Genomic DNA, 57,085 nt, shown 5'->3' with positions numbered 1-57,085 from the left:
ACTTCATTGACCGGTGCCTGAATACCACAGGCCGGCCCGGCGACAGGTTGGCTGCCGCGAATATACGGCATCTGCACCGCATTCGGACAACTCGGGTCAGTACCCTGACCGCTATTGGCATCCACCCAGGCCTGCACCACGTTATCCGGCACCGGCATATCCAGCGGCAGTGGGTCGGCCTTGCGCATAAAGTCCGTCCACACCTGCAGCGCACCCGTCGCGCCGGTCAGTGGCGTCGGACCGTTGTCATCACGGCCCAACCAGACCACCGCCAGCACATCCTGACTGAAGCCGGCAAACCAGCTGTCGCGCGAATCGTTACTGGTACCCGTCTTACCGGCCAGGGCCAGGGAGCGCGGCAACTGACTGTAGACCGAGCGTCCCGTGCCTTCAGACATCGTGCGCTGCATGGCGTTCTGCAGCAGATAAATGGCGCCGCTGTCGAAACGCTGCTGAATCTGATACGGGTAGCGCTTGAGCGGCTCACCCTCGGCCGTCAACACATTGCGAATACCGCGCAAGGGTGTATTGAAACCGCCATTGGCCAGGGTCTGGTACATATTCGCCACGCTCATCGGGCTCAGCCCACCAGCGCCCAGCAGCATCGACGGATACGCCGGCCATTTCTGCTCGACACCCAAGCGACTCAGGGTCTTCAGCACTTCTGGCACGCCGAGTTCCAGGCCGAGCTTGGCAGTCGACAGGTTGTAGGAGTTGACCAGGCCCTGGTACAGGTAAATCGTGCCATGGGCCTTGCGGTCGTAATTCTGCGGACTCCACACCTGGCCATCCTGACCTTTGATCGAGAACGGCTGATCTTCGAGCAGACTGGTCAAGGTGTACTGGCTCGGACGCTCCAGTGCCGTCAGATAGATTGCCGGCTTGATCAGCGAACCAATCGGCCGCACCGCATCCAACGCGCGATTGAAGCCGGCAAAGCGCGGCTGACGGCTGCCAATAATGGCCTGCACCTCGCCACTTTCCGGGCTGGTCACCACCATCCCGGCTTCGACTTCATCCACCCCCTTGCGCCCGGACAAGCGTTTGAGCGTGTCGGCCAAGGCACTTTCAGCCTTAAGCTGCATAATCGGATCAAAGCTGGTGAAGATGCGCAGGCCTTCTTCGGTCAGGTCCTGCTCCTGGTAATCCTCACGCAGCTGGCGCTTGACCAAGTCAAGGAAGGCCGGGAACGAGCTATCCGCCAGAGTTCCGCGACGGGTGATACCCAACGGTTTCTGCTTCGCTGCGTCTACCTCTTCGACACTGACCACACCCTGCTCTGCCAATACATCGAGCACCAGATTGCGTCGTTCTAGCGCGCGTTCTGGATTGCGGCGCGGGTTGTAGTAAGTCGGTCCCTTAACCATGCCTACCAGCAACGCCACCTGATCAAGCTTCAACTCGGACAGCGGCTGACTGAAGAAATACTGACTGGCCAGGCCAAAGCCGTGCACGGCACGCTGACCGTCCTGGCCGAGGAATACCTCGTTGAGATACGCCTCGAGAATGTCCTTCTTCTCGTAATGCAGTTCCAGCAACACCGCCATCATGGCTTCGGTGGCTTTGCGCGAAAGGCTGCGCTCATTGGTCAGGTAGAAGTTCTTCACCAACTGCTGAGTCAGGGTACTGCCGCCTTGACGTAACTGGCCGGCGGTGGCGTTGATCCACACCGCGCGCGCGATGCCCTTGGGCGACACGCCAAAGTGATTGAAGAACTCGCGGTCTTCAATCGCCACCAGGGTTTCCACCAAATAGGGCGGCACCTGCTCGAGCTTGATCAGCACACGGTCTTCCTGGTGCGCCGGGTACAAGCCGCCAATCAGCAACGGCTCAAGCCGCGCCACAGCCAGATTACCGCCGCCAGCCTGAGTCAGGCCCGCGACATAGTCACCGGAGAAGCGCACGCGCACGCGCTGCGAAGGCTCAGTGCTTTCATAAAATTGAAAGCCGCGTGAATGCAGCTCGATAGTGTTGCCTGCCACCGACACGCCGCCGGGGCCGGCCACTGCGCTTTCGCGGCGATAGCCCAGGGCATCCAGCTCCTTGAGGAAGTCATCCTTGGCCAGTTTCTGCCCAACGAATAGCTCCAGCGGCCTGGCATAGACCTTGGCGGGCACAGTCCAGCGCTTGCCGGAGAATTTCTCCTGCACCACTGCATCGAGGTAAACCGCAAACACGGCGAGCACCACCAAACCAACCAGACCGAGCTTGAGAGCCCAGCCCAGCCAGGGGCGCATACCGCCGGAACGGCGTTTAGAACGGGGACGGGAAGATCGGGTACGAGTCATGGCGCGGCATTATACGCACTTTGCCCACTTGCCAGCAGGCCAGCGCAGCGGTTTGCAGACTGGCGTTGAGCGGCCATAATGGCCGCCTCTTATTCAGCACAACGCCAAGGATCGCCCGTGAGCCAAGCTCTGATCGCCGCACTGCAGAACCCGGCCCTCTACCCTCATCCCGTGGAGCAGTTCCAGGTCATCGAAACCCATATTTCCTGGGTGGTGCTCACCGGCCCCTTCGCCTACAAGCTCAAGAAACCGGTGAACTTCGGTTTTCTCGACTTCACCGAACTGAGCGCCCGCGAGCACTTCTGCAAGGAAGAGCTGCGCCTCAACCAGCGCCTGACTCAAGACCTTTACCTGGACGTGCTGCCGATCAGCGGCAGCGCCGATGCACCGCAACTTGGCGGCAGCGGCCCGGTCATCGAATATGCGCTAAAAATGCGCCAGTTCCCGCAAAGCCAGCTACTCAGCGACGTGCAGGCGCGCGGCGAACTGAGCGAAGCGCATATCGATGCCCTGGCCAAGCAGATTGCTGACTTCCACGGCTCAACCCCAGCAGTCGCTGCCAGCCATGCGCTGTGCACGCCCGAGGCAATTGTCGCGCCGATGCGGCAGAACTTTGTACAGATCCGCCCGCTGCTTGGTGACGCAGCCGACCTGCAGCAGCTAGAAGCCCTGGAGGCTTGGATCGAAGCCACCTACACGCGCCTCGAACCTCTGTTGGCACAGCGTGCGGCCAACAGCTCGATCCGCGAATGCCACGGTGACATCCATCTGGGCAACGCCACGCTGCTGGACGATCAGGTGGTGCTGTTTGACTGCATCGAATTCAATGAGCCGTTCCGCCTGATTGATATAGCCCTAGACGCAGCGTTCCTTGCCATGGATTTGGAAGACCGTGGTCTCAAGGCCCACGCGTGGCGCTTCGTCAACGCCTGGCTGGAACACACTGGCGACTACCAGGCGCTGGAACTGCTAAATCTTTATAAAGCCCACCGCGCACTGGTACGTGCCAAAGTTGCGCTATTCAGCCTGGCCCATCAGACCGATGCCGTGCAAAAAGCTGTGACCCTGCGCCAATACCGCAATTACGCCAACCTGGCGGAAAGCTATAGCGCAATTCCGTCTAGCTTTCTGGCCATTACCCACGGTGTTTCCGCCGTGGGCAAAAGCCATGTGGCCATGCGCCTGGTCGAGGCTCTCGGCGCTATTCGCCTGCGTTCGGATGTGGAGCGTAAACGCCTGTTCGGCGAGCAGAAGGATGCCGACCTCGGCAAACTCAGCGCCGGCATCTACACCCAGGACGCCAGCGCCGCCACTTATCAGCGCCTGCACCAGCTGGCCGACGCCGCACTGCACGCCGGTTTTCCGGTAGTCATCGACGCCACCTACCTCAAGCAGGCCCAGCGCGAAGCGGCCAGCCTGGTGGCCGAAGCCTGTGGCGCGCCCTTCCTGATTCTGGAATGCAGCGCCCCAGACGAGGTAATCGCCAGCTGGCTGGAACAGCGCAAGGCCGCCGGCAGCGACCCGTCCGATGCCACCATGGACGTCGTGCACGCCCAGCAAGCCAGCCGCGAAGCGCTCACTGACGATGAACTGCTGCACAGCAAGCGCGTCGAGACCCACGAAAGCGCCAGCCTGGATACCCTAATCGCGCGCATTCGCCAGCGTCTTACGGGCCTGTAACAGGCAAAACGGGCAATAGAGTTGCGGCGCGAGCAGAGCGCGCCGCGGCTTCTATACTGGCGGTGAGTCCATAAGGAGATGCACCATGAGCCAGCCCCGACAACTGGATAGCCCGTTGTATAGCCTGATCCACAACGAACAAATTTCTGCCTTCAATGCGCAAAAGCCCAAAGACACAGTCGTCGACCTGAGCGACGGTGATTTTCGCGGCCTCGATCTGCGTGCTCTGAATGCCCAGGGCATCAACTTCACCAACGCCTACTTTCGCGGCACCGACCTGCGCGGCCTTGACCTGCGCAATGCTCAGCTCGAAGGCGCCAGCCTGGCCCACGCGCAGATTTCCGGGGCCTACTTCCCGGTCGAGCTGACGGCTGACGAGATTCTGATGTCGGTGAATTTCGGCACCCGCCTACGCTATAACACCCGTTGAGCGGCAACCGCATCAGCCCGCCGCTCGGCGTCAGGGCAGAGGCCTACGCCAGCTTTCGTCCGCATTACCCGCAGAGTTTATTGGCCTGGCTTGCCGCGCAATACCCGGAACGCCTGCGGGCGCGGGAACAGCTGCTGGGCTACCTGCGCACCTGATCAACGGTGCTGCGCTACAAGCAGCAAAACGGCGCCGATCCACTGCTGCAACTGCAGCCAAAGCTGCGCCAGGTGTGGGGTGATGCCAAACAGCCACGTTTTGTCCGCTGACCGCTACACTTTCTGGCAGGCACGCCAACTGACTCCATCCGCACGACTGCCCAGCAGCGCAAGGAGGCTTGATGAACGATGAACTGCAACACCTGAAGAACCTCGGCAAAACCTCAGCCCAGTGGTTACATGCAGTCGGTATTCACAGCGCCAATGACCTGCGCCGGCTGGGTGCGGTCAGCGCTTATCGCGCGGTACGCGCACGGGGCTTCAGGGCATCCAAGGTGCTGCTGTATGCAATTGAAGGCGCACTGCTGGACGTACACTGGAACGAGCTACCACCCGGGCATAAAGCCGAATTGAATGGCCAGCTCGATGAAAGTTCAGCCCACAACAAGAGCTAGCTCACAACCTCTCAGGCTTTTGATTTACCTGAAGCGCGCTGGCAACTATTGTTTTAGGGACGTTCGTGCGGTTTAGTATGCCCAGCCAGTTCAAGGAAATTCGCTCATGTATTTACTCGGGGAGCAACCGGCTTACGCCGATCAGCTGATCAACCGACTGCAAAGCATCCCCACTCAATTGCTCGATGGGCTTGCACCTGCTGGATCGCCACTACAGCTTGAGCGTGCGGAAGACCTAGGCAAGATACTGCCGGGCAACCAGCTATTCATCATTGAAAATGGCCTGCTGCATGCCGTGGTCGATGAACGTCCGCTGTTTTATCTGCAGGAAGGCGACCTGGTTGGCCTGCGCCAGGGCCTGGACATGCCCAGCTGCCGCTACAGCAGTGAAGAACAGCTGAGCCTGATTCCCTACTCGCGCAGCGAAGTGTTCAAGCACATCTATGCCAGCGAACAGCGCCAGGAACTGTTTATCCAGTACCTGATCGGCCATACCGCCCTGCTTTCTGATGCCCTGGCGCGCTTGAAACAGCCAGAAATTCGCCCCTCCACTGGCTTCCAGCATTTTGCTGCGGGTGAAGAGCTGATCCATCAGGGCGATGTCGCCGACAACGTGTTTATCATCATCGAAGGCCACGCCGAAGCTTATGTCGATGGGCACAAGGTCGGTGATGTGCAGAAGGATGAAATCTTCGGCGCCATGGCCGTGTTCACCCGCGAGAAACGCAGCGCCACCGTACTGGCCAGCGAGCCCTGCACTGTGATGGTCATCCCCAAGGAACAGTTCCTCAGCCTGATGCAAAGCAACCCGCGAATTGCCCACAGCCTGATCGAGAGCATGGCCAAGCGTATCGACCTGCTGAACAAGGAAGTCACCCAACTGCGCCTACCAGCCGAAGCGTCCTGAAATCCGCTTGCAGCCTCAACAACCCGACCTTGTGTCGGGTTGATTGTTTATGGGTCGAACAGGTCTTTGCCAGGCCGATAAAAAAGTTTCTTAAGACTGTTGACTTGAAAATGAGAATTGTTATTATTATCACAACTGGTCGCAAGATCAGCCGATAAGCTTAAGAGACCTTCAGTCGGCCTCTTCAGATTATCTCCTCATCAGGCTAATCACGGTTATTGACCCGGCTCTTGCCGGGTCTTTTTTTGCCTGTCGAAAAGGACGCTCAACAAGCTTTAGAAATCGACCTGCGCCAACCACTCCGGCAGATTGAAGTGTTGGCTGACCCGGCAGATCTTACCGTCACGCATCTCGAAGAAGCTCGCCGCCGTCAGTTGATAGCTCTGGCCACAGGCATCCGGCAGGCCATCATCGGTGCTCAGGTATTCACCGCTCAGGGTGAATTCGCAGGCGGCGCGCTGCCCGCTTGGCTCGGTGAGGATTTGCAGGTTATCGATGCTTTCGCGGTAGCAGCGCTGGCTGCGCGCCAGGTAGTCGGCAAAGGCTTGTACACCCTGCTCGCGTGGGCCCTGGTTGATATCCAACAGCACATCGGCGCTAAGCAGGGCCAGGCAGGCGCGACTGTCGCGCTCGTTGAGGGCGTTAAAGTAACGGGTAAGCAAGTCGTGGGCAGCGGCTGGCATCAGCGGTCTCCGGTAAAAACCGCAGACTACCTGCTCAGCCGCAGGCAAGTCGGGCTAGGGTCGCAGTTTTGCGCAGTGGTCCTGCTCAGGTTGCGCCGGGGTGTACCAGACGTAATCGGCCGAGTCGGCGGCAATCTGGCTGCCAACCTCCGCCAGAATTAACACCTGCACGCCTTCAGCAGCGCCTAAATCCTGCAGATGCAACGGCACACCCAGCTCACGGCGCACATGGAAGGCGCCAGCAAACAGCAGACTTGGCGCCGGCGCGGCCAACAGTGCTTCAGCCATACGCCGGTCACGTTGCTGCTGCACGGCAAGCATCGCGGGCAACTGGCTTTCCGGCAGCAGGTTGCAATGCGACTGGCGAATCTGCTGGAACAATGCCTCACGCACCGGCTGCGCCGTTGAGGCCTGACCTTGTAGCTGCGGCACTTCGGCGTATATCTGCATGATCTCGCGACGCTCAAGGTTGGCCGCCAGCAACGGATAAGGCTGACGCAGCGCATGCTGCACCAGCGGCCCGTACAGCGACCAGGCCCAGCCCGGCTGCCAGCTCAACGCACCGAGGATGTCCTGCGGCGCCTGCCCGGCCGCGATGGCAGCACGCACCTGATCGACCTTGGCCTGCTGATCCGGCGTCAGCATCTCCAGCAACAGGCTGCCCTGCGGCCGTTGCGCTGCCAGCGCGCGCAACAGCCAGAGCTGCAGCGCGTGGTGATCAGGATTGTCATGCCGCTCGCCGACCAGCACTTTGGGTGCCGCAGCCAGGCGTTCCAGCAGTTGCTCAGGCGTCAGCAGCACGCCAGTACGCAGCTCAACAATCTGTCCGAGCTCCGCATGCTGCAGCCCCTCGGGGCTTTGCCAGGCAGGTAAAGCCGGTAACGAAGCCTGACAAGCACTCAACAGCGCGGCAACCAGCAACCAAACAATGCGCATAACTATGACCTTAGCGGGCAATGATTAACGGATGACCGCGCTCTGGATGCTGCTGTATCAGCACCTCCAGGCCGAACACAGCCTGCAACGGCTCGGCGCGCAGCACTTCCTCGGGGCGACCGAGCGCATGGGGCCGACCGCGCTCCAGCAGCAACAGGCGGTCGCAGTAACGCGCAGCCAGGTTGAGATCGTGAAGAATCACCAGCACCGCTGCGCCCTGCCCAACAAAGGCGCGGGTGGCATGCAGCGTGGTGTGCTGATGCAGCGGATCGAGCATTGAAGTCGGCTCATCGAGCAGCAGCACCTGCCCCTCACCGCCTGGCCACAGCTGCGCCAGCACCCGCGCCAAATGCACACGCTGACGCTCGCCGCCGGATAATGCCAGGTAACTGCGCCCGGCCAGGTGCAAGGCATCGGCTGCCTCCAGCGCCTGCTTGATAATCTGCGCATCACGCACACGCCCGCTGGCGTGGGGCAAACGGCCCATGCCGACCACTTCTTCCACGCGAAAGGCGAAGTTCAGCGTCGAGGTCTGCGGCAATACCGCCAGGCGTTGCGCGCGCTCGCTGCCGGGCCAGTCTTGCAGCCGCCGCTGATCCAACCAGACAGCGCCGTGACTCGGCTGCAGTTCGCCGCACAAGGCGCCGAGCAAGGTGCTCTTGCCGGCGCCATTGGGCCCCAGCACGCCAAGCACTTCGCCCGGTCGCAGCTCCAGGTTGATATCCGCCAACACCGTGCACGGGCCGCGCTGTACCGCCAGATTTTCCGCGCGCAGCATCAGGTACGCCCCCGCAGCAACAGATAAAGGAAGAACGGCGCGCCAATCAGCGCCGTGACGATACCAATCGGCAACTCGGCCGGGGCCAGCACCAGCCGCGCGGCCAGATCCGCCAGCAGCAACAGGCTGGCGCCGGCCAGGGCCGAGGCCGGCAACAGCACGCGATGATCCGGCCCGACCAGCAGCCGCATCAGATGCGGCACCACCAGGCCGATAAAACCGATCATCCCCGCCGCCGCCACAGCCGCGCCGACACCGAGAGCGGTGCAGAACACCAGCTCGGCCTTGACCCGCTCCACGGCAAAACCCAGGTGACGCGCCTCGGACTCGCCCAGCAGCATGGCATTCAGCGCCCTGGCCCGCCGTGGCAACCACAGCGCCACGGCCGCCGTCACCAGCAGCAGCGGCCACAGGCGGGCGTAACTGGCGCCATTGAGGCTGCCCAGGTTCCAGAACGTCAGGGTACGCAAAGTGGCGTCATCGGCCAGGTAGGTAAACAGGCCGATGGCCGCACCGGCCAGGGCGGTCAGCGCAATACCGGCCAGGAGCATGGTCGCCACATTGGTTTCACCATCACGCCGGCCCAGGCGATAGACCAGCGCCGTCACCCCAAGGCCGCCGATAAAGGCGAACAACGACAACAGATAAGGTGCAAAGACTTCCGGCAAACCGCCAAGGGCCGCGCCGCCAACAATCGCAATCGACGCGCCGAGCGCCGCGCCGCTGGATACGCCGATCAGGCCCGGGTCAGCCAGCGGGTTACGAAACAGCCCCTGCATTGCCACCCCGCACAGCGCCAAAACCGCGCCGACCAGCAGGCCGAGCAAGGTGCGCGGCAGGCGGATCTGCCCGAGGATCAGTTCGGCCTGGGCCAGATCATCTCCCGCTTGCGCCAGGCCCAGCAGGCCCAGCAGGCGCAGCGCTGCCTTGAGGGTATCGAGCAGCGGCAGGCTGACCGGCCCCAGCGCCAGGGATAACCAGAGCGCGAGCGCCAGCAACAGACTCAGTGCAATAAACAGTGAGCGCGGTCGAATAACAGGATTCATGGCGTGGGCTTAGCTTCGGCGACCAGAGGTTGGCTGGCAGGATAAAAGGCTGCGGACAAGGCCGCCAGCCCATCCGGCAAACGCGGGCCAAGACCACCGACCAGCAGCGTCGGATCGAGCATCAGCAAACGCTGGTTACGCGCCGCCCGGGTCGCCGCCAGCGCTGGATTTTGCTGCAGCAATGCCTCACGCGCGGCGTCACCGGACAAGCTGCGATCAGCAATGATCACCACCTCCGGGTCAAGCGCCAACAAGGCTTCGGTGGACAGCGCCTTGAAGCCGTTATGGCTGGCCAGATTGCGCCCGCCGGCGCGCTCGATCAGCCAGTCGGCCGAAGTGTCCTTGCCACCCGCCATCGGGCTGCCGCCGGCATGCCCGAGCAACAGCAACACCCCCGGAGCCGCCTGCTGACGCTGTGCAGTCACCAGCCAGTCAGCCTGCTGCTGCAGGCGCTGCTGATAGGCCGCAAAGGCCTGATCGGCACGTTGCGGCTCGCCCAACAGAATGCCGATGCGCTGCAGGCTGGCCTGCAGGCTTTTCAGCTCTGCCTTGGACGAGAGCATTTCCACCCGCACACCTGCGCCGCGTAATTGCGCCAGCACCGGCGGCGGGCCCATCTCTTCACTGCCGATCAACATATCCGGGCGCAGCGTCAGCATGCCTTCGGCGGCCAACTGGCGCTGATAACCGATGCTCGGCAAAACGCGAAGCGACTGCGGATGTTGACTGGTGCTGTCCACACCCACCAGACGGCTTTCGCCGCCCAACGCCACCACCCACTCACTGAGCGAGCCGCCGGAACTGATCCAGCGTTGCGGCAACGGCTCGGCGGCCATCAGCGAGGCACAAGACAACAGGCTCGCGCCCAGGGCGAGCAGAGTATTAAGGCGTTTCATGATTGGCCTCTAGAAGAATGCGACTGTCCTGAATGCCCTGCTGTTGCAGCAAGGCCATCAGATCGATAAATGCCGACAGCGGTGCCTGACGATCCAGCGCCAGGTCCAGGCCCGCTGCGCTGTCGGCAGCAAAGGCTGCAGTCAGTTCAGTGCGTAACGCGCTGAAATCCGTCTGCGGGGTGCCGTTAAAGCGCCAATTCCCTTCGACGGACAGCTGTATTTGCATGCGTTCGCCGCTGCCGGCACTCGCCGTGGGTAGCGCCTCGCGGCTCTGCGGTAACTGCAAAGGCAGCTCCAGCAGTGGCGTTTGCGCGGTCAGCAGAAAGAACACCAGCACGATAAAAATCACATCGAGCAGCGGTGTCAGATCGGGCAACAGATTGCCCTGAGAATTGCTGGCAGCCGGCAGGCGGATCACGACAACACCCACTGCGCGGCCGGCTGATTACTCGGCAGTTCCAGCTCCAGACCATCCAATGCCAGCTGACAACGATTGAGTAACGCTTGTACGCCCTCCAGATAACGCTCGGCCCACAAGGCAAAGCCCTGCCCTGCCGCCAGCGCCGGTATGGCGATGAGCAAGCCCCACACCGTGGTGTACAGCGCCTGCCACAATCCATCGGCGAGCAGCGCAGGGGTGACCGGGCTGTTCTGCCCGGCGATATTGGCAAACATTTCCAGCATGCCCAGCACCGTGCCGAGCAAGCCGAGCATGGGCGCCAGCATGCCGATCAGCTGCAGCAAGCGCAGTTGGCGATTGAGACGCTGGCGTTCCTCCAGCAACCAGCAGCCGAGCAGCTCTTCGCGCTGCACCGCCGGCAACGCGCTGTGCTTGAGCAACAATGCCAGGCCATAACGCCAACCGCGCGCACGGCCCTTGCAGTGCTCGCGCTCACAGGTACGGCAAGCGCTGACTGCGGCCCGCCCGGCGGCATTGCTCAGCGGCTGCAAACGCAGAAATACGCTGAGGCGCTCAAGTATCAGCGCCAACGCCAAAAGCGAGCACAGTGCCAGCGGCCAACCCAGCGGCCCCATTGCACTCCACCACTGGCTCATCTCAGCACTCCAGCGCAGGCGCGCTTTCGGCTAGGGCGCGCCAGTCTTCACGCTCAGGGATGCCCGGCTTGCGCGCACCAAACAGCTGCACCACCAGCTCGCCATGGGCATCGAAGGCTTCCCAACTGGTGATCACACCATCGCTGCTCGGCTTGCGCACCCGCCACAGCTCGGTCACGCCAGTGGTCTGCAGGTGCAGATTGAACTCGGGATCGAGCACGTTGAACCAGGTGTCCATCCAGCGCAGGTTGCGCACCGGACCGGAGTGAATCTGGATGCAGTGACGATTGCCGACAAACAGCATGATCGGTACTTCGCGCACACCGGCTTGCTCCAGCAGCTTCGGCAGTTCGCGCACATCCACTGGCTCGGCCCATTCGCGCCCCGCCAGGCGCAGGGCCTGGGTGCGTGTGGTGCCGTGCTTTTTCAGCAGGGCAAAGAAGTGGTGAGTGTCTTTAAGGGTCGACCAGCCCACGCGCAGGGCGTTTACATCCACCTGGGCATCGGCTTGCGCCGGCTGCGCCTGGGGCAAAGGCATCAGCTCCAGTTCGGCGCTCTGCTCAGCCATACGGAAACGCTCCAGCAGCGGCGCCCAGGCGCTTAGCTGGCTGTCCTCGGTGAGGAAGACCTTGTGCACCGCAGTGCCCTGACGGTCGAACACCTGAATGCTGCGCTGGGTGCCTTTGCCGGTCTGCTCTTCGATGGCAAACACACTGGCCCAGCCGCCGAGGAACAGGCGCAGGTCGATATCGGCCGAGACCACCAGGCCCATCTGGCCATTACCGGTCACCGTCACCTCACGGTAATAACCCTTGCGCTCATGCACGCAATGCTCGTTGCGGGTCAGCGCCATCACATAACCCAGCTCGCCCAGTGCCGGCAGCAACTGCGCCCAGTCTGGCTGCAAGCGCACAGCGTCGACACCGAGGCGGCTGGCCACCAGTTCGGCCTCGCTAACGGCCAGGCGTTCGGCGGCATCGCGGGCGCGCAGGCGCGGCTGCTCGCGGCGCAGCACCTGCCAGGCCAGATACAGGTCATTGCTGGGCGCGACGGATTGGGCGTGTGTACTCATGGAAAACTCCTCACTGATTAATCAACGGCTCGCCGTCAAAGCGAACTGAATAGGGATCTGTACGCGGCTAGGCACGGCCTGGCCGCCGCTGGTTTCAGGGCGAAAACGCCACTTGGCAACCGCCTCCAGGGCGGCGCGATCGAGGCTGTCCACGCCCGAGGAGCGCAGCACATTCAGGCTGCGTTGCTGGCCGCGCTCATCCAGGCGCACCTCGACCAGCACCACGCCCTGCTGGTTACGCCGCCGCGCCTGGGACGGGTAATTCGGCTGGCGTGGCGGCTCGCGAAAGCTCGGCTTGCTGCTAAGCACTTCAGCGGCCGGCGTTGCGGCAACCGGCTTGGCGGGCGCGGCCTGAGCCGAGCCGACAGCCGCAGCAGACTGGCTGGGCACCTTGACTTCCAACACCGGCGCGGGCGGGCTCTTGGTCGACACGGCCGTGTTCACCGGTGCGGGCTTGGTCACTGGCACCTGCGCCACAGGCTTGGCGACCGGGACCTTGCTCGGCACCAGCACCTGGCGTTGCGGTTCCGGCGGTTTGGCCGGGGCCGGCGCGGCCTGCTGCAACACAGCTGCCAGGCGTAACACCTGAGGCACGTCATGGGTTTGCGCGGCGCTCAAAACAGGCGGTTGCGCGTCGCCATACAGCAGCCAGCCGGCGCTATGCAGCGCCAGCGACAGCAGCAGAAACAGCGACAAACGCAACATGCGAAGACTCGGTCAAATCGGATTAAATCTATTTGATAATTATTTGCATTAGCATGTCAATGTCGTTTAGGTTTGCCGCCGATGCCAACCTGGTGGCCAGAGAAGCCACCTGAACGATCCTGGAGTCCCCATGCACAGAAGCCCTCCATTCGCCCGCCGCCCATGGCTTGCTCTGCTGTTACTCAGCCCATCACTGGCCCTGGCCGCGGAAAAAGCGCCGAACCAGTTCGATACGGTGACCGTCACAGCCACCCGCACCGAGCAGACCCTCGACCAAGTGCCGAGCACGGTGTCGGTACAAACCGAACGGCAGATCGACCAGCAGAACATCAAGAACATCAAGGATCTGGTGCGCTACGAGCCCGGCGTATCGGTCGGCGGCAGCGGCGATCGTTTTGGCCTGTCTGGCTTTACCATCCGCGGTATCGGCGGCAACCGTGTGCTGACTCAAGTGGACGGTGTCGGCATGCCCGACGCCTTCTCCTTCGGCGGCTTCCTCAGTGCCAAACGCGATTACGTCGACCTCGACACCGTCAAGCAGGTGGAAATCATCCGGGGACCGGCCAGTTCGCTGTATGGCAGCGATGCGATTGGCGGCGCAGTGAGTTTTCTGACCAAGGATGCCAGCGACTATTTGGACGAAGGCGATGATGCTTACGCCCGCCTGAAAACCGGTTATGACGGCAGCGATGACAGCTGGCAGCGCAGCGCCACCTTCGCCGCACGCTTAGGCCAAGTCGATGGCCTGCTGCACCTGGGTCGGCGCAGTGGCCAGGCCACGGATACCCACAGCGGTCAGGGTGGTATTGGCGCAACTCGCGAGCAGGCCAATCCACTGGATTACCGCACCGACAACCTGCTGAGCAAATTCGGTTGGGATTACAGCGACGGCGGCCGCCTGCAACTGACCTACGAGCGTTATCAGGACGATACCGACACCCGCGTGCTGAGCAACTACAGCAACACCGCCACCATCCGTACCCAGGATGCTGAAGACCGGGTTGATCGTGAGCGCTATTCCCTCGCCCATACCCAGCAACTCGACACCCTGTTGGTTGATCAGATCCACAGCCAGCTCAGCTACCAGGACAGCCAGACGCGTCAGCAAACGTTCGAGGACCGCGTGGTCGGCGGACAGCCACGCTACCGCACACGGGATTCGTACTACGAAGAAAAGCTTTGGGCCTTCAATACCAAGCTGGACAAGGCCTTCAGCATCGGCCGCACAGAACATGCGCTGGTCTATGGCCTGGACATCAAACACCTGAAGAACGCGGATCTGCGCGAAGGCGGCGAGACCGTACTGGCCACCGGCGTGACCACGCCTGTTCTGCCCACCAGCGATTTCCCCGATCCGACCACCCAGGAATACGCCCTGTTTGCCCAGGACAGCATCAGCATCGGCCGTTGGACCCTGCTACCGGGCCTGCGCTACGACCGCTATGAGATGAGCCCACACGTCACCAATAAGTACCTCAATAGTCAGGCCACCGAGCGCGATCCAAGCGACTTCAAGGATTCGGCGCTGTCTCCCAAGTTTGGCGTGACCTACCAGCTCGACGACGCCCACAGCGTCTACGGTCAGTACGCTGCGGGCTTCCGCGCGCCACAGGCCATCGAGATCTTTGGCGAATTTGCCAACCCCGGCATGTACCGCACCCTGGCCAATACCAACCTGAAAGCGGAAACCAGCGACAGCTTCGAGCTGGGCCTGCGCGGCCAGTACGCCATCGGCAGCTTTGGTGCGGCGCTGTTCTACAACCAGTACGACGACTTTATTGAACAGGTCAGCCGGCCCTCCAGCGTGCCGGGTTTCCCCTTCGGCGAGTTCCAGTACGTCAACCGCGACCGCGTGACCATTCGTGGCGCAGAGGCCAAGGGCGAACTGTTCCTCGACCAACTGGGCCTGCCGGCTGGCTGGAAAGCCCGTGGCAGCGTGGCGTACGCCCGCGGCAAGGATGAAGGTACAGGCCAGCCGATCAACAGCGTGGACCCGCTCAAGGGCGTTTTCGGCCTGGGCTACAGCGAGCCGAACGGCAGGTTTGGCGGCGAGCTGAGCTGGACCCTGGTGGCGGCGAAAACCCGCGTCGACATGACCCAAACCGCCAATCAGGTGCAGACCTCAGGTTATGGCGTGCTCGACCTCAATGGCTGGTGGCAGCTGACCGATGCCTTCGCCGTGAATGCCGGCCTGTTTAACCTCACCGACAAGCAGTATTGGCAATGGGGCGACGTGCGCGGCTTGACCGAGAACAGCGCCAGCATGGGTCGCTTCAGCCAGCCGGGGCGCCATGTGGCGGTCAATCTGGTCTGGGAAATCTGATCTGGGCAACCGCCCATTAAATAGCGGTAAAACGAGTTCCACTTGGCGCACGGATGCGCCCTCCTCTTTCACTTCCACGCCAGGGCGGCATAATGCCGGCCTGTCGGGGAGGTTGCTATGTTGCGTTTATGTGCACCGGATGAAGTGGCCGAAGGCCAGAGCCGGGGTTTCGAGGTTGCAGGTGAAAAGCTGTTTGCCGTGCGCAAGGACGGCCAGCTGTATGCCTATCGCAATCGCTGCCCGCACCGTGGCATCCCTCTGGAATGGCTGCCCGACCAATTTCTCGATCACAGCGCCAGCCTGATCCAGTGCGCCACCCATGGCGCGCTGTTTCTGATCGAATCAGGCGAATGCGTCGCTGGCCCCTGCGCCGGGCAAGCGCTGCACGAGCTTGCCATCCGCGAAGATGATCAGGGCATCTGGGTCGATCTTAACGACGCCTAAGAGCTCTTGGTGCCGCAATAAGCTCAACTATCGCCTACCTGTAGGAGCACGCCATGCGTGCGAATCGCCGGCATGGCCGGCTCCTACAACCCGATAGCTAACGGCGTCTCACTCCACGACAAATGATCTGTGACGCAGCACTAGAGTCCTGCGGCCTGCAGCCGTTGCGCATGCTCGACAAACAATTTGACCGGCTCGGCGCCTTTGCCGACCAGGCCGAAGGTCTGATTGATGATGTCGAAGTGATCCAGCGGGTACTGATCACCAATCACGGTGCCCAAGTGTGAGCTGTAGCGTCCGACCATGCCATCGCACTGTCCAACCTCACGCTGAAAAGTCTTGGCAAACATGCGGCAGGCGACATTCGGCCCGTCGAAGCGGTTGCCACCTTTATTGGTGATACCCGGTTGAATGGTGCCGGACCAGGAGTAGTAGCGCACGCCATTGACCTCGGCCGCGCCCTCACCGCCCCATACCTCAGGCAGGCCCTGCGGATACTGCACATTGAAGGCCGCCACGCCGTCACTGGTCAGCGATTGCTGCGCGGCTGCCACATCCATCGGCAGTGCTTCGCCTTTGTAACCGCGCTCCAGCCAGGCCATGCAACGCGCCACACCACGTAACAAAGCACTCAGCACGCGCTCGCGCAGGCTGCCGTGCGGGGCTTTGCGTTTGAGAAAATCCGCCAGCTCCGAACCATGATTAGGCCCAGCCACCGAGGTCACGGACGCCACCCACTCGGGCTTTCGCGCCGCCGCATAACGCGCCGTCAGGGCGCCTTGGCTATGACCGATCAGATGGACCTTTTCTGCGCCGGTCTGCTGCAACACATCGGCGATGCGCAGCAGCAGTTGCTCGCCGCGCACCTCGGTGGAATGCACCGAAGACACCAGTACTGGGAAGACTTTTGCACCGATGCGGCGCAGCGCCGTGACAATGCCATACCAGTAGGGATAACCGAGCAGGCTGACAAAGCCGAGCAAACCTGGCACCAGGACCAGGGGATAACGGGGTGCAGAAGATGTCGACATAGCAAACCATCCTTGTGTCATACCGCCGAGAAAGAAAGTGCTGAACCACGAAGCATGTCAATGCCGCTCGTGGGAAAACTGGGCCGCCTGACATATAGTCCCGGCTTCTCTTTGCGCTGCCATGACCATGCATACCATCGAACGGATTTACCCGAAGGATCTCAACCCGCTCAACCCGGACGACCAGGCCAGCCTGCAGATACATATGCAGCGCTATGAGTTCGCCGCCCTGCATCTCTGCGGCCAGCGCGTGCTGGATATGGCCTGCGGCTGCGGCTATGGCACCGCCCTGCTGGCCGAGCGCAACCCGGACAAGCAGGTCACCGGCGTGGACATTGACCCGGCGGCCATTGCCTACGCCCGCGAGCATTACCAGCTGGCCAACCTGCGTTATGAATGCGCCGATGCCGAACAGTTCAGCAGCGACCAGGGCTTCGATTGCATCGTCAGCCTGGAAACCATCGAGCATCTGCCGCGCCCGCAGGTACTGCTGGCCAACTATGCGCGCTTATTGGCCGAAGGCGGCAAGGTCATCGCCTCGGTGCCGATCACGCCGACCCTGGACGGCAACCCCCACCACCTGCATGACTTCAGCAAACGCAGCTTTTACGCACTGTTCCGCCAGCAAGGGCTGCATGCCAGCCAGCACTTGGAACAGATTCAGTGGTGGCAGTTCAAAGGTTTATTCTCGAAACAGGTCGATCAACAGAAACAGCACCGCAGCGAAGGGGTCGGCAATGCGGTGCTGCTGTACTACCGCAAGCGCCCGCTGTACCTGTTTAGCCGGCTGTATTCGATGCTGCGCTATGGCTTTAGCAACCGCTATCTGACCTGCGTGTTTACGCGCTGATCGTGTAGCCCGGATGTAATCCGGGAGTGCCCATAAAGCGTCCCGGATTGCATCCGGGCTACGGCGTACGTTCATCCTCGTAGGGTGGATCAGGGCACGCAGCTGACGCCTCAGCCATCCACCAACGGCAGTGGTGGATGAAAACAGCGTCATCCACCCTACGGAGTTGGGTCACGCGGTTAAGCGCTTGCAGGCATGGCCTCGACCGGACGCCGGCGGTAGATCCAGATCCGCTTAAGCACTGTCGCGAACTGGCTCCACAAGCTGCCGTTGTTGTAGACCTGGCCGTAACGCTCGGCGATCTCGCGCACTTCCACAGCCAGCGCCGCATAGCGCCGCGCCGGCAAATCGGGGAACAGGTGGTGTTCGATCTGGTGGCTCAGGTTGCCGGTGAGAATATGGAACAGCGGCCCGCCATTCAGGTTGCTGGAACCGCGCAGCTGGCGCAGGTACCAGTGGCCACGGCTCTCGCCGACCACCGACTCCTTGCTGAACACCGCCGCCTGCTCGGTAAAGTGACCGCAGAAGATCACCGTAAAGGTCCACAGATTGCGGATCAGGTTGGCCACTACATTACCGGCCAGCACCGCCAGGGCATTGGCCCCGATCAACAGCGCCAGCAGTGGGAAGAACAGATAATCCTTGCCCCACTGCCGCAGTATCTTGGCGTTGAACTGCTTGATCAGCGGGCGCACCTCGTCCTTGCTCAACCGGCCCTTGTAGACCTTGTCCAGACGCAGGTGCTGCACCGCGATCGAGTACTGGAACAACAGCGCCTGAATTGTCACCCACAGCGGCTGCCAACGGTAGAACGGCTTCCAGCGCTGCTCGGGAAACAGCCGCACCACGCCATAACCAACGTCATCGTCCATGCCCAGCACATTGGTCCAGGTGTGGTGCACATGGTTGTGGGTGTGCCGCCAGAAATCACTGGGCCCGGCGATATCCCACTCATAGCTGCGCCCGGCAAACTCGGGGTCATTCATCCAGTCGTACTGGCCGTGCATCACGTTATGGCCCAGCTCCATATTCTCCAGAATCTTGCCCAAGCCCAGTAGCAGCGTGCCGAGCAGCCAGGTCGGCGGAAACCAACCGAGCATCAGCAGCCCGCGCCCGCTCCAGCAACAGCAGCGTACCGCCGCACGAATCCGCCGGATATAGCGCGCATCCACCTCGCCCAGATCGGCCAGGGTGCGTTGACGCAGGGCGTCCAGCTCGTTGCCGAAGGCGTTCATTTCATCCACGGACAGTTCGCGATCACCACGCATGGGGATTCCCTCGCAAGTTAAAGATCAATTTCTACGTCGCTATGGGGAGCACTTACGCACAAACGTATGGGTTGCCCCGGCTCGCTGAATAGCACCCCGCTGCGCAGATCGCGCACCGTGCCGCTCAGCAAAGTGCAGGTGCAGCTGGCGCAGATGCCCTGGCGACAGCCATGCACCGGCTGCAGGCCATGGGCCTCGGCTTGTTCCAGCAGGCTGTGCTGATTATTGGCAGTCGCCTGCTGATGGCTGCGGGCAAACCCCAAACGCACCTGACGCAGGCTGACGTCGGCGCGCAGCACGGGCGCAGTGAAGGCCTCAACCTGCAGCGCGCCAGGCAACCCGGCGGCTTGCCACCACTGCTGCACCTGGGCGACAAACCCCGCCGGACCGCAGGCCAGCACGCGGCGCTGGTCCAGCTGCGTGACCTCAGCCAGATGCTCGCCAGCAAAACGTCCGGCCAAAGCTCCCGGCTCAGCTTCGGCGGCGGTCAGCGACCAGCGCACCTGCAAATTGCTGTGCTGCGCCTGCAAGGCCTGCAACTCGGCGACAAAGCCGCGTTGGCCCTGCTCACGCACGTAATGCAGCAGCGTGATCGGCGCACTGAAACCCTGAGCCAGCGCAGCGCGCAGCATGCCCAGCAACGGTGTGATGCCACTGCCGGCGGCTAGCAGCAGCACGCCCTGCTGCGCCTCGGGCCAGCTCAGCTCGCCATGCACCGGACCCAGCTCCAGCACATCGCCCACCGCCAGATGCTCCAGCAGATAAGGCGAAACACGCCCGCCCGGCTGATGCTTGATCGCAACCTGTAGACGGCCACCGGCTTGCACCGCAGTCAGGCTGTAACTGCGGCTCAGGCGTACGCCATCACGCTCGAGATACAGCTGCAGGTGCTGCCCCGGCTGCGCGCCGCGCCAGTTGCCGCTGGCCTGCAGGGTCAGTTCGAGCATGTCCTCGGCCACCCAGTGGCGCTGGGTGACCCGGGCAAACACCCGGTTCAGCCGCAGCGCCGGGTGCAGCTGCGCCAGTCCTGCATCGACATCGCTTTCGCGCAACCAGCCATGGGCTGCCAGCACGCGCAGCGGATACAGCAGGCTTGCGAGTACGCGTAACCAGGCAAAAGGAAGAAGGGTCATGGCAAGACTCCAGTGAACAATTGTTCACCAGACTGGCAGAGCAGATTAATTCAGTCAACACTCGTTCACTCAACCCCGGATAAGCAACCGCGGTTCGACGTAAACAACGGCCATTTGTTAGAGTGCGGCGCTGATTTCGCAATGCAGAGCCATGCCCGCTTGAAACCACTACAACCGCGCGCCGAACAAAAACTGCAAACCCGCCACGCCTTGATGGACGCCGCGCGCAGCCTGATGGACAGCGGCCGTGGTTTTGGCAGCCTGAGCCTGCGCGAGGTGGCGCGCTGCGCCGGCATCGTGCCGACCGGTTTCTACCGGCATTTCGAGGATATGGACGCGCTGGGCCTGGCGCTGATCGCCGAAGTCGGCGAAACCTTCCGCGAAACCATTCGCCAGGTACGCCACCACGAGTTCGAAGTGGGCGGCGTGATCGACGCCTCAGTGCGCATCTTCCTCGACGCCGTGGCGGCCAACCGTTCGCAGTTTCTGTTTCTCGCCCGCGAGCAGTACGGCGGCTCGCAGCTGGTCCGCCAAGCCGTGGGCGCATTGCGTGAACGCATCACCGCCGACCTGGTCGCCGACCTTGCAGCCATGCCGAAGCTGCAACACTTCGACGCCCCAGCGCAGAACGTGATCGCCGACCTGGTGGTAAAAACCGTATTCGCCACCCTGCCCGAACTGATCGACCCACCCGCAGCGCCCCTGCCGATGCACGCCTCACCCGAGGTCAAGATGATTGAGCAGCTGCGCTTTATCTTTATCGGTGCCAAACACTGGCAAGGCCTCGGGCAAACCCGCGACTGATCACCGCCCGTCGGCCGCACCAAAAACGCGCATAAACCAGGCAAGCGCACCAAACCAAACCTCACCACGCTCTACTTTCAGCCATACCCACCCCCGCGCCCCGCTCTGCGTGGCGCAACGGCAGCTTGGCAAGGCACTTGCTCTATAACCGGTATTGACCTGCCGGAAACTGCCCCATGTTGGTGATCCACCGCCGTATTGCCGCCCAGCCACACTGGGACGCCGAACTTGAACTGAGCTTCGAGGCCCGCAGCAAAAGCCGCCTGCGCTGCTTCAGCCGTACAGGTGAGGACGTAGGCCTGTTCCTCGAACGCGGCCAACCCGCGCTGCATGACGGCGAATACCTACAGGCCGAAGATGGCCGTATCGTGCGCGTCATCGCCCGGGCCGAGCCGCTGCTGCACGTTACCTGCGCCAACCCCTTCGAATTGATGCGCGCCGCCTACCACCTGGGCAACCGCCATGTTGCCCTGCAACTCGGCGATGGCTGGCTGCGCCTGCCGGATGACTATGTGCTCAAGGCCATGCTCGAACAGCTTGGCGCCACGGTGCAGCTGATCGAAGCGCCCTACCAGCCGGAACAGGGTGCCTATGGCGGCGGCCATCACCACTCGCATGCTGGCGATGCCGAATTCAGCTATGCGCCGCGCCTGCATCAATTCGGTGCGCGTAAGTGAATAAAGCCTGGCAATTATTGAGGCTCGCCAGCCCGCAATTGCCGATTGGTGGTTACAGCTATTCCCAGGGTCTGGAAATGGCGGTGGATCAGGGCCTGGTCAATAACGCAGAAAGCGCCGAGCGCTGGATTGCCGATCAGCTACTGCTCAATCTCGCGCGCTTTGAAGCGCCGTTGCTGCTCGCCCATTGCCAGGCCGCCGCGAGCGAGGACTGGGCTCAGCTGCGCCACCTCGCCGAACAGCAACGCGCCAGCCGGGAAACCCGCGAGCTGCGCCTGGAAAGCCGGCAGATGGGCTACTCCCTGCAGCAACTGCTCAGCGGTTTGCCGGAGCTGGATCAGCCGGCGCAGCAGCTGTTTAGTGAGCTGGACGAACCCGGCCTGGCTGTTGGCTGGGCGCTGGCCGCGCGGGCCTGGCAGATCGGGCCAGAGGATGCCCTGGCCGCCTGGCTCTGGGGCTGGCTGGAAAACCAGCTGGCGGTGCTGATGAAAACCCTGCCGCTGGGCCAGCAAGCCGCCCAGCGCCTGACCTCGCACCTGCTGCCGCTGCTCGATCAGGCGCAGCGCCAGGCTAGCGAGTTAGAACCGCAACACTGGGGCAGCGCCGCCTTCGGCCTGGCCCTGGCGAGCATGGCGCACGAGCGCCAGTACAGCCGTTTATTCCGCTCTTGATGATAAGGAAGACTAAAAGATGAACAGCCAACCCCTGCGTATCGGCATCGGTGGCCCGGTCGGTTCCGGCAAAACCGCCCTGACCCTGGCCCTGTGCCTGGCCCTGCGCGAACGCTACAACCTGGCGGTGGTGACCAACGATATCTACACCCAGGAAGACGCGCAGTTTCTGGTGCGCAACGAGGCCCTGGCCCCGGAACGGATCATCGGTGTGGAAACCGGCGGCTGCCCGCACACCGCTATTCGCGAGGACGCCTCGATCAATCTGGAAGCGGTCGACCAGCTCAACCGGCGCTTTCCGGGGCTGGACCTGATCATCGTCGAATCCGGCGGCGACAACCTCTCGGCCACCTTTAGCCCGGAGCTGTCGGACCTGACCATCTACGTGATCGACGTATCCGCCGGCGACAAGCTGCCGCGCAAGGGCGGCCCGGGCATCTGCAAGTCCGACCTGCTGGTGATCAACAAAGTCGACCTGGCCCCGCTGGTCGGCGCTTCGCTGGAGGTAATGGAACGCGACACCCTGAAGATGCGCGGCGATAAGCCGTTCGTGTTCAGCAACCAGAAGATCGGCCAGGGCCTGGAGCAGATCATCGCCTTTATCGAACAACACGGCATGCTCAGCGCAGCCTGATTACGCCCAACATTCAGTCAAGGAGACACCCCATGAACCTGCGCAAATCACTATTCGCCATCGCCCTGTTTCTCAGCCCCGCTGTGGCTTTCGCCCACGCCGGCCACGACCACTCCGGGCTGCTGGCCGGTCTGGCGCACCCGGTATTCGGCCTCGACCACCTGCTGGCGATGCTCGCCGTCGGCCTGTGGGCCGCGCAGCAATCCGGCGCGGCGCGCTGGGCGCTGCCGCTGACCTTTGTCGGCACTATGTTGATCGGTGGCCTGTTGGGCTTTAACGGCCTGCAGATTCCGCTGATGGAAACCGGTATCGCCGCCTCGGTGCTGGCCTTTGGTCTGCTGGTGGCGGTGGCCATTCGCCTACCGATGGTGATCGCCATCGCCCTGACCGCACTGTTCGCCCTGACTCATGGCGTCGCCCACGGCCTGGAGCTGCCGGAGCTGGCCAGCCCGTGGGGCTATGCCGCAGGCTTCGTGATCGCCACCGCAGCCCTGCACGCCAGCGGCTACGCCCTGGTGCGTCTACTGCCCCAGGCCGCTGCACCTGTGGTGCGCATACTCGGCGCCGCCTCGGCAGTAACCGGCGCCTGGCTGCTGACAGGCTGACAGGCTGACAGGCTGACAGGTGGGTGGACAGAACTCGTCCACCTCTGGGCGCAACATCTTGTAGCCAAGATGAAATCCGGGGCGCCGCAATCCCGGATTGCGCCAAGGCTTATCCGGGCTACTAAAAAGTGCGCTCCACTTGGCGTGGATAGCCTCAGGGCTGGCGCATTTCGCCTCTCGCCCAGCAGCCATGGCTTTGTCATAGTCGAGGCGTATTAAAGCCCCTCACCCATTGACCGCCCTGGACCCTGACCATGCTGCGCGTTGCCCGCTTTCTCTCTGTTCCACTGTTGTTGCTCGCCATCGCCCTTGGCGTGCTGGCCCTGACCAGCAAACCGGCCCAACCGGTAGCGGTGCTTAGCAGTTTTGCCGAACAACCGCTGGTGATCGCTCACCGTGGCGGCAAAGGCCTATGGCCGGAGAACAGCCTGTTTGCCTTCCAGCGCGCCAGCGCCCTGGGCGTGGACATGCTGGAGATGGACCTGCACCTGTCCAGCGATGGCGAGCTGGTGGTGATCCACGACCGCACCCTGGAGCGCACCACCAATGGCGAAGGCCCAGTTGCGGCGCTCAGTCTGGAGCAGCTGCAAGCGCTGGATGCCGGCTACAACTGGAGCGCTGATGGCGGCCAAAGCTATCCCTATCGCGGCCAGGGCATCCGCATCCCGAGCTTTGCCGAAGTGCTCGACAGCTTTCCGAATACGCCCAAGGTGATTGAGATCAAGGTGCCGGATGTCGGCATGGAAGCGCAGCTGTGTGATGCCCTTGAGGCGCACAAACAACGTGACCAGGTCATCGTCGGCAGCTTTTATGACCGCAGCCTGCAGTTGTTCCGCGAGCAATGCCCAGGCGTGGCCACCTCCGCTGGGCCCGGTTCGGTACGTCTGTTGGTGGCGCTCAACTGGGTCGGCCTGGGCAGTTTGCTGTCGCCCTCTTACCAGGCACTGCAGATTCCCGAAGCCCACGGCGGCCTACGCGTTGCCAGCCCAAGCCTGCTCAAGACCGCCGCACAGCGCGGGCTTAACGTGCAGCTGTGGACCATCAACGAACAGCCGGACATGCGCCGCCTGCTCGACCAGGGAGCCCATGCGCTGATCACCGACTACCCGGACCGCGCGCTACAGGTGCTCGGACGCTCGACGCAGATCAGCGCCTTGGAAGACTAAGCACCCAGCTCTGTACAAAAAACAACCTAACGCGTTCAGGCCACGCCCGCTGTGGCCTGAACGCAAGCGTGCGCAGCTTATCCACAGATCACTCCACAGCATCGTGGGATAAGTTATCCACCGCGCGCCTCGACACTGCGGCAAACCCTTGAAATAGCGCGATTATTGCTTGACTCGGAGCGCTGTAAATGACGCATTTCAAGGCAGCTGCACGCTGCGCAAAAAACGATCAAAGTGCGCAAAGCCAGGCTTTACAGGCCTCCCAACCAGGCATACCAGAGTTATCAACAGCTCTACCCACAGTAGTCGTGGACAACTTCAGCGCTACCCCATAACACCCTGAATAACCAGGCTAAGCTGTTGTTTATACGATAAATAATTGACTGATCAAAAAGCGTACAGCGGCCGTAAAGAGCCACACGACTAAGCCTGCAAGCGCCTACGCCCACCTTATCCACAGTTCGCTCCACAGTCTTTGTGCACAACTACCCATGCACCGCCGCAAGGGCTGTGCATAACACCAAAGCGGCGGCTGACTATGAGCCCTATCGAGACAATCAACAGCCCCGCCGCAGAGCACAGGCGTAACGTCACTCCACTTACCCAGGAGATACGCCCATGCCCCTTAATGACCTGTTACGCAGCCTGCTCGCCGCCTATGCCAGTGGCGCCACGGGCAGCAGCGACTAACTTCACAGTCGGCTTTTCGTGCACTGCGGCAAACCTGGATTGGCCGCCTATGGCTGATGCGTGCTGACTCACGTATAAATCTGCGCACTATTGCCTACAGATCTGCCCGCAGTTCTGCCGGGTGATTTGCCGCAGAAACCGTAGAAAGGAATCCATCGCATGGCCGGCGCTAGCCTGTTAACCCTGCTTGATGACATCGCCGCCGTCCTCGACGACGTAGCGGTGATGACTAAAATTGCCGCAAAAAAAACCGTCGGGGTACTCGGCGATGACCTAGCGCTCAATGCTCAGCAGGTCAGCGGCGTGCGCGCCGACCGTGAGCTACCGGTGGTCTGGGCAGTGGCCAAGGGTTCGCTGAAGAACAAGCTGATTCTGGTGCCCGCCGCCTTGCTGATCAGTACCTTCGCGCCCTGGGCGGTAACGCCGCTGCTGATGTTTGGCGGCGCCTTCCTCTGCTACGAGGGCTTCGAGAAGCTCGCGCATAAGTTCCTCCACAACCAGGCTGATGCCCAGGTGCAGCACGTTGAACGGCTACACGCAGTGGCAGATCCGGAGGTGGATATCCTGGCGTTCGAGCAGGACAAGATCAAAGGCGCAATCCGCACCGACTTTATCCTTTCGGCGGAAATCATTGCCATCACCCTCGGCACCGTGGCCCTGGCCAGTTTCGGCAAGCAGGTGGTGGTGCTTTCGGGTATCGCCCTGCTGATGACGGTTGGGGTTTATGGCCTGGTGGCAGGTATCGTCAAGCTGGATGACGCCGGCCTCTATCTCAACCAGCGCGCCGGCGAAGGCCTGGGCAGCCGCCTGCAACGCAGCCTCGGTCGCGGCATTCTGTTTACCGCGCCGTACATGATGAAAACCCTGTCGATTCTCGGCACCGCAGCGATGTTTATGGTCGGCGGCGGCATCCTCACCCACGGTGTGCATGCCGCGCAGGTGTGGATCGACCAGCTGGCGCAAAGCGTGGCAGTCAGCAGCGGCCTGCTCGCGGCCTTGTTGCCGACGCTGCTGAATGCCGTCGCCGGGATCATTGCCGGTGCCGTTGCCCTGCTGCTGGTCAGCCTGGCCACCCGCGCCTGGAAAGCCATCAAGAACTAGCCCGCCAACGGCAGTACCGTCACCTGCACCTCGGGGTCATGGCTGCCACCGCCGAGAATCACCCCACGCAGCGGTGAGACATCGGCAAAGTCGCGGCCCCAGGCCAGGGTGATGTGTTCCAGCGCCGGGCGGATATTGTTGGTCGGGTCGAAATCCACCCAGCCGTGCTGCGGGCAATACACCGAGATCCAGGCGTGTGAAGCATCGGCGCCGATCAACCGTGGCTGACCGGGTGGCGGCTGGGTCAGCAGATAACCACTGATATAGCGCGCCGAAAGGCCCATGGAGCGCAGGCAGGCAAGCATCAGGTGGGCGAAGTCCTGGCATACACCACGACGCTCCTCCAGCACTTGCAACAGCGGCGTCGCCACCTGGGTAGCGGCGGCATCGAAGCTGAACTCTTGATAAATCTTCTGCATCAACCCATCCACCGCCGCCAACAACGGCCGGCTGGGGCTAAAGCAATCCGCCGCGTAATCGGAAAACACCTGCTTGAGGTGCACATACGGCGACTCGAAACGAAAGCGCGTGGCCTCCAGCACGCCGGGCAACAGCGCCTGGCCACTGTAACGCAACGCCGTGCAGGCCTCTTCCCAGGGCGGCGACGCCTGCAAATCCAGCGCTGGGCGCGCCAGCACCTCGACCTGCAGGCGCGCACTGACTTTAAGTTCGTTATGCGGGCGCTCGAACACCAGGCGGGTCAGCGGGTTGCCGAATACATCCAGGGCATCCTGGCGCTGACACGGTTGCGGGCTGACCAGCAGTTGCTGATTGTGATTGCGCTGCCAGGGGCAGGCGCGCGGCCACAGGTGCGCCAGTTGTTGGGCCAGCGACACTGGGCTGGCGTAGCGATAATGGGTGTCGTGAAGAATCTGGTAGCGGGCGCTGCTCATGAGGATTGCGTCCGCTGGCTGGCATCGACATGCACGAAAAAGCGCAGGCCCAAGCGATCAGAAATTTCCGCACTGGCCTGGCTGATGCTTTCCAGCAAGCCGGCCAGACCTTCAAGCACCTCCTGCACACTGGCCGCGCCGAACAGCGGATTCTCCAGGCTGGCCAGGCTAAAGCGCGCCAGTTGCCCTTCCAGGTGTTTCAGCCGGCGCTCGCTGGGCAGCTCGAAGCGCTCACCCAGGCGCGATAGCGAGCGCAGCAGAGTGCGCACCTGAAACAGCACGGCATGCGGGTTCTGCTCATCCAGCAGCAACAGGTCGAGCACCGGAATCAGCTGCGCCGAGGCCAGGTAGCGGGTGCGGTAGGTGATGCTGCTGTTGCCCAGCTCCAGCAGCCACGCCAACGCGGACTGATCCTGCGCCGCGCTGCTACGCAGAAAATTTGCCAGGCTGTCGCAGAGAAACTGCAGGCGCTCAATGCAGCGACCAATCATCAGAAAACGCCAGCCGTCATCGCGGGTCATGTCATCCAGGGCAAAGCCTGACAGCGCCGCCAGCGACAGCAGCAGACGATCGAGAAAATCCAGCAGTTCGCCGAAGTCGGCCTGCTCGCTGCTCAGCCCCTGGGCCTCGCGTTGCAACTCCAGCAAGGCCTGCCAGTTAGCCTGGGACAGCTTGCCGCGCACGCTGCCAGCCACCCACTGCAGGCGCTGCAGATTGCCGCGCAGGCTGTCGGGCCAGTCCTCGCCAAGCAGTGCTTCAAGCAGCCGCGCTTGCAGTTCGCCGCTGTCGGCATCCGGTAGCAGGCCCAGGCTCTCGGCCAGGCTCAGGGCGGTTTGCAGCGCTTGCGGGTCATCGTCGTCATCCACATAACGCGCCAGCATGATGCGCAGCAGCCGCGCACCGTCCTCGCAGCGTTCGCTGTAGCGGCCAAACCAGTAGAGGTTTTCCACCACCCGCGAAGGCAGATAGGGGTCGCTGCGCACCAGATCGGCCACGCCCAGCGGGCGCAGCCATTGCCAGGGTTCGCCGCCGGCATGCCGTTCGCCGAGCACCCAGGTGTCCTTGCTGGCACCGCCACGCTGCATCGACACCACTTCGGCGTCCGCGTCGGCGGCAACTCGGGTCAGGCCACCGGGCATCACCCGATACCCCTCGGCGCTGGCCACGGCAAACACTCGCATGCCGATGGCGCGCGGCGCCAGCTGGCCTTCTTCCGGCTGCCAGACCGGCGCCTGCGACAGTTGCGCCAACGCCTGAGCGACATAGGCATAAGGCCGCGCCTTGAGGCGTTCGGCCAATTCGGCGCGCTGCGCCGCGTCCAGATCGCGGCCAAACACCGGAGCAAAGCTCTGCGAGGGAAAGCTGGCGCGCACCAGCAACTCATCGAGCTGCTCCAGGGCCTTGTCCAGCACCGGCGGCTCACCGCACCACCAGCTGGCGATGCTCGGCAGCAGCAGTTCTTCGCCCAATAATTTTTCCGCGATGGCCGGGAGAAAGCCCGGCAAGCCAGGAGACTCCAGCACGCCACTGCCAAGGGCGTTGGCCACCAGCACATTGCCCTGGCGCACCGCTTCCAGCAGGCCGGGCACACCGAGGGCCGAGTCGGTGCGCAGTTCCAGCGGGTCGCAGAAGTCATCATCCAGACGGCGTAACACCGCATGCACGCGGCGCAGGCCGGCCAGAGTCTTCAGGTAGACCTTGGCGTCGCGCACGGTCAGGTCACTGCCTTCCACCAGCGGGTAGCCAAGCTGACGAGCCAGGTACAGGTGCTCGAAATAGCTCTCGTTGAAACGCCCAGGGGTGAGCAGCACCACCAGCGGTGTTTCACTGCCGGCCGGGGCCTGGCGCGCCAGAGTGTCCTGCAGGGTGCGGAAGAAGCCGGCCAGGTATTGCACGCGCAGGTCGCGGTACAGCTCGGGAAAAGCGCGGGAGACAATCTGCCGATTTTCCAGGGCATAACCCGCGCCGGAGGGCGCCTGGGTACGGTCGGCGGTGACCCACCAGCGGCCATCCGGGGCGCGGGCCAGGTCCACCGCATACAGATGCAGATAGGTTCCGCCAGGCGGCTGCACGCCCTGGCAAGGCCACAGGTAGTTGTTATGACCAAACACCAGCTCAGCCGGCAACAGGCCGTCGGCCAGCAGTTGCTGTGGGCCATACAAGTCGGCCAACACGGCGTTCAGTAAGCCGGCACGCTGCGCCACGCCGGCGGCGATCTGCTGCCATTCTTCGGCGGGAATCAGATTAGGCAGCAGGTCCAGCTCCCACGGCCGGTCGGCGCCATCGGGATCGGCGTAGACATTGTAGGTCACCCCATTTTCCTGAATCTGCCTGGCCAGCAAGGCCTGACGCTGCGCCAGCTGCGCCGGGCTGCTGCGCTGCAAACGCTCCAACAGCAGGCGCCAGTGCGGGCGCACCTGTCCATCAGCGTCTAACAGTTCGTGGTAAGCCCCAGACGTCAGGGTGTAGTCGGCAAGCAGGTCGGGCATGGCAGGCTCGATAAATGGCAGCGCCGATAGGATTAAACGAGGCGCAAATCCAGGGTCATGGGCATTTCATTATTATTGATCGGAGCCAACGCCGGGCGCTTGCCGGGACTGTGGCCCAGGCGGAAGAAGCGCGCCAGGCGCCGACTCTCGGCTTCAAAGGCATTGACCGGCAGGCTGTCGTAATTGCGTCCGCCGGGGTGAGCGACATGATACTGGCAACCGCCAAGGGAGCGGTTCATCCAGCTGTCCACCAGGTCGAATACCAGCGGCGCATGCACCTCGATGGTCGGGTGCAGGCAGTTGGCCGGCTGCCAGGCACGGAAACGCACGCCGCCGACAAATTCGCCGACTTTGCCGGTAGGCCGCAGCGGCACCGGTACGCCGTTACAGGTCAGCACATAGCGGTCACTCGGCAGGCCGCTGAGCTTGACCTGCATGCGTTCCAGCGAGGAGTCGACATAACGCACCGTACCGCCACCACCGCCCTCTTCGCCCAACACATGCCAAGGTTCCAGGGCCTGACGCAGCTCCAGCTCGATGCCCTTGACGTTGAAATCGCCGGATTTGGGAAAGCGGAACTCGAAATGCGGGGCAAACCATTCGCTGTGCAGGCGATAGCCGCAGCCGTCGAGCTCCTGCAGCACGTCGGCAAAATCCTGCTCGATAAAGTGCGGCAGCAGGTAGCGGTCATGCAGCTCGGTGCCCCAGCGCACCAGCCGCGCCGGCTTGTAGGGCTCGCGCCAGAAGCGCGCGATCAACGCGCGGATCAGCAACTGCTGGGCCAGGCTCATTTGCGCATGGGGCGGCATCTCGAAGGCGCGCAGCTCCAGCAGACCGAGGCGCCCGGAGGCCGAGTCCGGCGAGTACAACTTGTCGATACAGAACTCGGAGCGATGGGTGTTACCGGTCACGTCCACCAACAGGTTGCGCAGCAGGCGGTCGACCAACCAGGGCTGACAATCGCGGCCCACTTCGGGCATTTGTGCGAAGGCGATTTCCAACTCGTACAGGGCATCGTTACGCGCTTCGTCGATGCGTGGTGCCTGGGAAGTCGGGCCGATAAACAGGCCGCTGAACAGGTAGGACAGCGATGGATGGTTGTGCCAGTAGCTAATCAGGCTGCGCAGCAGGTCCGGCCGACGCAGAAACGGCGAATCCGCCGGCGTCGCGCCACCGAGTACAAAGTGATTGCCGCCCCCGGTGCCGGTATGGCGGCCGTCGATCATAAATTTCTCGCTGGACAGACGGCATTCGCGGGCCTGCTCGTAGAGAAACTCGGTGCGCTCGACCAGCTCATCCCAACTGGCGGCCGGGTGGATATTCACTTCGATCACGCCTGGGTCCGGAGTCACCCGAAAGAACTGCAGACGCGGGTCCAGCGGCGGCTCGTAACCTTCCAGCAACACCGGGCATTTCAGCTCGGCGGCGGTGGCTTCGATGGCCGCCACCAGTTCCAGGTAATCCTCCAGGCGAACCAGCGGCGGCATAAACAGATAGAGCTTGCCGTCACGCGGTTCGGCGCACAGCGCAGTACGCACGATGCCGGCAGCCGATTGACCGAGTAACGGGCGTTTGCTCGCGCCATTCTGGCTGCCCGTCCAAACACCACGCACCTGCGGCTTGATCTGCGCCGCAGCCGGCAGCGGCGCGAAGTGCTGGCTCGGATCTTCCGGGGTCACGTAGGGGTAATCGGCCTCGCTGACCCAGGGCTGTGAGTCCAGCGGCAGGCGATAGCCCATCGCCGAATCGCCCGGTATCAGCCGACAATGCTGGTCACGCAGGAACCAGCTGCCGCTTTGCCAGCCCAGCTGTTTGGCGTGCCGAGCCAACGGCAGGATATGCCCGACCACTTTATCCAGGCCTTGCTCGAAGACTTTGCGCAGGCGCTCGCGCTCCAGCGGGTCGGCCAGACGCGGGTCTTCAGCGCTGACGTTGATCGGCAGCTTGCGCTCGCGCCACAGGTAGTAGAAACGGTCCTCATAAGCCGGCACGCAGTATTTACCATCCACGCCCAAGCGCTCGGCGAGCAAGCCAAGGAAGTCGGCGGCCTTGGCCGCATCGACGCCGTAGTCCTGCTGCTCATCGGCATACAGCGCCGAGTTGTGCCAGATTGGCTCGCCATCACGCCGCCAGTAGGCATTCAGCGACCAGCGCGGCAGCTGTTCGCCGGGGTACCACTTGCCCTGGCCAAAATGCACCAGCGCTTCTGGCGCGTAATGCTCACGCAGACGATGAAACAGCTCGGTGGCCAGGCGGCGCTTGTTCGGCCCCAAGGCGGCGGTGTTCCACTCGGGATCATCGGGGTAATCAAGGGCAACAAAGGTTGGCTCGCCGCCCATGGTCAGGCGGACGTCCTGGGCCTGCAGATCGTCATCTATTCTCTGGCCGAGGCCGACAATCGCCTGCCACTGCTCGTCGCTGTAAGGCTTGCTGACGCGCGGCGCTTCCCAGATGCGCTCGACCCACATTTCATGGCTGAACTCGCATTCACTTTCATCCACGCCACCGCTGATCGGCGCGGCCGAAGACGGCTCAGGGCTGCAGGCCAGCGGAATATGGCCTTCACCGGCGAACAGGCCACTGGTCGGGTCCAGGCCAATCCAGCCGGCACCGGGCAGGTAAACCTCGCACCAGGCATGCAGATCAGTGAAATCCACCTCGGTGCCGGACGGGCCATCAAGGGATTTCACATCGGCTTTCAGTTGGATCAGGTAGCCGGAAACAAAGCGCGCCGCCAGGCCCAGGTGGCGGAATAACTGCACCAGCAGCCAGGCCGAATCGCGACAGGAGCCGGAGCCTTTTTCCAGGCTTTCTTCCGGGGTTTGTACGCCCGGTTCCAGGCGGATCAGGTAGCCGATGTCAGTGGACAGGCGCTGATTCAGCGCTACCAGAAAGTCCACGCTGGGCAGTGGCGTGCGCTCAATGCTGGCCAGGTACTTGGCAAACTGCTTACCGGCCGGCAGTTTGACCAGATAGGGCGCCAGCTCCAGCTGCTCGCCCGCGGTGTAGGCGAAGGGGATTTTCTCGGCGTAGGGTTCGAGGAAGAAATCGAAGGGGTTAAACACCGCCATTTCGGCGACCAGATCGACCTCGATCTTCAGCTCGCGGGTCTTTTCCGGAAACACCAGGCGCGCCAGGTAGTTGCCCTGAGGGTCCTGCTGCCAGTTGATAAAGTGCTCGCCCGGCTCGACCTTCAACGCGTAGGACAGAACCCGGGTACGGCTGTGCGGTGCAGGACGCAGGCGCACGACCTGCGGGCCAAGGTTGACGGCGCGGTCGTAGCGGTAGTGGCTGACATGGTGCAAGGCGATATGAATCGACACAGCGGGCCTCCTGCGAGCCTGGGCGATAACCAGGCAGCGCAAGACTTATGCCAGTGGCCCAAGCCAGAGCCGGCGCGGCCTGGCGCATTAACCCACCACTGACGCGCACCACAACAGGGCCAGGCATGCCCCACGCCTGCCGCGACGCACGAAAACAGGTCGCGACCTTCAGCAATCCCCTTTCAGGCTGGCGATCCAGCGCTGCAGCACCTCCACCCCCTCGGCATGCACGGTGGAGCGGCCCAGCTCCGGCATCATAATGCTCGGGTCGACACTTTCCACGCGAAACAGCAGCACCGATTTATCCGGCTGCCCCGGGTGAATATCCACCAAGCGGTCGCCCGAGCCCTTACCCGCCGCCACCGGTTGTTTGCATAGGCCATAGCTGATGCCGATGGCCGTGTCGGGGTTAAGCAAAAGCCCTGATGTACGCCCCGGCCCCTTGGGGTTGTGACAGTGGCTGCAGTTGGCATCCAGATAACTGCGCGCCTGCTTTTCCAGGCTCTCGCCACTGCGCGGCGTCGGCCATAGGGCGTTTTGCGGCACGCCCTGCAATTCGGCTGGCACACCGTGCAGACGGCCCTGCTGCTGCCAGTGCTGCAACTGGTTATGGGTTCCAGCGGCGTAGGCAAAATCCTTGTTCAGATGGCGCGCCTTGGGCCCCAGCGGGTTGACGCCCTGCCCTGCACGCTCCTCATGGCAACCAGCGCACTGGTTGGCATCCGGTACCTGGTAGGCCACTGGCTGGGTCTTACCCTCGGCATCCAGCAGGCTCAGCTCGCGGCTGTCGCCTGCCCACTCCAGATGGGCCTCCTGTTGCTGCTCATCCCACACATAGGGCAGCGCTACCCAGCCATCCTGCTGCTTGAGCAGGATGCGTGTTTCGATCAGCTGCACCCGCGCCAGCTCCAGGCCCCGTTGCGGGTCGCGATCATCCTGCTCGTTGAGCAGCAGACGGCCCTGGGCGTCTTTGGGGTAGTAGAAGGTCTTGCTCAGCACCGTGCCGAGTGGGTAATCGAAATGCGCCTCGGCATAGGCCGCCGCCGTACCCGCTGGCATCCACACACTGCGCAGCTTGTGCGCGTAGTCGGTAAACAGTGGGGTATTCAGGTCATAGGGCAGCGCCTCGGCAATCGGCGCGATAAAACCATCGGCGCGCTGCAGCATGCCCCATTCGCTGAGTTTTTCCGGGTAGCTGTCACCTTGCGGCAGGTACAGCGGGGCCGGCTGCTGCTCGCAGCCAGCGAGGAGCAACAGCGCTCCCAGTAACAGACGACGCATCAGGCCCCCTGGTCGGCATCAGCCGAGGCCAGCTTCACCGCCGGCAGCGGCGGCAGGCTGCAACGGTAGTCGGTCATCTCGGTGCTGATGTTCTTGTAGTTGTTCGGCGCATCAACGTTGATCATCCCCGCTTCGCCGTTGTTGATGCAGATCGCCCGGTCAGCCGGCAGCTTGCCGTCCACCAGGATGTCGAGGTTGACGTAACCGTCCCAGAGAATGTCCGGCAGGCGACCATTCAAGCCGAACTGGCTAACTTTCAGCGCTTTTAGTTCCAGATGATCCGGGCTGTCGCCACCAGGGCCGAAGCGGTTGCCGTGAATATGGATGCCTTCGGGATAGGGGTCGAAGTTCTCGGCGGTGGAAAGGTCGGTGTACCCGGTGCTGAAGTAGCTGCTGATGATCACGTTGGCGGTCTTGTGGTCGCCAATGTCGTTGTCGAACACCTCGACATCATCATTGGAGTTGATCACCACACCAGAGCCTGCCGGCACGCTGGCCACCGGTGTGCCCTTGTGACCAAAGTTCTTGTGATTGTTACCTTCGATCTTGTTGCGGAATACCCGCGTCACCCGCCCGGCCTGCGGCAGGTTGGGCATGTTGAACACCAGAATGCCGCCGGTATTACCGGTGGCGACGTTGTCATACACGTCGGCGTCGATGGTGTTCTCGATCTCGATGCCGGCGACGTTGCGCTCGGCGCGGCTGTTGCGCACCACCACGTTGCGCGACTGGCCGACATAGATGCCAGCATCGGATGCACCAATGGCCACTGCGCCGTCGATCAGGGTGTTTTCAGTCTGCACCGGGTAGATGCCGTAGGCGCCGTTTTCGGTGGCCGGGCCGTTGGTCCATTCGGTGCGCACACGGCGGATGATGATGTTCTTGCCGCCCACCACTTTCAGCGAATCACCCAGGGTGTCCTCGAAGGCGATGTCTTCAATGGTGAAATCCGAGGCGTCCACCAGCAAGCCTTCGGCGCCGGACTTCTGTCCCTTGAAATTGAGGATAGTCTTGTCCATGCCCGCGCCCTTGATGGTCACACCGCTGACTTTCAGGCTCAGGCTGCGGTCTAGCTGATAGGTGCCGGCCGGGATTTCGATCACCGTGCCGGGCTTGGCCTTGATCAGTTGGGTCTGCAGGTCTTTCTGGAAATCCAAGTTGGCCACCGGGGCCGGTTCTTCGCTGCAGGCGGCAAGCAACACGGACAGGGCAAGCACGGAAAGCGGGGCAAGGCGCATGGTAATCTCCAGCATTTTTCTTATTAAGTGGAACGATAGTACCAATTAATAAGAAAAAGCCAAGCCTCACGCCAGCACAGCGCAACCTTCCCGACCAACAGCCAGCCTACGCAGAGCGCCATGCATCCGTTACCATCGCCGGCAATTAAGCGAAGAGATGCGGCATGTATATCTATCGATTGGTACTGATCCTGGTGGTGGGGATCTACCTGTTTTCCCCGGCCATCATGGACTGGTGGATCGAGCCCAATGGGGCCTGGTACCGCCCCTACCTGCTGTGGCTGATCCTGATCGTCGTGACCTTTATTCTGCAGAGTCAGCGTGATGCCGATGAGCTCTGACCCGCTGCGGCGCGACGTACGTGACCGTTCCTTACCTTTATTCGCTGCAGAGCCAACGTGATGCTGACGAGCTTTAGCCTGAGCCAGCTGATTTTGATCAGCGCTGCCTACCTTCTTATTCTGTTCGGCGTGGCCTGGATCAGTGAACACGGCCTGATTCCACGCTGGGTGATCCGCCATCCGCTGACCTACACCCTGTCGCTCGGCGTCTACGCCAGCGCCTGGGCTTTCTACGGCACGGTGGGCCTGGCCTATCAGTATGGCTACGGCTTCCTTGCCAGCTACCTGGGGGTGTCCGGAGCCTTTCTGCTGGCGCCGGTGCTGCTCTATCCGATTCTGCGGATCACCCGTACTTACCAGCTGTCATCCCTGGCGGACCTGTTCGCCTTCCGTTTTCGCAGTACCTGGGCCGGCGCCCTGACCACGGTGTTTATGCTGGTCGGCGTGTTGCCGTTGCTGGCGTTGCAGATTCAGGCGGTGGCCGACTCCATCGGCATTCTCACCCGCGAACCGGTGCAGGAGCGCGTGGCCCTGGCCTATTGCGGGCTGATCATTCTGTTCACCATCCTGTTCGGCGCGCGGCATATCGCCACCCGCGAGAAGCATGAGGGCCTGGTGTTCGCCATCGCCTTCGAGTCAGTGGTCAAGCTGGTGGCGATCAGCGTGATCGGTCTGTACGCCCTGTATGGCGTGTTCGACGGTCCGCAGGACCTGCAATCCTGGCTGGTGCAGAACCAGTCCTCGCTGACCAGCCTGCACACACCGCTGCAGGAAGGCCCGTGGCGCACCCTGCTGCTGGTGTTCTTCGCCTCGGCCATCGTCATGCCGCACATGTACCACATGACCTTTACCGAGAACCTCAACCCGCGCGCCATGGTCAGCGCCAGCTGGGGCCTGCCACTGTTTCTGCTGCTGATGAGCCTGGCGGTGCCGTTGATTCTCTGGGCCGGGCTGAAACTGGGCGCGACCACCAACCCGGAATACTTCACCCTCGGCGTCGGCATCGCGGTCAACAGCCAGACCCTGGCACTGATCGCCTATGTCGGCGGCCTGTCAGCCTCCAGCGGTTTGATCATCGTTACCACCCTGGCGCTGTCGGGCATGGTGCTCAACCATGTGGTGCTGCCGCTGTACCAGCCGCCATCGGAAGGCAATATCTACCGCTGGCTGAAGTGGACCCGCCGCGCGCTGATCCTGCTAGTCATCATGGCCGGTTACGGCTTCTATCTATTGCTCGGCGCCGAACAGGACCTGGCCAACCTCGGCATCGTCGCCTTCGTCGCCACCCTGCAGTTCCTCCCCGGCGTGCTGTCGGTGCTGTACTGGCCGACTGCCAACCGTAAAGGCTTTATCGCCGGGCTGCTGGCGGGGATCGGCGTGTGGGTGGTGAGCATGCTGTTGCCGATGCTCGGCAATTTGCAGGGGCTGTACCTGCCCTGGTTCAACGTCATCTATGTACTGGATGACAGCAGCTGGCACCTGGCAGCCATCGGCTCGCTGGCGGCCAACGTGTTGGTGTTCACCCTGGTGTCGCTGTTTACCGAAGCCAGCCCAGAAGAGAAAAGCGCCGCCGAAGCCTGCGCCGTGGATAACGTGCGCCGCCCACAGCGCCGTGAACTGCTGGCCGCCTCGCCGCAGGAGTTTGCCGCGCAACTGGCCAAACCCCTGGGCGCCAAGACCGCGCAACATGAAGTGGAACAAGCCCTGCGCGACCTGCACCTACCGTTCGATGAAGGCCGGCCCTATGCCCTGCGCCGCCTGCGTGACCGCATCGAAGCCAACCTCTCCGGGCTGATGGGCCCCAGCGTGGCCCAGGACATCGTCGAAACCTTCCTGCCTTATAAAGCCGGCAGCGAAACCTATGTCACCGAGGACATCCACTTTATCGAGAACCGCCTGGAGGATTACCACTCGCGCCTCACAGGCCTGGCAGCCGAGCTCGACACCCTGCGCCGCTACCACCGCCAGACCCTGCAGGAGCTGCCCATGGGCGTCTGCTCGCTGGCCAAGGATCAGGAGATCCTGATGTGGAACAAGGCCATGGAAGAACTCACCGAAATCCCCGCGCAGCGCGTGGTCGGCTCGCGCCTGAACACCCTCGGCGAGCCCTGGCGCGGCCTGCTGCAGAGCTTTATCGAACTGCCCGATGAGCACTTGCATAAACAACGCCTGGCCCTCGACGGCCAGACCCGCTGGCTCAACCTGCACAAGGCGGCCATCGACGAGCCCCTGGCGCCGGGTAACAGCGGCCTGGTGCTGCTGGTTGAAGACCTCACCGAAACGCAGATGCTCGAAGACAAGCTGGTGCACTCCGAGCGCCTGGCCTCCATCGGTCGCCTGGCCGCCGGGGTGGCGCATGAGATCGGCAACCCGATCACCGGCATTGCCTGCCTGGCGCAGAACCTGCGCGAAGAACGCGAAGGCGACAGCGAGCTGACCGAGATCAGCGAACAGATCATCGAGCAGACCAAGCGCGTATCGCGCATCGTCCAGTCGCTGATGAGCTTTGCCCATTCCGGCAGCCACCAGAACAGCGAGGAGCCGGTTTGCCTGGCCCAGGTGGCGCAGGATGCCATCGCCCTGCTGGCCCTCAACCGGCGCAGCGTTGAGGTGGAATTTTTCAACCTCTGCGATTCCGACCACTGGGTGGTCGGTGATCCGCAACGCCTGGCCCAGGTGCTGATCAACCTGCTCTCCAACGCCCGCGATGCCTCACCGCCGGGCAGCGCGATCCGGGTCAAGAGCGAACGTTTCGAGCACACCGTCGACCTGATCGTCGAGGACGAAGGCAGCGGCATTCCCAAGGCAATAATCGACCGTTTGTTCGAACCTTTCTTCACCACCAAAGACCCGGGCAAAGGTACGGGACTGGGCCTTGCACTGGTCTATTCGATCGTGGAAGAGCATTATGGACAGATAACAATCGACAGCCCGGCCGACCCCGAGCTTCAACGCGGCACCCGCATTAGGGTCAGCCTGCCGAGGCATGTCGAGGCGACGTCCATAGCGACTTAAACCAGCTACCAGCGAGCATGCCTGCCAGGCCCTTTAGCCCAGCGGCATGCCCCGAGACCGTCGAGAGACCGAATTGATGCCTCATATTTTGATCGTCGAAGACGAAACCATTATCCGCTCTGCCTTGCGTCGACTTCTGGAACGTAACCAATACGAAGTCAGCGAGGCCGGCTCGGTGCAAGAAGCGCAAGAACGCTTCAGCATCCCCAGCTTCGACCTGATCGTCAGCGATCTGCGCCTACCGGGCGCGCCCGGCACCGAGCTGATCAAACTTGGCCAGGGCACGCCGGTGCTGATCATGACCAGCTACGCCAGCCTGCGTTCGGCGGTCGACTCGATGAAAATGGGCGCGGTGGATTACATCGCCAAGCCCTTCGACCACGACGAAATGCTCCAGGCCGTCGCGCGCATCCTGCGCGATCACCAGCAGGCCAAGAGCGCTCCAGCCCCCGCCACCGGCACAACAAAAGCCAGCGCCGATAAGGTGGTGGACAACAGCAACGGCGAAATCGGCATCATCGGCTCCTGCGCGGCTATGCAGGAGATGTACAGCAAGATCCGCAAGGTCGCGCCCACTGATTCCAACGTACTGATTCAAGGCGAGTCCGGCACCGGTAAAGAACTGGTCGCCCGCGCCTTGCATAACCTCTCGCGCCGCGCCAAAGCGCCGCTAATTTCAGTGAACTGCGCCGCCATCCCCGAATCGCTGATCGAATCCGAACTGTTCGGCCATGAGAAAGGCGCCTTTACCGGCGCCAGCGCTGGCCGTGCCGGCCTGGTCGAAGCCGCTGACGGTGGCACCTTATTCCTCGATGAAATCGGCGAGTTGCCCTTGGAAGCCCAGGCACGCCTGCTGCGCGTGCTGCAGGAAGGCGAGATTCGCCGGGTTGGCTCGGTGCAGTCACAGAAGGTCGATGTGCGCCTGATCGCCGCGACCCACCGCGACCTGAAAACCCTGTCGAAGGTCGGCCAGTTCCGTGAAGACCTGTATTACCGCCTGCACGTGATTGCCCTGAAACTGCCGCCGCTGCGTGAACGCGGGGCGGATGTGAGCGAAATCGCCCGCGCCTTCCTGATTCGCCAGACCACCCGCCAGGGCCGTCTTGACCTGAGCTTTGCCAGTGATGCCGAACAAGCCATCCGTCATTACCCCTGGCCGGGCAACGTGCGCGAGCTGGAGAACGCCATCGAGCGCTCGGTGATTCTCTGCGAAGGCAACAGCATCTCGGCCGAGCTGCTGGGCATCGATATCGAACTGGATGACCTGGAAGACGACTTCACCGGCCTGCCCGCGCAAAGTGGCGGTCTGGGCCATGAGCCGAGCGAACCGACCGAGGATCTGTCACTGGAAGATTACTTCCAGCACTTCGTTCTGGAGCATCAGGACCACATGACCGAGACCGAACTGGCACGCAAACTCGGTATCAGCCGCAAATGTTTGTGGGAACGCCGCCAACGCCTGGGTATCCCACGGCGCAAATCCTCGGGCGCAACCGCAGGCTAGAGCACTGCGCGCGGGTGACAAATGTGTGCGCAAGAGGTTCCACAGCCTGTTACCCATTCAACACTTAGTAACAAAAGCCGGGTCTTATGGTAACGAGAACCCGGCTTTTTTATACCACCCCATCACCCTCACTGCAGTTCAACCCCTTGTATTTAAAGGGTTTGCAAAAACTGGCACGGGTTCTGCTTTATTGCTGGCACAACAACAATAACAAGCACGCTCCAAACCTAATAAAAATAAGACGTACCGACTCCAGCACAATAAAAACAACAACGCGGAGGCGCAGCTAACTGATTCTTTTGGAAAGGAATTGCCTTTGGGGTTCGCCCCAAAACCAGGCTGAGAATAATAAAACTGCCCTAAGGCAGCGCCAGAACTGGTTGGGTCACGGTGTGATCATGGCAGCATCAGCATCCAAAGAAATCCGTTTGCTCTTGATTCCTAGCTTGGGAAGTTTTCCAAAAGTCCTTGACTGGATGGAACGGGTAAATCAACAAAAACAACAAGCCCGCCATAATAATAAAAAAAGAGCACGCACCAATTTGGGGGGGAGCTTCGGCTCCCCCAGTAGCTTCAAACTCCCCGCCTGCAGCAGTCTCCCGCCGTTTCCTGCATCAAACCCCGACTCAATGCTAGAATCCGCGCCATTCCTGCGGCCGGCATATACTCTGGCCAGTCATTTAGTCAAACAGTGCCTCCCATGCTGAAAAAGCTGTTCAAGTCCTTTCGTACCCCCATCCGCCGTGGCAAACACTCGCACAGCACGCCCGAAGTGCTGAGCAGTAGCCAGCACCCGATCGAGCGCGGTGAAATCAGCCGCTATGCCATCAGCGTGGTCGAACGCCTGCAGCAAGCTGGCTATCAGGCCTACCTGGTCGGAGGCTGCGTACGCGACCTGCTGTTAGACATCGAGCCCAAAGATTTTGACGTAGCCACCAGCGCGACACCGGAGCAGGTGCGTGCCGAGTTCCGTAATGCACGGGTCATCGGCCGTCGCTTCAAGCTGGTTCACGTGCATTTCGGCCGCGAAATCATCGAGACGGCAACTTTCCGCGCCAATCACCCCGAAGGCGATGAGGACGAAAACAGCAATCTGTCTTCACGTAACGAGAGTGGGCGTATCCTGCGCGATAACGTCTATGGCAGCCTGGAAGACGATGCCCAGCGCCGCGATTTCACCATCAATGCGCTGTATTACGACCCGAGTACCGAACGCATTCTCGATTACGCCAACGGCGTGCACGACATCCGCAACCACCTGATCCGCCTGATCGGTGACCCCACCCAGCGCTACCAGGAAGACCCGGTGCGCATGCTCCGTGCGGTGCGCTTTGCCGCCAAACTGGATTTCGACATCGAAAAGCACAGCGCCGCGCCGATCTACAAACTGGCTCCGCTGCTCGGCGGCATCCCCGCCGCACGCCTGTTTGATGAAGTGCTCAAGCTGTTTCTCGCCGGTTACGCGGTGTACACCTACGAGCTGCTGGTGGATTACGGCCTGTTCGGTCAGCTGTTCCCGGCCAGCGCCGAAGCGCTGAAACTCAACCCGGACTACACCGACCAGTTGATCCGTAATGCGCTGGACAACACCGACCTACGCATTCATCAGGGCAAGACAGTCACCCCGGCGTTCCTCCTTGCAGCATTGCTGTGGCCAGCCCTGCCAGCCCGCGTGATCAAACTGCAGGACCGCGGCATGCCGCCGATCCCGGCCATGCAGGAAGCCGCTCACGAGCTGATCAGCGAGCAATGCCAGCGCATCGCCGTGCCCAAGCGCTTCACCATGCCGATCCGCGAAATTTGGGATATGCAGGAACGCCTGCCACGCCGCAGCGGCAAACGCGCCGATATGCTGCTGGAAAACCCACGCTTCCGTGCCGGTTACGACTTCCTCCTGCTGCGTGAAAGCGCCGGCGAGGAAACTGGCGGCCTCGGCGACTGGTGGACCCGCTATCAGGACGTCAGCGACAGCGAGCGGCGCACTATGATCCGCGACCTCAGCAGCAAGGACGATGGCCCCACCGGGCCACGCAAGCGCAAACGCAGCAACAGCAAGCGCAAACGCGGCCCAGGCAGTGACGCCGGCAGCCCCGCCGCGAGTGAATGATGGAGCGCGTGTATATCGGCCTGGGCAGCAACCTGGCCACCCCGCTCGAACAACTGCGCAGCGCCCTGGCCGCCCTGGCCGCGCTGCCGCGCACCCGCTTGATCGCCCAATCCTCCTTTTATGCCAGCGACCCGCTCGGCCCGGCGGATCAACCGCGCTACGTCAATGCCGTGGCGGCGCTGGACACCGAACTCAGCCCGCTGGCCCTGCTCGATGCGCTGCAAACCATCGAACTGGAACAGGGTCGCACGCGCAAGGCCGAACGCTGGGGCCCACGCACCCTCGACCTGGATATCCTGCTGTTCGGCGAACGCCTGCTGGATGAACCGCGCCTGACCGTACCGCACTACCATATGCACGCCCGCGCCTTTGTCCTCTACCCGCTCGCGGAAATCGCCCCAGAGCTGCAGCTACCGGATGGCCGCGCGCTGACCGAGCTGCTTGATGCATGCCCCTTTGTCGGGCTGGAGCGGCTCAACACATCTGAAACCGTCACGAGCGAAGGTTAGGCAAGGCAAAAGCAGGCGAAAAAGCGGAGTGTACGTCTGTACATGAGCATTTTGAGTCTGCTTTTAACGCTGCATAACCGAGCGCAGTAGGTTTCATTGGCGGTAACGCCAGTAACAGGCCGGTAACACCTGCAATTGACTTCGAGCCCCCCCATCAGGACTATAGGCGTCCCGTTGCCCCGCACCGGTGCAATTCGAGGCCAATGCAGGCCAACTTGAAGCAGCACAACTGCTGACTGAACGCCTGAGTGAGGACAGTTTTCATGCCTGATGTAACCCTGACCACCCTGCAAAGCCTCAAGCAGAGCGGCGAGAAGATCGCCATGCTGACCTGCTATGACGCCACGTTCGCCCAGACGGCCTGCCAGGCCGGTGTCGATGTGTTGCTGGTGGGCGATTCCCTCGGCATGGTCTTGCAAGGCCATGACAGCACGCTGCCCGTCACTGTCGCCGAGATGGCGTACCACACTGCCAGCGTTAAACGTGGCAACCAGGGCGCGCTGATCCTCGCCGACCTGCCGTTTATGGCCTACGCCACCATTGAGCAGACCCTGAACAACAGCGCTGCGTTGATGCAGGCTGGTGCGCATATGGTCAAGCTGGAAGGCGCGGCCTGGCTGGCCGAGCCGATTCGCCAGCTTGCAGAACGCGGCGTCCCGGTGTGCGCGCACCTGGGTTTGACCCCACAGGCGGTGAATATCCTTGGCGGTTACAAGGTGCAGGGCCGCCAGGAATCCCAGGCGCGGCAGATGCGTGCCGACGCCATGGCCCTGGAACAAGCCGGCGCAGCGATGCTGCTGCTTGAATGCGTACCCAGTGAGCTGGCCGCCGAAATCTGCCAAGCCGTGAAGATCCCGGTGATCGGCATCGGCGCAGGCGGCGCCACAGACGGCCAGGTACTGGTGCTGCACGACATGCTCGGGCTGTCGCTGAGCGGGCGCACGCCGAAGTTCGTAAAGAACTTTATGGCTGGCCAGAGCAGCATCCAGCACGCCATCAGCGCCTACGTCAAAGCGGTCAAAGACCAGAGCTTCCCAGCAGCCGAACACGGATTTTCTGCATGAACACAGTTAAAAGCGTGCGCGAGTTGCGCGCCGCTGTCGCCCAGGCCCGCGCCGAAGGCAAACAGATCGCCTTCGTGCCAACCATGGGCAACCTGCACGCCGGCCACGCCGCACTGGTGGAGAAAGCCGCTCAGCGCGCTGACTTCGTGGTCGCCAGCATCTTCGTCAACCCGTTGCAATTCGGCCCCAGCGAAGACCTCGACAAGTACCCGCGCACCCTACTCGCCGACCAGGAAAAACTGGTCGAAGCCGGTTGCCACCTGCTGTTTACCCCGGATGTTGAAGAAATCTACCCGCACGGCATGGCGGGTCAGACCCGCGTCAGCGTGCCAGGTGTGTCCGAAGGCCTGTGCGGCGCCAGCCGCCCCGGACATTTCGAAGGCGTCGCCACCGTAGTCAGCAAGCTGTTCAATATGGTGCAGCCGGACTTGGCGATTTTTGGCCAAAAGGATTTCCAGCAACTGGCGGTGATCCGTACCCTGGTGCGTGACCTTAATATGCCGATCCAGATTATCGGCGAGCCCACCGTACGTGCCGAAGATGGCCTCGCACTGTCTTCGCGCAACGGTTACCTGAACGCCGAACAGCGTGAAGCCGCCCCCGTGCTGTACCGCTCGCTGCAGGAAATGGCCACGGCGATTCGCGCCGGTGAGCGCGACTACGCCAAGCTGATTACCGCAGCGCAGCAGCAACATAGTGCCGCCGGTTTTCGTCCGGACTACTTGGAAGTGCGCGAAGCAAACAGCCTGCGCCCGGCCACTGCCGATGAGCGCCAACTGGTGATTCTGGTCGCTGCCTTTATCGGCAGCACCCGGCTGATCGACAACCTGGCTTTCGACCTCGATACTCCAGGCTGATCCACTACGTAGATGCTGGCCCCACGCCCGCCAGTTACACTCAAGGCCCGGATCACTCCGGGCTTTTTTGTATGATTTGCCACACCCAGAGCAAGGAACACGCACCAATGGCCTATTTCAACCAGCCGCATGACGTCACCCGCCTGCCCGCTTGGCAGGCGCTGCGCGAGCAGCGCGAGCAGATGAACGACTTCAGCATGCGCGAGGCCTTTGCCCGTGATCCGCAACGCTTTAACCGCTTCTCCCTGAGCAGCTGCGGCCTGCTGCTGGACTACTCGAAGAACCTGATCGACGAAAAGACCCTGGCACTGCTGGTGCAACTGGCCGAACAGACCCAGCTGCAAGCGTCTATTCAATCGCTGTTCACAGGCGATCAGGTCAATGCCTCCGAAAGACGCGCCGCGCTGCACACAGCCCTGCGCAGCCCGATTGGTCGCAGCCTGAAACTCGATGGTGTCGACCTGATTCCGCAAGTGCATCGCGTGCTGCATCAGATGACCGAACTGGTCAGCCGCGTGCACAGCGGCCTGTGGCGCGGCTACAGCGACAAGCCGATCACCGAAGTGGTGAATATCGGTATCGGCGGTTCGTTCCTCGGCCCGCAACTGGTGTCCGAAGCGCTGCGGCCCTTTACCCAGCGCGGCGTACGCTGCCATTACCTGGCCAATATCGACGGCAGCGAGTTCCGCGAACTGACTGCGCGCCTGAATCCCGAAACCACCTTGTTTATTGTTTCCTCGAAGTCCTTTAGCACCCTGGAAACCCTGAAGAACGCTCTGGCTGCACGTGACTGGTACCTGGCGCTGGGCGGCCCGGAAGCCGAGTTGCACAAACACTTTATTGCGGTCACCAGCAACCCAACGGCGGCCATCGAGTTCGGCATCAAAGCCGAAAACATCTTCCCGATGTGGGACTGGGTCGGCGGGCGATATTCGCTGTGGTCAGCAATCGGCTTGCCGATTGCGCTGGCGATTGGCATCTCCAACTTCAAGGAGCTGCTGGCCGGCGCTTACGCCATGGACCAGCACTTTACCCAGGCGCCACTGGCCGAGAATATGCCGGTGCTGATGGCCCTGCTGGGCATCTGGTACGGCAATTTCTGGGGCGCGAAAAGTCAGGCGATCCTGCCCTATGACCATTACCTGCGGAACTTCACCAAGCACTTGCAGCAGCTGGACATGGAGTCCAACGGCAAATCGGTGCGTCAAGACGGCAGCCCGGTAGACTTCAGTACAGGCCCGGTCATTTGGGGCGGTGTCGGCTGCAATGGCCAGCACGCCTACCACCAGTTGCTGCACCAGGGCACCGAGCTGATCCCGGCGGACTTTATCGTGCCGGTCAACAGCTTCAGCCCGCTGGCCGACCACCACCAGTGGCTGTTTGCCAACTGCCTGTCACAGAGCCAAGCCCTGATGCACGGTAAAACCCGAGCAGAAGCCGAAGCAGAGTTACGCGCCAAGGGCCTGGATGAAGCCGAAGTGCAGCGCCTGGCGCCGCACAAGATGGTTCCCGGCAACCGCCCGAGCAATATCCTTGCACTCAACCGCGTTGACCCGTTTGGCCTCGGCGCGCTGGTCGCGCTGTATGAACACAAAGTCTTTGTGCAAAGCGCCATCTGGGGCATCAACGCCTTCGACCAATGGGGCGTCGAACTGGGTAAAGAACTCGGCCAGGGCGTCTACCAGCGCCTGACTGGTCAGATCGATACGCCGGCCAGCGATGCCTCGACCCAAGGCCTGATCCAGCACTTCCGCGAGCGGCATCGCGGCTGATCCGCTGCGACTGAGCACAAAGCCAGCACTTGAACCAAGCACCCGCTTGGTTCACCCTTACGGGCATCGCGGAACACAACAACAAGGACCCGCCATGTTCGACATTACCCGCCATCCCGTGCCCGACGCCGTGCGCCAACGCGCCCACTTGAATAACGACGACTACCTGCGTCTTTACCAACAGTCGATCGAGCAACCGGAAGTCTTCTGGGCCGAGCAGGCCAAGGCCTTTCTCGACTGGAGCAAACCCTGGACCAGCGTACAGCAAGGTGACTTGCTCAGCGGTCAGGGCTCCTGGTTCAAGGGTGGCCAGCTAAACGTCAGCTATAACTGCATCGACCGCCATCTCGAACGACGCGGCGAGCAGATCGCACTGATCTGGGAGGGCGACAACCCCAGCGAATCCGCACATATCACCTACAACAAGCTGCACCACAACGTCAGCCGCCTGGCCAATGTGCTGAAAAGCCGTGGGGTGAAAAAGGGCGACCGGGTGTGCATTTATATGCCAATGATCCCCGAAGCCACCTACGCCATGCTCGCCTGCACGCGCATCGGCGCGGTGCATTCAGTGGTGTTCGGCGGCTTCTCCCCGGACGCGCTGCGCGACCGCATTCTGGACTCCGACTGCCACACGGTGATTACCGCCGATGAGGGCGTGCGCGGCGGCAAGTACGTGGCGCTCAAGGCCAATGTCGACAAGGCGCTGCAGAGCTGCCCGGACGTCAGCACCGTGGTGGTGGTCGAGCGCACCCAGGGCGAGATCGACTGGGTCCCCGGCCGCGATATCTGGTACCACGAGGCCCTGCGCGACGCCTCCGGCGATTGCCCGCCGGAGCCAATGGACGCCGAAGACCCGCTGTTTATCCTCTACACCTCCGGCTCCACCGGCAAACCCAAGGGCGTGCTGCACAGCACTGGCGGCTATCTGCTGATGGCGGCCATGACCCACAAGTACGTGTTCGACTATCACGAAGGTGATATTTACTGGTGCACCGCCGACGTTGGCTGGGTCACCGGGCACAGCTATATCGTCTATGGGCCGCTGGCCAACGGCGCCACCAGTCTGATCTTCGAGGGCGTGCCCAACTACCCGACGGCTTCGCGCTTCTGGCAGGTGATCGACAAACATCAGGTGAATATCTTCTACACCGCGCCCACCGCCCTGCGTGCGCTGATGCGTGAAGGCACCGGCCCGGTCGAATGCACCGAACGCACCAGCCTGCGCCTGCTTGGTAGCGTCGGCGAGCCGATCAACCCGGAAGCCTGGGAGTGGTATTACAACGTGGTCGGCGAACGCCGCTGCCCAATCGTCGACACCTGGTGGCAGACCGAAACCGGCGCCATCCTGATCACCCCACTGCCCGGCGCCACCGACCTCAAGCCTGGCTCCGCCACTCGGCCGTTCTTCGGCGTGCAGCCAGTGCTACTGGATGAGCAAGGTAAGGAAATTGACGGCCCTGGCTCAGGTGTACTGGCGATCAAGGACAGCTGGCCAAGCCAGATCCGCAGCGTCTACGGTGACCATCAGCGGATGATTGACACGTATCTGAAGCCCTATCCCGGTTACTACTTCAGCGGCGACGGCGCGCGCCGGGATGAGGACGGCTACTACTGGATCACCGGCCGCGTGGATGACGTGATCAACGTCTCCGGCCACCGCATCGGCACCGCCGAGGTGGAAAGCGCCCTGGTGCTGCATGACGCCGTTGCCGAGGCCGCAGTGGTCGGCTACCCCCATGACATCAAGGGCCAGGGTATCTACGCCTTTGTCACCCCGATGAACGGCGTGGAGCTCAACGAGGCATTGAAGAAGGAACTGCTGACTCTGGTCGGCAAGGAAATCGGCAGCTTCGCCAAACCCGAGCTGATTCAGTGGGCACCCGGTTTGCCGAAGACCCGTTCGGGCAAGATCATGCGGCGCATCCTGCGCAAGATCGCCTGCAACGAACTGGAAAACATGGGCGACACCTCGACCCTGGCCGACCCCAGCGTGGTGGACGGACTGATCGAGCAACGCCTGAACCGCTAACACCAGACGTAGGGCGGCCATGCTCACGGCATGGCCGCCCCCACAGAGCCCCTATGGAATTCCTGCGCCGCCGCATCGAAAGCCAAGTCCTTAGCCTGAGCGGGATAGCACTTGGCCAGATCGACTTCGAAAAGCCCCAGGGCGACCCCGGCTTGTTCGGCCCGGACTCGGTGAGCTGGCAGGTGCACGGCGACTTCACCAGCATGCTGATTGGCGGCATCAGCGCCCTGCTCCTGCAAGCCCTGCACCCACTGGCCTTGGCTGGCGTGTGGGACCACTCGAATTTCCGTGATGACCTGCTCGGCCGCCTGCGCCGCACCGGGCAGTTTATTTCTGGCACCACCTACGGCTCGCGCGCCGATGCCGACTGGCTGATCAACAAGGTCAAGACCATTCACCTCAAGGTCACGGGCACCGCCCCGGATGGCCGCGCCTATGCCGCCAGTGATCCGGCGTTGCTGACCTGGGTGCATGTGGCCGAGGTGCACAGCTTTCTCCAGGCCCACCTGCGTTACCGCAACCCACAGCTGAGCGAAGCCGATCAAGACCGCTACTACGCAGAAATCGCCTTGATCGCCGAACGCCTGGGCGCCACCCAGGTGCCGCGCTCGCGCGCCGAGGTCGCCGCCTACCTGGCGGCAGTGCGCCCCGAATTGCTCTGCGATGAACGCTCCCTGGAAATTCTGCGCATCCTGCTCGGCGCACCGGCCCCCAGCGCCCTCGCCGCGCCGGCGGCCAAGCTGCTGATGCAGGCCGGTATCGACCTGCTGCCCGTGTGGGCGCAGGAGATGCTCGGCCAGCAGATCAGCCCGGCGCGCAGCCGGATGATCCACGCCGGTGTACACAGCCTGGCCCCCGTGCTGCGCTGGGCGGTACGCGGCGGCGCCATTCACCGTGCACGTCGGCGTCTGAACCTGCCGCCGCGCTGACCGGCCGGTTCGCGCGCTGGCCGTAAACAAAGCCGCTGTGCCACCATAGCGACCTTTCGCGGCCCGCCGCGCCTGTCACTTGTGAGGATCGCGTTATGCAAGACGTCGTCATCGTTGCCGCCACCCGTACCGCCATCGGCAGCTTTCAGGGTGCGCTGGCGAATATCCCGGCACCGGAACTGGGCGCTGCGGTAATCCGCCAGTTGCTTGCGCAAACCGGCCTGGACGGCGCGCAGGTCGACGAAGTGATCCTCGGCCAGGTACTCACCGCAGGCAGCGGGCAGAACCCGGCGCGTCAGGCGGTGATTCTCGCCGGCCTGCCGCACGCCGTGCCAGCGCTGACCCTGAACAAGGTCTGCGGCTCGGGCCTCAAAGCCTTGCATCTGGGTGCCCAGGCCATTCGCTGCGGCGACGCCGAGGTGATCATCGCCGGCGGCATGGAGAATATGAGCCTGTCGCCTTACGTCATGCCCGGTGCGCGCACCGGCCTGCGCATGGGCCACGCCAAGCTGGTCGACACCATGATCACTGACGGCCTGTGGGACGCCTTCAACGACTACCACATGGGCATCACCGCCGAGAACCTGGTGGATAAATACGACATCAGCCGCGAAGCCCAGGACGCCTTTGCTGCGGCCTCGCAGCAGAAAGCCGTGGCAGCCATCGAAGCCGGGCGCTTTGTCGACGAAATCACCCCGATCATGATCCCCCAGCGCAAAGGTGAGCCACTGGCCTTTGCCACTGACGAACAGCCGCGCGCCGGCACCACCGCCGAATCCCTGGGCAAACTCAAACCAGCATTCAAGAAGGACGGCAGCGTCACCGCCGGCAACGCCTCCAGCCTCAATGACGGTGCCTCTGCCGTGCTGCTAATGAGCGCCACCAAAGCCCAGGCCCTCGGCCTGCCGGTACTGGCGAAGATCGCCAGCTATGCCAATGCCGGCGTCGATCCGGCGATCATGGGCATCGGCCCGGTCAGCGCCACCCAGCGTTGCCTGGCCAAGGCCGGCTGGAGCATCGCTGATCTGGACCTGATCGAAGCCAACGAAGCCTTTGCCGCGCAAGCCCTGGCGGTCGGCAAGGAACTCGACTGGGACGCCAGCAAGGTCAACGTCAACGGCGGCGCCATCGCCCTCGGCCACCCGATTGGCGGTTCCGGCTGCCGCGTACTGGTCACCCTGCTGCACGAGATGATCAAGCGCGACGCCAAGAAAGGCCTCGCCACCCTGTGCATCGGCGGCGGTCAAGGCGTGGCACTGGCGATCGAACGGGCCTGATAACAGCGCTCAGCTGTAGCTAAACAAAAGCCGGCCCCATCAATCAGGGGGCCGGCTTTTTTATTTCCCATCGACAGCAATGATGATTGCTATTGACCACCTGCGTTTCTCAAGAGTCGGGCTGCGGCGCAACATTAGCCCCGTAGCCACTTACCCCACTCTTCCGAGGACACCCAGATGAACAAGTACCTGATTGCTTCCCTGCTTGCCGCCAGCCTGACCAGCAATGTTTTCGCTGCTGATGGTGCCGAACGCACCCTGAGCAACCGCATCGCCGCTGACGGTTTTGACCGTACCAGCATCAACCACATCGCCGAAGACGGTGCAGATCGTAATGGTGGTAACCGTATAGCTGCTGACGGCGCTGACCGCACTGGTGCTAACCGTATCGCTGCCGATGGCTTCGACCGTACCAGCATCAACCGTATCGCTGCCGATGGCGCTGACCGCACTGGCGGCAACCGTATCGCGGCTGATGGCGCTGACCGCACTGGCGGCAACCGCATCGCGGCTGATGGCGCTGACCGCACTGGCGGCAACCGCATCGCAGCTGATGGCGCTGACCGCACTGGCAGCAACCGTATCGCAGCTGATGGCGCTGACCGCACTGGCGGCAACCGTATCGTCTGATCGAATAACACTCGCAAATTAAAGGGCACCTTAGGGTGCCCTTGCTGTTTTCGCCGAGCGTGCGTCCCGGCAGGTGAATCTTGATAAACTGCGCGCCCTCCTTTTTCGAGTCGCCGCGCATGCCCTCTCTCGATCAGGCGCTGCGCGCCGCCCTGCATAACCGTCACGAGCTGCTGGCTGAACTGCATCAGCAAGGCACCGACTGCTATCGCCTGTTCCATGGCAGCCAGGAAGGCGCCGGCGGCCTAACCATCGACCGTTATGGCCCACAACTACTGGTACAGAGTTTCCACCAGAGCCTGAGTCGTGACGAACTGCTACAGCTGGCCGAGGAGTGCCAGGCCAGCCTCGGCACACAACTGCTACTGGTCTACAACGACCGCTCCCAGGGCAACTCGCGGATCGACCGCAGCGACCCGGTCTACCAAGCCGAGCCGGCCGCCCTGGAAGACCTGATCGGCCACGAGTGGGGCCTCAACTACCGCGTACGCGGCCGCCATGCCGGGCAAGACCCGTTGCTCTTTCTTGACCTGCGTAACGCCCGCGGCTGGCTCAAAGCGCACAGCGCTGACAAGTCAGTGCTTAACCTGTTCGCCTACACCTGCGGCGTCGGTTTGAGTGCGGCCGCTGGCGGAGCCAGCGAGGTGGTCAATCTGGACTTTGCCGAAGGCAATCTGGCGGTTGGTCGCGAGAATGGTCAGCTCAATCCGCAGCTGCAAGCCATGCAGTTTGTGCAATCGGACTACTTCCCGGCGATTCGCCAACTGGCCGGGCTGCCGATCAATGCGCGGCGCGGGCAGAAGTTGCCGCACTACCCGCGCCTTGAGCAGCGTCAGTTCGATTTGGTACTGCTCGACCCACCCGCCTGGGCCAAGAGCGCCTTCGGCACCGTCGATCTGCTGCGCGATTACCAGAGCCTGCTCAAGCCAGCGATTCTCGCCACCGCCGCTGATGGCGTGCTGATCTGCTGCAACAACCTGGCAAAAGTCGCCCTTGCCGATTGGCGCGAACAGGTGCTGCGCTGCGCAGAAAAACTCGGTCGTCCGGTACGCGATTGGCAGGTGCTGGCGCCGGCTGCGGACTTCCCCTCACAGGATGGTCAGCCGCCGCTGAAGACGCTGATCCTGCAGTTCTGAGCCACCCGCTGCGCGTGGAAAATCGCCGCGCAGAGCCTCTGCGGAACTGCGCACGCGTGCCATACTCCAAGACACTTCTCGTCGGGATAGATGACGTTTTTATGCTTAAAGGAATAAAGCGCGCTGCCAGCGCCATTGTTATCGCCGTTGCCCTCTACAGCCTGCTGGGTTTTCTGATTCTGCCCGGTATCGGCCTGCGTATCGCTAACCAGCAACTGACGCAATACGCCGAAGTACCCGCTACGCTGCAGCGTCTGCAACTCAACCCGTTCAGCCTGGAGCTCAGCCTCTGGGGCCTGCAGATTGGCGAAGCCGACCAGCAGCAGATCGCCTTCGAGCGCGTGTATGCCAACCTGCAACTCGACAGCCTGTGGACCGGCATATTGCACCTGGCCGACATCGAACTGGACAAGCCGCACAGCGAAGTGCTGTTCGGCAAGGATGGCCGGCTCAACCTGACCCAGCTGTTCAAAGTACCGCCCAGCTCGCAGCCTGTGGCCGAAGAACCGGCCGGCGAACCGTTCCCGCTGCGTATCGCGCGGATCAAGCTAAGCGGCGGCAACGTGCACTTTCAGGACCTGCGCCCCAGCGAGCCGATCGAATTTATCTACGACGATCTCAATTTCGAGCTGCACAACCTCAGCACCCTGCAAGGCGACAATGCCGACATGAGCCTGGTCGCCACCGGGCCCCAGGGCGGGCGCATCGACTGGAGCGGGCGCATCAGCCTGGTACCGATCAGCTCCAGCGGCAGCCTGAAAGTCACCGACGGCAAGCTGAAAGGCGTGTGGCCCTATGTGCGCGATGCCGTGCCGCTGGTTCTGGAGGACGGCACCGTCAACCTCAGCAGCGACTACAGCCTGAACCTGGCCAAAGGCACCGAACTGCTGCTGAGTAACACCCAGCTCAGCGTCAGCAGCTTTGCCATCAAGAGCCCGGCGGACAAACCGCTGTTGCGCCTGGAACGCCTGGATATCAGCGAAACCAGCGTAGACCTGGCCAAGCAGCAGGTCATCGTCGGCAAGATTCGTAGCCAGAAGCTGGAAACCTGGGCCGCGCGTGAGGCCGATGGCCAGCTCGACTGGCAGAAACTGCTGGCCAGCCAACCCGCCAAACCGACTCCAGCTCCAGCTCCAGCTCCAGCTCCAGCTCCAGCTCCAGCTCCGAATGAGGGTGGCGCAGGCTCAGCAGCAACAGCAGCCGAGCCGGTAAAAGAGCCAAGCGAATCGACGACTGCGGAGCAATCCGCTGACCTGGAAACCGCCACTGCAGGCCAACCGCAAGAGCCCAGCAAACCCTGGCAGGTGATCCTGCGTGACGTGCAACTGCGCGACTATCAGGTGCACCTGGCCGACCGCGCAGGTGGCGCGGAAGTCAAAATCGACCTGGCACCACTCAACCTCGACCTGAGTAATTTCGACAGCCTGGGCACCTCGCCCTTCACCCTCAAGCTCGACACCGGGTTGAACAAGAGCGGGCAGATCAAGGCCGCAGGCCAGGTACAACTGAGCCCGACCACCGCCAAACTGCAGGTGACCACCCGCGATATTGATCTGCGTCTGGCGCAGACCTACCTGAGCCCCTTCGTGCGTCTTGAGCTGCGCAGCGGCAAGCTCGGCAGCGACCTGGCGGTTGACCTGCAGAGCGTCGAACCGCTGGCCTTCAGCATTGGCGGGCAAGCCGAGATCAACCAGCTGCACACCCTCGACACGCTGAAGGACCGCGACTTCCTCAAGTGGCAGCAAGTGCAGGTGGAAGGGATCGAGTACCAGCACGGCAAGGGCCTGGCGATTGGCCAAGTCAAACTGCAGCAGCCCTACGTGCGCTTTATCATCAACGAAGACCTCACCACCAATATCAACGACCTGCTGGTGCCTCAACCGGCCAGCGCCACACCCGCCAAAGCATCGCCCGAGAAGCTGCTGCCAATCCGCATCGGCGGCATCAGCATCAAGGACGGTTCGGCCAACTTTGCCGACTTCAGCCTGCGCCCCAACTTTGCCACCGCGATTGGCCAGCTCAACGGCCAGATCGGCACCCTGGATAACCAGAGCCCGAAAGCCGCGACCGTGGATATCAAAGGCAAGGTCGACAAGTACGCGCCGGTCAGCATCAAAGGCCAACTCACCCCATTCGACCCGATGAACAGCCTGGATATTGCCACCAGCTTCAAGAACGTCGAGCTGACCACCCTTACACCTTACTCCGGCAAGTTCGCCGGCTTCCGCATCCGCAAGGGCCGCCTCAACCTCGACCTGCATTACCAAATCGAGAAAGGCCAGCTCAACGCCGAGAACAAACTGCTGCTGGAAGACCTGCAACTGGGCGAAAAAGTCGACAGCAAGGACGCCATGGACCTGCCGATTCGTCTGGCCGTGGCCCTGCTCAAGGACACCAAAGGCAATATCGAGATCCAGCTACCGGTGCAAGGCAACCTCAACAGCCCGGAATTCAGCGTGATGCCGATCGTCTGGCAAACCCTGCGCAACCTGGTGCTGCGCGCCGCGCAGGCGCCGTTCAAATTTATCGGCGGCCTGGTCAGCGGTGGCGGCGATGTCGACCTCAGCACCGTGCGTTTCACTGCCGGCGAAATCGAACTCGACGCCGATGCGCAGAAAGCCCTGGACACCCTGGCCAGTGCCTTGAAGGAACGCCCAACCCTGCGCCTAGAGATCGAAGGCATGAGCGCGCAGAGCAGCGACGGCCCGCCACTGGCCGCCGCGCGCCTGGAGCGCGAATACCAGAACACCTGGTACAAGATGCTGCAACGCCGTGGCGATGACGTGCCTGCCGAAGCCAGTGAGCTGGTAATAGATGAAGACGACAAGGCCGTGCTGCTCGAAGGCATCTACCGCAGCCGCCTCAAGCAGCAACCGCCGGCCGAGTGGACCGAACTGAAAGACCAGGAACGCAGTGCGAAGATGCGTGAAGCCGTGCTGCAGTCCTGGGCGCAGAGCGAACTGCTGCAGCGGCAGCTGGCCCAGGCACGGGCGGCAGAAATAAAGAGTTATCTGGTCGAGCGCGGCGGCCTGGCCGACGAACGTATTTACCTGCTGGATGTCAACATTGCACAGGCTGACGCCGATGGCCGCGTCGCCACCACCCTGCACCTCGGCAGCGAGTAAGGTCTTCGTCATATGCGCGCTTTAGCTACAACGCTGCTCCTTGCCCTGGTGAGCGCATCATCTATGGCCCAGGCCGAAACGCTACGCTGCGGCAGCCAACTGGTCAGCCTGGGCGACCGGCGCTTCGAGGTGCTGCAGAAATGTGGTGAGCCGGCCTTCCGCGATTTGGTCGGCTACTCCCTCGGCCCAAACGAACGCCGCGAGTATCAGATCGAGGAATGGGTCTACGGTCCGGATAATGGCATGCTCAGTATTCTCACCTTCGAGGGCACGCGCCTGCGCGCCATCGAACGCCGTCGAAGCCGCTAACCCATGAAAGCCCTGCTTAGCACCCTGCTAATACTGGTGCCCTTCTGGGCACAGGCCTCATCAACGCTGCGCTGCGACAGCGGGCTGGTCAGCCTTGATGACACCACCAGCGAGGTCAACAGAAAATGCGGCGAACCACTGAGCCGTGACTTTCTCGGCTACCGCGAAGTACTGGATCAATACGGTTTCTACCATGAAGTCGCGGTCGAAGAATGGTCCTACGGGCCGCGCAACGGCATGTACCAATTTCTGCGCTTTCAGGGCAATCGATTGATCAAGATCGACAGCAAGCGCCGTAACTAGCACCACCCAACATTTCCCCCACCATAAGGACATTGCAGCATGCAACGGATAGCACTCAGCCTCTCCCTGTTACTTCTGGCAACCAGCGCCCAGGCCAGCACCCTGCGCTGCGAAAAGGGCATCGCCAGTACCGGTGACCGCACTACAGAGGTCATCACAAAATGCGGCGAACCGATTGCCCGCGACATGCTGGGCTACACCCTGGATGCCCACGGCAATAACGAGTTTCTCGTTGAGGAGTGGGTCTATGGCCCGCGTAACGGCATGAACTACTACCTGCGATTCGAAGGCGGGCGGCTAAAGAGCGTGGAAAGTAAACGCGGCAGCTAAGGATGGTCTGAAGTAGTCCCATATTTTCGGCCGACTTCAGGCCTGTCGATTTTAAAAACGGCGATGTGATCAAAAACGATCAAATCACCCGCTTATTTCTGTGTTTTTAGCCGCAGCGAGCACCTCGCGGCAGCCAT

Annotated in this window: 50 protein-coding genes (1 of these 50 cut by a window edge); 32 read left to right on the top strand and 18 right to left on the bottom strand. The window is 62.2% G+C overall.

All coding sequences use genetic code 11. From position 1 onward, the window contains the following. Nucleotides 1-2,288 carry the 5' portion of a penicillin-binding protein 1B gene (gene mrcB, locus Q8M42_RS11575; protein ID WP_304869609.1) on the bottom strand. It extends 31 nt beyond the left edge of the window, so only the first 2,288 of its 2,319 coding nucleotides appear in the window; it begins with the start codon at nucleotides 2,286-2,288; the stop codon falls past the left edge of the window. A 117-nt stretch (nucleotides 2,289-2,405) separates the two neighbouring features. On the opposite strand from mrcB, the gene Q8M42_RS11570 reads away from it, so the two are divergent. From Q8M42_RS11570 to Q8M42_RS11550, 5 genes are all read left to right on the top strand, one after another. Further along, nucleotides 2,406-3,968 (top strand): bifunctional aminoglycoside phosphotransferase/ATP-binding protein, encoded by a 1,563-nt coding sequence (locus Q8M42_RS11570; protein WP_304869611.1) that lies wholly within the window; start codon nucleotides 2,406-2,408, stop codon nucleotides 3,966-3,968. Between the two features lie 85 nt (nucleotides 3,969-4,053). Continuing rightward, on the top strand, nucleotides 4,054-4,398 hold the full coding sequence (locus Q8M42_RS11565; RefSeq protein ID WP_304869613.1) for a pentapeptide repeat-containing protein: 345 nt from the start codon (nucleotides 4,054-4,056) through the stop codon (nucleotides 4,396-4,398). After that, nucleotides 4,395-4,553 (top strand): hypothetical protein, encoded by a 159-nt coding sequence (locus Q8M42_RS11560; protein ID WP_304869615.1) that lies wholly within the window; start codon nucleotides 4,395-4,397, stop codon nucleotides 4,551-4,553. The genes Q8M42_RS11565 and Q8M42_RS11560 overlap by 4 nt, the downstream gene beginning before the upstream one ends. Before the next feature lie 182 nt (nucleotides 4,554-4,735). Continuing rightward, a complete protein-coding gene (locus Q8M42_RS11555; protein WP_304869617.1) occupies nucleotides 4,736-5,008 on the top strand; it encodes a TfoX/Sxy family protein in 273 nt (90 codons plus the stop codon). Nucleotides 5,009-5,114: 106 nt separating this feature from the next. Beyond that, nucleotides 5,115-5,915 (top strand): Crp/Fnr family transcriptional regulator, encoded by an 801-nt coding sequence (locus Q8M42_RS11550; protein WP_304869619.1) that lies wholly within the window; start codon nucleotides 5,115-5,117, stop codon nucleotides 5,913-5,915. A 275-nt stretch (nucleotides 5,916-6,190) separates the two neighbouring features. On the opposite strand, the gene Q8M42_RS11545 is transcribed toward Q8M42_RS11550, so the two are convergent. Genes Q8M42_RS11545 through Q8M42_RS11505 form a run of 9 tightly spaced genes read right to left on the bottom strand, consistent with a single transcriptional unit; the run spans nucleotide 6,191 to nucleotide 13,087 of the window. Then, nucleotides 6,191-6,598, bottom strand: a complete 408-nt coding sequence (locus Q8M42_RS11545) for a nuclear transport factor 2 family protein (protein ID WP_304869621.1) — start codon at nucleotides 6,596-6,598, stop codon at nucleotides 6,191-6,193. Between the two features lie 54 nt (nucleotides 6,599-6,652). Beyond that, nucleotides 6,653-7,534 (bottom strand): ChaN family lipoprotein, encoded by an 882-nt coding sequence (locus Q8M42_RS11540; RefSeq protein WP_304869624.1) that lies wholly within the window; start codon nucleotides 7,532-7,534, stop codon nucleotides 6,653-6,655. A 10-nt stretch (nucleotides 7,535-7,544) separates the two neighbouring features. Beyond that, the gene (locus Q8M42_RS11535; protein WP_304869626.1) at nucleotides 7,545-8,312 is read right to left on the bottom strand and encodes a heme ABC transporter ATP-binding protein; all 768 of its coding nucleotides are present in this window, start codon (nucleotides 8,310-8,312) and stop codon (nucleotides 7,545-7,547) included. Next, a complete protein-coding gene (locus tag Q8M42_RS11530; RefSeq protein ID WP_304869628.1) occupies nucleotides 8,312-9,358 on the bottom strand; it encodes an iron ABC transporter permease in 1,047 nt (348 codons plus the stop codon). Before Q8M42_RS11530 ends, Q8M42_RS11535 begins: the two co-directional genes overlap by 1 nt. Then, on the bottom strand, nucleotides 9,355-10,254 hold the full coding sequence (locus Q8M42_RS11525; RefSeq protein ID WP_370692747.1) for a hemin ABC transporter substrate-binding protein: 900 nt from the start codon (nucleotides 10,252-10,254) through the stop codon (nucleotides 9,355-9,357). Before Q8M42_RS11525 ends, Q8M42_RS11530 begins: the two co-directional genes overlap by 4 nt. Next, on the bottom strand, nucleotides 10,241-10,684 hold the full coding sequence (locus tag Q8M42_RS11520; protein ID WP_305284040.1) for a biopolymer transporter ExbD: 444 nt from the start codon (nucleotides 10,682-10,684) through the stop codon (nucleotides 10,241-10,243). Before Q8M42_RS11520 ends, Q8M42_RS11525 begins: the two co-directional genes overlap by 14 nt. After that, nucleotides 10,669-11,310 (bottom strand): MotA/TolQ/ExbB proton channel family protein, encoded by a 642-nt coding sequence (locus tag Q8M42_RS11515; protein ID WP_304869632.1) that lies wholly within the window; start codon nucleotides 11,308-11,310, stop codon nucleotides 10,669-10,671. The genes Q8M42_RS11520 and Q8M42_RS11515 overlap by 16 nt, the downstream gene beginning before the upstream one ends. Nucleotide 11,311: 1 nt before the next feature. Continuing rightward, on the bottom strand, nucleotides 11,312-12,382 hold the full coding sequence (locus tag Q8M42_RS11510; RefSeq protein ID WP_304869634.1) for a hemin-degrading factor: 1,071 nt from the start codon (nucleotides 12,380-12,382) through the stop codon (nucleotides 11,312-11,314). Between the two features lie 21 nt (nucleotides 12,383-12,403). Beyond that, entirely contained in the window at nucleotides 12,404-13,087 is a 684-nt protein-coding gene (locus Q8M42_RS11505) for an energy transducer TonB (RefSeq protein WP_304869636.1), read from the bottom strand. A 130-nt stretch (nucleotides 13,088-13,217) separates the two neighbouring features. Here Q8M42_RS11505 and Q8M42_RS11500 point away from each other — a divergent pair, with 130 nt between their 5' ends. Both Q8M42_RS11500 and Q8M42_RS11495 read left to right on the top strand, forming a co-directional pair. After that, entirely contained in the window at nucleotides 13,218-15,410 is a 2,193-nt protein-coding gene (locus Q8M42_RS11500; protein ID WP_304869637.1) for a TonB-dependent hemoglobin/transferrin/lactoferrin family receptor, read from the top strand. A 117-nt stretch (nucleotides 15,411-15,527) separates the two neighbouring features. Beyond that, nucleotides 15,528-15,854 (top strand): Rieske (2Fe-2S) protein, encoded by a 327-nt coding sequence (locus tag Q8M42_RS11495; RefSeq protein ID WP_304869639.1) that lies wholly within the window; start codon nucleotides 15,528-15,530, stop codon nucleotides 15,852-15,854. Between the two features lie 140 nt (nucleotides 15,855-15,994). Here Q8M42_RS11495 and Q8M42_RS11490 read toward each other — a convergent pair whose 3' ends face one another. Beyond that, a complete protein-coding gene (locus Q8M42_RS11490; RefSeq protein ID WP_304869641.1) occupies nucleotides 15,995-16,885 on the bottom strand; it encodes a triacylglycerol lipase in 891 nt (296 codons plus the stop codon). 121 nt (nucleotides 16,886-17,006) lie between these two features. Here Q8M42_RS11490 and Q8M42_RS11485 point away from each other — a divergent pair, with 121 nt between their 5' ends. After that, a complete protein-coding gene (locus Q8M42_RS11485) occupies nucleotides 17,007-17,735 on the top strand; it encodes a bifunctional 2-polyprenyl-6-hydroxyphenol methylase/3-demethylubiquinol 3-O-methyltransferase UbiG (RefSeq protein WP_304869643.1) in 729 nt (242 codons plus the stop codon). A gap of 179 nt (nucleotides 17,736-17,914) precedes the next feature. On the opposite strand, the gene Q8M42_RS11480 is transcribed toward Q8M42_RS11485, so the two are convergent. Both Q8M42_RS11480 and Q8M42_RS11475 read right to left on the bottom strand, forming a co-directional pair. Then, nucleotides 17,915-19,003, bottom strand: coding sequence for a fatty acid desaturase (locus Q8M42_RS11480; RefSeq protein WP_304869645.1), 1,089 nt, complete (start codon nucleotides 19,001-19,003; stop codon nucleotides 17,915-17,917). 17 nt (nucleotides 19,004-19,020) lie between these two features. Next, a complete protein-coding gene (locus tag Q8M42_RS11475) occupies nucleotides 19,021-20,136 on the bottom strand; it encodes a ferredoxin reductase (RefSeq protein ID WP_304869646.1) in 1,116 nt (371 codons plus the stop codon). Between the two features lie 141 nt (nucleotides 20,137-20,277). Between Q8M42_RS11475 and Q8M42_RS11470 the strand changes: the two genes are divergently transcribed. From Q8M42_RS11470 to Q8M42_RS11440, 7 genes are all read left to right on the top strand, one after another. Next, entirely contained in the window at nucleotides 20,278-20,940 is a 663-nt protein-coding gene (locus Q8M42_RS11470; protein ID WP_304869648.1) for a TetR family transcriptional regulator, read from the top strand. A gap of 176 nt (nucleotides 20,941-21,116) precedes the next feature. Next, nucleotides 21,117-21,617, top strand: a complete 501-nt coding sequence (gene ureE, locus Q8M42_RS11465) for an urease accessory protein UreE (protein WP_304869649.1) — start codon at nucleotides 21,117-21,119, stop codon at nucleotides 21,615-21,617. Continuing rightward, nucleotides 21,614-22,288, top strand: coding sequence for an urease accessory protein UreF (locus Q8M42_RS11460; protein ID WP_304869650.1), 675 nt, complete (start codon nucleotides 21,614-21,616; stop codon nucleotides 22,286-22,288). The genes ureE and Q8M42_RS11460 overlap by 4 nt, the downstream gene beginning before the upstream one ends. Nucleotides 22,289-22,307: 19 nt before the next feature. Further along, nucleotides 22,308-22,922, top strand: a complete 615-nt coding sequence (gene ureG / locus Q8M42_RS11455; protein ID WP_304869652.1) for an urease accessory protein UreG — start codon at nucleotides 22,308-22,310, stop codon at nucleotides 22,920-22,922. A gap of 32 nt (nucleotides 22,923-22,954) precedes the next feature. After that, on the top strand, nucleotides 22,955-23,527 hold the full coding sequence (locus Q8M42_RS11450) for a HupE/UreJ family protein (RefSeq protein WP_304869654.1): 573 nt from the start codon (nucleotides 22,955-22,957) through the stop codon (nucleotides 23,525-23,527). 254 nt (nucleotides 23,528-23,781) lie between these two features. After that, nucleotides 23,782-24,693, top strand: a complete 912-nt coding sequence (locus Q8M42_RS11445; protein ID WP_304869656.1) for a glycerophosphodiester phosphodiesterase — start codon at nucleotides 23,782-23,784, stop codon at nucleotides 24,691-24,693. Between the two features lie 849 nt (nucleotides 24,694-25,542). Next, a complete protein-coding gene (locus Q8M42_RS11440) occupies nucleotides 25,543-26,484 on the top strand; it encodes a DUF808 domain-containing protein (protein ID WP_304869658.1) in 942 nt (313 codons plus the stop codon). Here the strand turns inward: Q8M42_RS11440 and Q8M42_RS11435 are convergent. From Q8M42_RS11435 to Q8M42_RS11415, 5 genes are all read right to left on the bottom strand, one after another. After that, nucleotides 26,481-27,377 (bottom strand): transglutaminase family protein, encoded by an 897-nt coding sequence (locus tag Q8M42_RS11435; protein ID WP_304869660.1) that lies wholly within the window; start codon nucleotides 27,375-27,377, stop codon nucleotides 26,481-26,483. The two genes, Q8M42_RS11440 and Q8M42_RS11435, sit on opposite strands and share 4 nt — an antisense overlap. Next, entirely contained in the window at nucleotides 27,374-29,866 is a 2,493-nt protein-coding gene (locus tag Q8M42_RS11430) for a circularly permuted type 2 ATP-grasp protein (protein ID WP_304869662.1), read from the bottom strand. The genes Q8M42_RS11435 and Q8M42_RS11430 overlap by 4 nt, the downstream gene beginning before the upstream one ends. A gap of 32 nt (nucleotides 29,867-29,898) precedes the next feature. Then, the gene (locus Q8M42_RS11425; protein ID WP_304869664.1) at nucleotides 29,899-33,189 is read right to left on the bottom strand and encodes a DUF2126 domain-containing protein; all 3,291 of its coding nucleotides are present in this window, start codon (nucleotides 33,187-33,189) and stop codon (nucleotides 29,899-29,901) included. Between the two features lie 168 nt (nucleotides 33,190-33,357). Then, a complete protein-coding gene (locus Q8M42_RS11420; protein WP_304869666.1) occupies nucleotides 33,358-34,470 on the bottom strand; it encodes an SO2930 family diheme c-type cytochrome in 1,113 nt (370 codons plus the stop codon). Beyond that, nucleotides 34,470-35,708: a parallel beta-helix domain-containing protein gene (locus Q8M42_RS11415; protein ID WP_304869668.1), complete on the bottom strand. Its 1,239-nt coding sequence runs from the start codon at nucleotides 35,706-35,708 to the stop codon at nucleotides 34,470-34,472. Before Q8M42_RS11415 ends, Q8M42_RS11420 begins: the two co-directional genes overlap by 1 nt. A gap of 164 nt (nucleotides 35,709-35,872) precedes the next feature. On the opposite strand from Q8M42_RS11415, the gene Q8M42_RS11410 reads away from it, so the two are divergent. From Q8M42_RS11410 to Q8M42_RS11330, 17 genes are all read left to right on the top strand, one after another. Continuing rightward, a complete protein-coding gene (locus Q8M42_RS11410; protein WP_304869670.1) occupies nucleotides 35,873-36,049 on the top strand; it encodes a hypothetical protein in 177 nt (58 codons plus the stop codon). Nucleotides 36,050-36,109: 60 nt separating this feature from the next. Further along, nucleotides 36,110-39,064: a sensor histidine kinase gene (locus Q8M42_RS11405; protein ID WP_304869672.1), complete on the top strand. Its 2,955-nt coding sequence runs from the start codon at nucleotides 36,110-36,112 to the stop codon at nucleotides 39,062-39,064. 76 nt (nucleotides 39,065-39,140) lie between these two features. Continuing rightward, nucleotides 39,141-40,568 carry a sigma-54 dependent transcriptional regulator gene (locus tag Q8M42_RS11400; RefSeq protein WP_304869673.1) on the top strand — a complete coding sequence of 476 codons (1,428 nt, stop codon included), beginning with the start codon at nucleotides 39,141-39,143 and terminating at the stop codon, nucleotides 40,566-40,568. A gap of 700 nt (nucleotides 40,569-41,268) precedes the next feature. Then, nucleotides 41,269-42,675, top strand: coding sequence for a polynucleotide adenylyltransferase PcnB (locus Q8M42_RS11395; protein ID WP_304869675.1), 1,407 nt, complete (start codon nucleotides 41,269-41,271; stop codon nucleotides 42,673-42,675). After that, nucleotides 42,672-43,184 carry a 2-amino-4-hydroxy-6-hydroxymethyldihydropteridine diphosphokinase gene (gene folK, locus Q8M42_RS11390; protein WP_304869677.1) on the top strand — a complete coding sequence of 171 codons (513 nt, stop codon included), beginning with the start codon at nucleotides 42,672-42,674 and terminating at the stop codon, nucleotides 43,182-43,184. Before Q8M42_RS11395 ends, folK begins: the two co-directional genes overlap by 4 nt. A 263-nt stretch (nucleotides 43,185-43,447) precedes the next feature. Beyond that, complete coding sequence (gene panB / locus Q8M42_RS11385; RefSeq protein ID WP_304869679.1) at nucleotides 43,448-44,248, top strand: 3-methyl-2-oxobutanoate hydroxymethyltransferase; 801 nt, start codon at nucleotides 43,448-43,450, stop codon at nucleotides 44,246-44,248. Further along, nucleotides 44,245-45,105, top strand: coding sequence for a pantoate--beta-alanine ligase (panC, locus tag Q8M42_RS11380; RefSeq protein ID WP_304869680.1), 861 nt, complete (start codon nucleotides 44,245-44,247; stop codon nucleotides 45,103-45,105). Before panB ends, panC begins: the two co-directional genes overlap by 4 nt. Before the next feature lie 107 nt (nucleotides 45,106-45,212). After that, nucleotides 45,213-46,877, top strand: coding sequence for a glucose-6-phosphate isomerase (gene pgi / locus Q8M42_RS11375; RefSeq protein ID WP_304869682.1), 1,665 nt, complete (start codon nucleotides 45,213-45,215; stop codon nucleotides 46,875-46,877). Nucleotides 46,878-46,971: 94 nt separating this feature from the next. Beyond that, nucleotides 46,972-48,909 carry an acetate--CoA ligase gene (acs, locus tag Q8M42_RS11370; RefSeq protein WP_304869684.1) on the top strand — a complete coding sequence of 646 codons (1,938 nt, stop codon included), beginning with the start codon at nucleotides 46,972-46,974 and terminating at the stop codon, nucleotides 48,907-48,909. Nucleotides 48,910-48,962: 53 nt separating this feature from the next. After that, the gene (locus Q8M42_RS11365; RefSeq protein ID WP_304869686.1) at nucleotides 48,963-49,838 is read left to right on the top strand and encodes an oxygenase MpaB family protein; all 876 of its coding nucleotides are present in this window, start codon (nucleotides 48,963-48,965) and stop codon (nucleotides 49,836-49,838) included. Nucleotides 49,839-49,933: 95 nt separating this feature from the next. Then, entirely contained in the window at nucleotides 49,934-51,115 is a 1,182-nt protein-coding gene (locus tag Q8M42_RS11360) for an acetyl-CoA C-acetyltransferase (protein ID WP_304869687.1), read from the top strand. 177 nt (nucleotides 51,116-51,292) lie between these two features. Then, the gene (locus Q8M42_RS11355) at nucleotides 51,293-51,745 is read left to right on the top strand and encodes a phage infection protein (RefSeq protein WP_304869689.1); all 453 of its coding nucleotides are present in this window, start codon (nucleotides 51,293-51,295) and stop codon (nucleotides 51,743-51,745) included. Nucleotides 51,746-51,864: 119 nt separating this feature from the next. After that, nucleotides 51,865-52,881, top strand: a complete 1,017-nt coding sequence (locus Q8M42_RS11350; RefSeq protein WP_304869691.1) for a class I SAM-dependent rRNA methyltransferase — start codon at nucleotides 51,865-51,867, stop codon at nucleotides 52,879-52,881. Nucleotides 52,882-52,982: 101 nt separating this feature from the next. Next, complete coding sequence (locus tag Q8M42_RS11345; protein WP_304869693.1) at nucleotides 52,983-56,006, top strand: DUF748 domain-containing protein; 3,024 nt, start codon at nucleotides 52,983-52,985, stop codon at nucleotides 56,004-56,006. Nucleotides 56,007-56,018: 12 nt separating this feature from the next. Next, complete coding sequence (locus Q8M42_RS11340; protein ID WP_304869695.1) at nucleotides 56,019-56,315, top strand: DUF2845 domain-containing protein; 297 nt, start codon at nucleotides 56,019-56,021, stop codon at nucleotides 56,313-56,315. 3 nt (nucleotides 56,316-56,318) lie between these two features. Continuing rightward, a complete protein-coding gene (locus Q8M42_RS11335; protein ID WP_304869697.1) occupies nucleotides 56,319-56,618 on the top strand; it encodes a DUF2845 domain-containing protein in 300 nt (99 codons plus the stop codon). A gap of 39 nt (nucleotides 56,619-56,657) precedes the next feature. Further along, nucleotides 56,658-56,948, top strand: a complete 291-nt coding sequence (locus Q8M42_RS11330) for a DUF2845 domain-containing protein (RefSeq protein ID WP_304869699.1) — start codon at nucleotides 56,658-56,660, stop codon at nucleotides 56,946-56,948. The last annotated feature ends 137 nt before the right edge of the window (nucleotides 56,949-57,085 follow it).

Origin of the sequence: Pseudomonas sp., assembly GCF_030684895.1 — a bacterium.
GTDB lineage: Bacteria > Pseudomonadota > Gammaproteobacteria > Pseudomonadales > Pseudomonadaceae > Aquipseudomonas.
The sequence above is the reverse complement of the archived record's forward strand: the minus strand, read 5'-3'. Positions and strand labels throughout refer to the sequence as shown.

What these genes read in the sequence shown, in the direction of transcription:
- Q8M42_RS11525 (WP_370692747.1), bottom strand. Translation starts at nt 10,254, where the DNA reads ATGAAACGCCTTAATACTCTGCTCGCCCTGGGCGCGAGCCTGTTGTCT.
- Q8M42_RS11490 (WP_304869641.1), bottom strand. Translation starts at nt 16,885, where the DNA reads ATGTCGACATCTTCTGCACCCCGTTATCCCCTGGTCCTGGTGCCAGGT.
- Q8M42_RS11445 (WP_304869656.1), top strand. Translation starts at nt 23,782, where the DNA reads ATGCTGCGCGTTGCCCGCTTTCTCTCTGTTCCACTGTTGTTGCTCGCC.
- Q8M42_RS11345 (WP_304869693.1), top strand. Translation starts at nt 52,983, where the DNA reads ATGCTTAAAGGAATAAAGCGCGCTGCCAGCGCCATTGTTATCGCCGTT.
- Q8M42_RS11330 (WP_304869699.1), top strand. Translation starts at nt 56,658, where the DNA reads ATGCAACGGATAGCACTCAGCCTCTCCCTGTTACTTCTGGCAACCAGC.
- Q8M42_RS11505 (WP_304869636.1), bottom strand. Translation starts at nt 13,087, where the DNA reads ATGTTGCGTTTGTCGCTGTTTCTGCTGCTGTCGCTGGCGCTGCATAGC.
- ureE (WP_304869649.1), top strand. Translation starts at nt 21,117, where the DNA reads ATGTTGGTGATCCACCGCCGTATTGCCGCCCAGCCACACTGGGACGCC.
- Q8M42_RS11420 (WP_304869666.1), bottom strand. Translation starts at nt 34,470, where the DNA reads ATGCGTCGTCTGTTACTGGGAGCGCTGTTGCTCCTCGCTGGCTGCGAG.
- Q8M42_RS11480 (WP_304869645.1), bottom strand. Translation starts at nt 19,003, where the DNA reads ATGCGTGGTGATCGCGAACTGTCCGTGGATGAAATGAACGCCTTCGGC.
- Q8M42_RS11355 (WP_304869689.1), top strand. Translation starts at nt 51,293, where the DNA reads ATGAACAAGTACCTGATTGCTTCCCTGCTTGCCGCCAGCCTGACCAGC.
- Q8M42_RS11450 (WP_304869654.1), top strand. Translation starts at nt 22,955, where the DNA reads ATGAACCTGCGCAAATCACTATTCGCCATCGCCCTGTTTCTCAGCCCC.
- Q8M42_RS11395 (WP_304869675.1), top strand. Translation starts at nt 41,269, where the DNA reads ATGCTGAAAAAGCTGTTCAAGTCCTTTCGTACCCCCATCCGCCGTGGC.
- Q8M42_RS11430 (WP_304869662.1), bottom strand. Translation starts at nt 29,866, where the DNA reads ATGCCCGACCTGCTTGCCGACTACACCCTGACGTCTGGGGCTTACCAC.
- Q8M42_RS11350 (WP_304869691.1), top strand. Translation starts at nt 51,865, where the DNA reads ATGCCCTCTCTCGATCAGGCGCTGCGCGCCGCCCTGCATAACCGTCAC.
- ureG (WP_304869652.1), top strand. Translation starts at nt 22,308, where the DNA reads ATGAACAGCCAACCCCTGCGTATCGGCATCGGTGGCCCGGTCGGTTCC.
- Q8M42_RS11470 (WP_304869648.1), top strand. Translation starts at nt 20,278, where the DNA reads ATGCAGAGCCATGCCCGCTTGAAACCACTACAACCGCGCGCCGAACAA.
- Q8M42_RS11485 (WP_304869643.1), top strand. Translation starts at nt 17,007, where the DNA reads ATGACCATGCATACCATCGAACGGATTTACCCGAAGGATCTCAACCCG.
- Q8M42_RS11410 (WP_304869670.1), top strand. Translation starts at nt 35,873, where the DNA reads ATGTATATCTATCGATTGGTACTGATCCTGGTGGTGGGGATCTACCTG.
- Q8M42_RS11550 (WP_304869619.1), top strand. Translation starts at nt 5,115, where the DNA reads ATGTATTTACTCGGGGAGCAACCGGCTTACGCCGATCAGCTGATCAAC.
- Q8M42_RS11565 (WP_304869613.1), top strand. Translation starts at nt 4,054, where the DNA reads ATGAGCCAGCCCCGACAACTGGATAGCCCGTTGTATAGCCTGATCCAC.
- Q8M42_RS11495 (WP_304869639.1), top strand. Translation starts at nt 15,528, where the DNA reads ATGTTGCGTTTATGTGCACCGGATGAAGTGGCCGAAGGCCAGAGCCGG.
- Q8M42_RS11440 (WP_304869658.1), top strand. Translation starts at nt 25,543, where the DNA reads ATGGCCGGCGCTAGCCTGTTAACCCTGCTTGATGACATCGCCGCCGTC.
- Q8M42_RS11435 (WP_304869660.1), bottom strand. Translation starts at nt 27,377, where the DNA reads ATGAGCAGCGCCCGCTACCAGATTCTTCACGACACCCATTATCGCTAC.
- Q8M42_RS11535 (WP_304869626.1), bottom strand. Translation starts at nt 8,312, where the DNA reads ATGCTGCGCGCGGAAAATCTGGCGGTACAGCGCGGCCCGTGCACGGTG.
- acs (WP_304869684.1), top strand. Translation starts at nt 46,972, where the DNA reads ATGTTCGACATTACCCGCCATCCCGTGCCCGACGCCGTGCGCCAACGC.
- Q8M42_RS11510 (WP_304869634.1), bottom strand. Translation starts at nt 12,382, where the DNA reads ATGAGTACACACGCCCAATCCGTCGCGCCCAGCAATGACCTGTATCTG.
- Q8M42_RS11540 (WP_304869624.1), bottom strand. Translation starts at nt 7,534, where the DNA reads ATGCGCATTGTTTGGTTGCTGGTTGCCGCGCTGTTGAGTGCTTGTCAG.
- folK (WP_304869677.1), top strand. Translation starts at nt 42,672, where the DNA reads ATGATGGAGCGCGTGTATATCGGCCTGGGCAGCAACCTGGCCACCCCG.
- panB (WP_304869679.1), top strand. Translation starts at nt 43,448, where the DNA reads ATGCCTGATGTAACCCTGACCACCCTGCAAAGCCTCAAGCAGAGCGGC.
- pgi (WP_304869682.1), top strand. Translation starts at nt 45,213, where the DNA reads ATGGCCTATTTCAACCAGCCGCATGACGTCACCCGCCTGCCCGCTTGG.
- Q8M42_RS11340 (WP_304869695.1), top strand. Translation starts at nt 56,019, where the DNA reads ATGCGCGCTTTAGCTACAACGCTGCTCCTTGCCCTGGTGAGCGCATCA.
- Q8M42_RS11415 (WP_304869668.1), bottom strand. Translation starts at nt 35,708, where the DNA reads ATGCGCCTTGCCCCGCTTTCCGTGCTTGCCCTGTCCGTGTTGCTTGCC.
- Q8M42_RS11555 (WP_304869617.1), top strand. Translation starts at nt 4,736, where the DNA reads ATGAACGATGAACTGCAACACCTGAAGAACCTCGGCAAAACCTCAGCC.
- Q8M42_RS11515 (WP_304869632.1), bottom strand. Translation starts at nt 11,310, where the DNA reads ATGAGCCAGTGGTGGAGTGCAATGGGGCCGCTGGGTTGGCCGCTGGCA.
- panC (WP_304869680.1), top strand. Translation starts at nt 44,245, where the DNA reads ATGAACACAGTTAAAAGCGTGCGCGAGTTGCGCGCCGCTGTCGCCCAG.
- Q8M42_RS11545 (WP_304869621.1), bottom strand. Translation starts at nt 6,598, where the DNA reads ATGCCAGCCGCTGCCCACGACTTGCTTACCCGTTACTTTAACGCCCTC.
- Q8M42_RS11475 (WP_304869646.1), bottom strand. Translation starts at nt 20,136, where the DNA reads ATGACCCTTCTTCCTTTTGCCTGGTTACGCGTACTCGCAAGCCTGCTG.
- Q8M42_RS11530 (WP_304869628.1), bottom strand. Translation starts at nt 9,358, where the DNA reads ATGAATCCTGTTATTCGACCGCGCTCACTGTTTATTGCACTGAGTCTG.
- Q8M42_RS11400 (WP_304869673.1), top strand. Translation starts at nt 39,141, where the DNA reads ATGCCTCATATTTTGATCGTCGAAGACGAAACCATTATCCGCTCTGCC.
- Q8M42_RS11365 (WP_304869686.1), top strand. Translation starts at nt 48,963, where the DNA reads ATGGAATTCCTGCGCCGCCGCATCGAAAGCCAAGTCCTTAGCCTGAGC.
- Q8M42_RS11405 (WP_304869672.1), top strand. Translation starts at nt 36,110, where the DNA reads ATGCTGACGAGCTTTAGCCTGAGCCAGCTGATTTTGATCAGCGCTGCC.
- Q8M42_RS11500 (WP_304869637.1), top strand. Translation starts at nt 13,218, where the DNA reads ATGCACAGAAGCCCTCCATTCGCCCGCCGCCCATGGCTTGCTCTGCTG.
- Q8M42_RS11360 (WP_304869687.1), top strand. Translation starts at nt 49,934, where the DNA reads ATGCAAGACGTCGTCATCGTTGCCGCCACCCGTACCGCCATCGGCAGC.
- Q8M42_RS11335 (WP_304869697.1), top strand. Translation starts at nt 56,319, where the DNA reads ATGAAAGCCCTGCTTAGCACCCTGCTAATACTGGTGCCCTTCTGGGCA.